Here is a 57,671-nt window from a genome sequence, read left to right as displayed (position 1 = left end):
CCGGAATATGGCCACTGGCGCAAGGCGATGATGGAGGATCTGGCCATCATCACCGGCGGCAAGGTGATCGCGCGCGATCTCGGCGGCCGGCTCGAGGACGTCACTGCCGAGGATCTCGGTACGGCCGACCGGGTGAAGACCAGTTCGTCCTACACCTCGATCATCCGTGGCGGCGGCGACCATGCGGCAATCGCGTCGCGCCGCGCCCAGGTGCAGCGGCAGTATGAAGCCTCGCAGCCCAACATCGATCAGGACAAGCTGCGCGAACGCCTGGCCAAGCTCTCCGGCGGCACCGCGATCCTCTATGCCGGCGGCGTCACGCCGGTCGAGCAGAAGCGGACCATCCAGCTGATCGAGGATTCCTTGAATGCGGTGCGCGCCGCATCCGAAGAGGGTGTGGTCGCCGGTGGCGGCTCGGCACTCGCCCAGATCGCGCCGCTGCTCGACAAGGTGGCGGCTGGCGTCGACGGCGATGTCGCCGAGGGCGTGCGCCTGGTGCGCTCGGTCCTGTCGCGACCGCTGTGGCGCATCGCCGCCAATGCCGGCGCCGATCCCGAAGCGGTGGTGGTCGAGGTCACCCGCATCAACGGCGGCTACGGCTACAACGCCTCGACCGGCGCGTATCAGAACATGTTCGAGGCAGGGATCATCGATCCCGTCCGTGTCACCTACACCGCGCTCGCCAACGCGGCTTCCGTGGCGACGCTGATCCTGACCACCGAAACGCTGATTGGCGATCTCGCCGAGGATGAGGACCCGACAGCCGGACCGGCGCGTGGTGGCGGCTCCGAAAAACTCGGCCGCGCCTGAAGCAATCCAGACATTTTGAAAGGATACAGCCATGAAAGCTGCCAGACTCTACGAATACGATCCGAAGATGAACGTCCAGCTCAGGATCGAGGAGGTCAAGGCGCCGACGATCACTGCTCCCGACGAGGTAATCGTGCGGGTCGGCGCCGCCGGTCTCTGCCGCACCGACCTGCACATCATCGAGGGCGTGTGGAAGCCGACCATGGATCCCGAAGGCACGCTTTTGCCTTACATCATGGGCCACGAGAATGCCGGCTGGGTCGAGGAGGTCGGCAGCGGCGTCAGATCGGTCAAGCGCGGCGACGCGGTGATCTGCCATCCCTTCCGCTCATGCGGCATCTGCCTTAACTGCCGCCATGGCGAGGACATGTATTGCGACAACGGCCAGTTCCCCGGCCTTGGCATGAATGGTGGCTTCGCCGAATATTTCATCACCAGCGAACGCTCGCTGATCAAGCTGAATGCCAACATCACGCCGATCGAGGTGGCACCGCTGGCCGATGCCGGCATCACCGCCTACCGCGCCGCCAAGCGTGCCGCAAAGCTCCTGCGGCCGGGGAGTTACTGCGTGCTGCTCGGCATAGGCGGGCTCGGTCATATCGCGCTGCAATCGTTGCACGCGATTTCAGGCTGCCGCATCATCGCCGTCGATCGCGAGCCGGCGGCGCGGGTGCTGGCCAAGGACCTGGGTGCCGACTTCATCCTTGATGGTGGGCCAAACGTCGTCGAGGAGGTCAGCCAGATCACCGGCGGCGGCGCCCATGTGGTGATCGATTTCGTCGGCGAACTCGGTGTCGAGAACATCTGTTGGAAGATGGTGCGCAAGGGCGGGCAACTGTTCGTCGTCGGCTATGGCGGCAATATCAACGTACCGACCGCGCATCTGGTCATCGAGGAGATCAACATCGGCGGCAGCCTGGTCGGCAATTTCACCGAGCTTGTCGAATTGATGGAGCTCAACGCCGACGGCAAGGTGAAGATGCACTACACCGAATACAACCTCGCCAGCATCAACACCGCGCTCGACGATTTCAAGAACCGCCGGTTCACCGGCCGTGGCGTCATCGTGCCCTGAAAGCCCTTGCACCGCGCGCGGCATGGAACGGGTGTCGCGTGCGGTTCGATCGGGCTGCTTGCCGGACCGGCAAGCCCTCCTTCTTGAGCTCCGTGGCCGATGCCATGGCAATTCCGTGTCGGGACGTCGGCGAAGCGCGATCCCCGCACGAGTTTCCTTGCTTCGTGAAACGGGAGGACAACATGGATCTTGTTACAGGGCTGGCCGTCGTCATCGGCATTATGGGTGGCATAGCGACATGGGCGGCGATCACGATCGGCAATCCTTATCTGCTGATCTGGGCGGTGTTTGTCGGCTGGGGAAGTTTCTATCACTGTGGCGGCAAGGAAGCCGGGTTCAAGAACTCAGCGGTTGCAAACCTGTGGGGCGCGATCTGCGCGGCCGGCGCCTTGATCGCGCTGACGTCCATTGGCGTTACCGCGATCATGGCCGGCATTTGCGTCGGCATTTCAATCATAGTCCTGATCCTCGCCGCCAAGCTGCCATTGCTGAGCGCCATTCCGTCAGCGGTCTATGGCTACGCAACGACCGCAGCACTTTTTCTGCTTGCTGCCGCCGCCTATGGCGAAGGTGCCGGCGGCATCATCAAGGTCGCTGCCGCCGTGGTGATCTCGCTGATCATCGGCAACATCCTCGGCTACGTCTCGGAGAAAGTGACTGGTGCCGTCGTGAAGGCCTGAGCATGTCCGCGACCGCTGCCTGAAGGCAATTTCGGGCGACGAATTTCCCCAACCCCGCGGCGCGAATGCCGCGGGTTTTTTGTTGCGAAGGAGCTGGGCCTGGTTCGCCGAGTCACGCAGACGCGGGAATTCCGCTGAGCGCCAACGGACTTGGCTATTGTCCGTACGAGCCCATTCTTTCACATCCCCAAATACTCCATTTCGGAATTCGTCATTCATTCGCGGGATGGGCAGACATATCCATGCCCAGTGACCAACGGCATTCACTCTCAAATCCATCAGGGATTGATGAGCGCCCGTTCTGGTCTTTCTCGTGAGGCGGCTGCGACCTTCGCTTCGTTTCAACGAAACAAGGTCGCATGACCAACGAAAGGTTTCAAAAATGTCTATGTCAAAATGGGCCGCCACCGCCGCGGCCATTGGCTTTCTCTCGGTTACCACCTCCGCATTTGCCAGCGACGCTGATGTTTATGGTCCCGATATCACTCTGTCGCAGGCCAAGCAGGTTGCCGCCGGCGCTGTCAAGGAATGCGCAGCCAACAAGTGGCTCATGGCCGTCGCCGTCGTCGATACGCACGGCGCCCTGGTCTACTACGAAAAGGCTGATAACACCGAGGTGGCGAGCGCCCAGATCGCCTTGGACAAAGCAACTTCGGCAGCCGTCTACAAGCGTCCGACACGCGACTTCTTCGACGTGACGGCCAAGATGGGTCCATTCATGCTGAACATGGACCACGTCATCGCAGCGCCTGGCGGTATTCCGGTCATGAAGGACGGCAAGATCATCGGTGCGATCTCGGCTAGTGGCGGCACGGGTGCGCAGGACGAGCAGTGCGCCAAGGCCGGCCTTGCCGGCTTTTGATCCTCTTTTTAGCGACGGCTCCGGACGGAGCTGCCGTACTCCAAAGGAATTATTGAAATGATGAATCTCAAATCGCTGGGCAGCCGTCTTGCCGCGGCGGCCGCGCTCTCCGTTGCGCTTGCATTGCCTTCCCTCGCAAACGCCGCCGAGCTTTACAGCGGAAGCAATGCCGATGTTCGCACGGTTCTCTACTACAAGGCGTCGACGGCTGCGCTCTCCCAATTCCTGCCAGCGGGCTGGGAGCTCAGCCCGTTTACAACAGCACCTTCCGCCGGCGCCAACCTCCAGATTGAATTTGTGGACCAGCTTTATGCGGTGGATCCCAAGGGTACCGTCGGGGCTCCGTACCGCTACGTGCTTTTCGGCATCCCTGTTCACAAGACGGGAAGCAGTGAGAACGTGCTGATGTTGTTCGATGGCCTTTCGCGAGGCGGAGCCGGTCCTTACGGCATTGCCGAAACCGCTGCCGACGACGTCAATCGTGGGGTTCATTACAGCTCGAGCCCGACGGCGGTGAGCGAGGCCTGGAACTTCGAAGGTGGCGGTGAGAAGGTTTCACTGAAACGGAATTCGAACGTGGCCCGGTGACCCTGGAGAAGGGCGACAGCCACGTCTACTCGCAACTCAAGCCAGAATTCTCGCGCATCTATCGCTACAATGAGGCTACTGACGTTGTGAAGTCCGGCGACGCAAACCATCTCCGCAGCCTGTCCTTGAAGGCCGAAGGTGGAAAGTTGACCGCGATGTTCGACGGCAGCGAGAGCCTTGTCGCGGTCGTATCGTTGCCTGTCTATTCCCGCGACATCTTTGTTCCGCAGCCCTGAGCACCGCTTTCTTTGAAGGGCGGCGGCCACCCAAAAGGGTGCCGCTGCCCTCCAAGGTTCCAGTGCGCCTGCGACCGTCGCATTTCAGGCACGTGTTGGGGCGGGCCTGTTCTGCTTCATGAACGTGATGAAGGCAGCAAGGGCTGCAGGAAGCTGTCGGCGGCTGGGATAGTACAAGTAGATCCCGGAGATCTGGGAACCCCACCCATCGAGGACAGTCACGACGCGCCCCGAGCGCAGCTCATCCTGCAGAAGAACGGCTGGCACCAAGCCGATTCCGGCGCCTCCGGCAATCGCACTGGCAACCGCACGAAGATCGTTGGCCACAACTTGCGTGCCGGCGACGGGTTCGGCCTTCTCAGCCCCCTTGTGCAGTGTCCAGGGTCGGATTGTGCCGTCCCACGGGGATCGAAGGCGAACACACCAGTGATCCACGAGCGCGCTGGGCTCGCTGGGCTCGCCATGAGCCAGCAGGTAGTCTCTCGTGGCAAAAAGAACTTCGTTGAAGGGATCGGCGATCCGAACGGCGATCATATCCTTCTCGATGCGTTCTCCGACCTGAATGCCCGCGTCGATGCGGTGTTCCACCAGATCAAGGTGAAGATCATCGACGAGGATTTCGAGCTCGATTTCGGGGTGCTTTGTCAGGAAGCGGCCGATAAGAGGGGCTATCAGGACGGTTGTTGCCGTCCGTGAACCTAGAATTCTAAGCCTTCCACCCGTAGCGCTGCGGAACTTGTTCAATCCGTCGAGGACACTGTCCAGTCCGCTCAATATCGGGCCTATGTTGGCAAGAAGCTCTTCGCCCGCCGCGGTCAACGACACGCTGCGGGTGGTTCGTGTGAGCAGTCTCACGCCAAGCTTCTCTTCCAGACCCCTCAGCGTCTGGCTGAAGCTGGGTAGCGACACCCCCAGTGCCGCGGCGGCCCTGGTAAAGTTCAACTGCCGAGCAGCCTCCGCGAAGGCGATGAGCTCCCGCAATTCCGGCTTGTGCATTTGTCCTCCTCGCTGGGGCTGCCCGGTGCAGCGTCGCAGGCCGAGCCTTCTGCCCAGGGCGCTTCGGAATGGCAAGGTTAAGCACGACATTGTTTGGTGGGCCCAAAGGGCCCATTCCGCAATCGATAATTCTAACGGTTCATACGTTCAGCTACCTCCTGTTGCGAGACGAAGGCGCTCGGGCAACTCCAGGTCGGCGCCCAACCGCAACCAAGGAGCTTCCGATGAAGACGAAATTGCTGGTTTCCGCTGCGTTGATCGGTCTGGCACTTAATCTTGCGCCAGCGTTCGCCCAGGAGGGCACGTGGCAGATGGGAATGCCGATGCCAGAGCCTCAGAGCGAGAACTCCAGCGCTGTGGTGGGCAATCAGTGGTTCGTCATTGGCGGCATCGACGTGCCCGAGGTCATGCCCGTTGGCACGGTTGTGATGTATGACGAAAATACCAAGACCTGGTCGAAGAGAGCGGCAATGCCTGAGCCGGCCCATCATACTGCAACTGTGGCTTGCGACGGCAAGGTGTACGTGTTCGGTGGTTTCGTCGGAGAGCCGGGCACCAAGGAATGGCAACCGACCGCTGATGCTTTTGTATACGATCCGAAGACTGACAGCTGGTCCAAGCTTCCACCCATGCCAACTGCCCGCGGAGCGGCTGCGGCTGTGGTGCTCGACGGAAAAATCTACGTCGCCGGCGGGGCGCATGCCCATGAGGATGGCCGCGACATGAAGGAGCCCCTTTGGGCCGACGTTCCCAACATCGTCGGCAGGACTGTCGAGGCCTACGACCCCGCGTCCAACACCTGGACAAGCCGGGCTCCCATGCAGACCGGCCGCAATCACTTTCTCGCCGCTGCCGTCGGTGGGAAGATTTATGCGATCGACGGTCGAATTGGTCTGCCCTTCGTGACCAAGAGCGACGTCACCGATCTGGTCGAGGAATACGATCCCAAATCCGATTCCTGGACCTACAAGGGCCGTTCCCCCACACCGCGGGGCGGGGTCTCGGGCAGTGCCTATGGCGGGAAGATCTATGTGACGGGTGGCGAGTACCAGGACCCGGCGGGCAAGCGCACATTCTGGGCCCTTGAGGCCTACGATCCCGCAACCGACACGTGGCAGACCCTACCGCACATGCAGATTGCCCGCCACGGCTTCGTTGCCGGTTTCATTGGCAGCGAGTTCCATGTCGCCGGTGGCTCCTTCCAGTCCGACGGCATGCCGGGGATCAATGCTCAGATGAACACCCACGAGTTCTACACCGTACCCAAGTAGTTCATTTAATGCCGATGCTGGTCGTGTTCGGGACTGGTTTACGCTTTGGCACCGGCAGGCAGGAGGTCTGACCGTGCACAGCTGTTCGCAAAGGCGGCGCAAAACCTCTGGCGGCATTGCAGATCGCTATGAGGACTAATGCATGTCGCCCAAAAGTGGCCCCGGTTTTGGGAGAACGACATGCATAAAAACAAAGACCTAAAGCGCGTCGTCTGAATCCATTCAGACGCGACGCGCTTTAGAGGAAGCCGCGCCGGATCCCGTATTGGCCGAGCTTGCGATAGAGCGTCGGCCGCGAAATGCCGAGCCTCAGCGCAACCTTGCTGAGATTGCCGCCCTCCGCGACAAGCGCATTCTTGATCGCCTGACGTTCTCCATCCTCGAACGTACATACGGGTGCTTCGAGCATCGTTGCCGGATGGTCGCTGTGCAAGGCGATGGTGTTGCGATCGCCCACACTGATTTCCCCGGGAAGATCCTGGAGTTCGATCGTGCCGCCGCGCGCCAGTATATGCAGGCGCTCGACCAGGTTCTTCAATTCGCGCACATTTCCCGGCCAGCGATAGGCCAGCAGCGCGTCGAGTGCTTCGTTTGAAAACTCCAGCGGGTCATTGCCTGCCAGCTTTGCGATCTGACGATTGAAATGCTCGATCAGCAACAGCACGTCATCGCCGCGCTCGCGCAGGGCCGGGACATGAATCGAGACCGCGCCGATGCGGTAATAGAGATCGCTGCGGAAGCGTCCGGCCGCGACTTCCTGCCTGAGATCGCGATTGGTCGAGGCGACCAGTCGTACGTCCACCGGCCGGCCCCTTGAGTCGCCGATGCGATGGACCACGCGCTCCTCCAGGACACGCAACAGGAAGGGCTGGATTTCAAGCGGCAACTCGCCGATCTCATCAAGGCTGAGCACGCCGCCATTGGCGAGTTCGAAGATGCCCGGCTTGCCGTCACGCGAAGCTCCGGTAAAGGCGCCGGCGACATGGCCGAACAATTCGCTGCCGAACAGCTCCTTGGTGATTGCGCCACAGTTCATGGCGATGAACGGGTCGTTTTCGGTGCGCCGGCTGCCGGCATGGACAAGCCGTGCAAACAGCTCCTTTCCGACGCCGGTTTCGCCTTCTATCAGCAACGAGGTGACACCGTTCGACCCGGCCACCCGGGAGGCGACATCAACGGCGGCCAACAGTTTTTCGCTTTCGCCGACGATCATCGCCGCGGCTGTTCGCAAATGTTTGTCCCCCTCCCGACGTATCACCGTCATGCTGGAGACGGCCGGCACCGAGGGAAACACCAGAGCCGCGCCACGAAGGTCGCCATCGAGCTTCAGCGGCGTGACATGGCAGGATCGCAAATGCGCCGGCAACGCGTTGGCGAGATCGGTCTCCGAGCCGGAGGCTGGCAGGTTCATGAGCCAACGACCGCGCCCCGGCTCCATCGGGCCGTCCATCATCTCCGTCGTGTCGCCGTTGGGCACGTTGTTGCAGAAGATCGCGCGGCCTCGATGATCGACGATCACCAACCCGTCTTTTCGGCGGTAGCTGGGGGCCGAGGAAATGAAGGCTTCGAGCAAGCGCGTGCGCTGCTCCTGCTGCTGCTCGGCGAGCGCCTTTTCGATTTGCCTGGCGGTGGCGGCGACGAGCGCCGTATTGTGCGGCCGGAAGATCGGCGAATAGCCTGACAGGTCGACAACGCCGATGATCTTGCCGTCCAGGGGATCGCGGATCGGCGCACCGGCGCAGGTCCAGGATTTGATGCCGGCGCAGAAATGTTCAGCCGCGTGGACGAAAATCGGTTCGCCGGTCCACAGTGCTGTGCCGATGCCGTTGGTTCCGACGGCGTCCTCGTTCCATTTGCCGCCGATGCCCAGATGAATGTCCATGCCGTCATGCAAGGTCTTCTTGTCGCCGATGGCATCGATCAGCACGCCGTCGCTGTCGGCGAGCACCAGCATCGCTCCCGTCCCTTCCAGCAACTGGCCAAGCGACGCAAACGATCGCCGCGCCGCCGAAAGCAGCTCGGCATTGGCGCGGGTCAGGTATTCGATCTCGTCACGGTCACTATTCAGCGGCGCTTCGATGCCCTGCGCATTGATGCCGCCGGTGGCGCTGCGGTACCAGGAATCGTGGATCAGCGAGCGGACGTGGACCGGATCGCGGGCGCTTGTCGGCTCGTCGGAAAGAAAGCTTTCCCAGGCGCGCATGGTGGCGCGCTCGTCATAGTCGATGTTGTCTAGAACCAGCTGTCCGGTGGCCATCGAGGCACGCGTCGGAAGCGCAGCGCTTTTCATCGGGTTGGGGCCGCTCGCGTGTCTCATTCAGCCATCACAGTACCTTTTGAGGTATGCCATTTCTGTATGCTCTCGCGGATTGGGCGCGCATAGCGACGCCCGAATACCGGTCGTCAGTCGATGCCGAGTTTCGCACCGATGTCGGCGGCAAGCTGTTCTTCGGTATAGGTCGCGGTCAGCCGGGATCCATCCAACTCGACAAGCGCCTCGGCGATGGTTTCGTCGACCGGCGAAAAGAAGCCATTCTGCTTCGTCGCCAGCACGAAAATCTGGTCGCCATTCCGGTTGCGGACATCGCCGATATGATGAAGCTGGCGGCCGGTGTTCTGATCCTTGGAGATCACACGGCCGTTCATGGTGACACGGATGGACGGGCTCGCTTCGGAGGCGGTTGCCGCGCTGCCGCCAACATGGATGATCAGGCCTTCCGCCTTGGGTTGCTGGCGCGGCTGCCTGGAAGCCGAGTAGCCGCCGCCGCTGATCTGGTCGGCGAGGCGAACGATGGTCGAGCGGTTCTGCTCGATCAGTCTTTTGACCTGGACGTCCTCGCGCCGCGGGCCATCCCGCTTGGAGATGATCTCAACCATGAATCCTCCCAGATTCGCTCAGCTTGGCCGATGGTACGGCTCATTTCTTCTTTTGAGGTGAACCCTACACCTCTTCTTTTGAAGTGAACCCTACACCGCCTCGGTGAGGTTCGCCATCCCATCCCATAGCACCAGAGTTCGGGTCGCTGGTAGCAGGTGGCTGCTACACGGGCTCGGATCCTCGGATGCGCGTGAGATGGTGACCGGGCGCTTCCGAAACGGCAGCTGGCCTGGCGTTAAGCTTTTGGTAACCCTCCTAAGTCGAAGACCAAAAAAGACTTTGGCTTCTGGTGCCCTCCATAGATGCTAGGGCTGGCATCGAGCCGAGGAGTAAGACCAATGACCACCGTCCTGAACGCCAAGGGCGTTCCACTCCCCTACAGCGGTTCCTCGGTAAAGTGGTACTCGGCGACGAATTCCGGCCCGGCACTTTATGGCAGCATCTACAATGACTCGCTCTACGGCGACGGCAGCGTCAGCGTCACGATGTATGGCGGCAAGGGCGATGACATTTACTATCTGTATTCCACGAAGAACAAGGCGGTCGAGCTGGCCAACGAGGGTGTCGACACCATCTCGACCTGGATGAGCTACAGGCTGCCGGCGCATTTCGAGAACCTGACGGTCACGGGCGACAAACACTATGCTTTCGGAAACGAGCTAAACAACATCATTACCGGCGGCTCCGGCCAACAGACGCTCGACGGCTTGAAGGGCGACGACGTTCTCAAGGGCGGATCCGGGGCGGACATTTTCGTCGTGGCCCCCGGCAACGGCAGTGACCTGATCCTGGACTTTAGCGTGGACGATACGGTGCGCGTCGGGAGCTACGGCTTCACCTCCTTCGAGCAGGTGCACGCCAATATGGTCCAGTCGGGAGCGAACGTCCGACTTGATCTATCCGGCACCGAGTTTCTCGTCTTCGCCAACAAGACGATCGACCAGTTCACCGCAAGCCAGTTCGACCTGGCCCTGGACAGGTCGCATCTGCAACTCACCTTCTCGGACGAGTTCAACACGCTGAACCTGTGGAATGGCTCGAGCGGTACCTGGGACTCGAACTTTTGGTGGGGAGGCGCGAACGGTAGCACGCTCACGAGCAACGGTGAGCTTCAATGGTATATCGACACCAGCTACGCCCCGACGAGTTCCGTCCACCCGTTCAGCGTCGAGGACGGTGTTCTCACGATTACCGCCGCCCGAGCCCCTGAGGCTATCAAGCCCTACATAAACAACTACCAATACACGTCAGGTTTGCTGACGACCCACGAATCCTTCGCACAGACCTACGGCTATTTCGAAATTCGGGCCGACATGCCCGAAAAACAAGGCGCATGGCCGGCCTTCTGGCTTCTGCCCGAGGACGGCTCCTGGCCACCGGAACTGGACGCTATAGAGATGACCGGTCAGGATCCAAACAAGCTCCTTATGACAAGCCACACGAACGAGACGGGAACGCATACAACAGTGTCCTCGACGCCCTATGTCGCGGATACCGAAGGGTTCCACACATACGGGGTGCTGTGGACGGCAGACGAACTCGTCTGGTATTTCGACAACGTCGAAGTTGCGCATGCCGCAACGCCTACCGACATGCACGAGCCGATGTACATGTTGGTCGATCTCGCGGTTGGTGGCATCGCGGGAGCGCCCGCCGATGGGCTTGCAACGCCGGCGGAAATGCAGATCGACTACATCCACGCCTACTCGTTGCACGATTGGGTTATCTAGGCGCAACACCTGATGGTGGGGTCGGTATGGACACGTCGTGCTGCGGCTGGTGTCGTCAGCCCGGACCTAAAATACACCACCAATGCCTATGCCCGCACCAATGTCCGGTGGCGGGGCTGCGGGGCGTTGCGGGGCGGCCTGTGAGCGTTTCGCAGCCTTGCGGCCGGAGCTGGTTTGCGAGGGGCCGGCTTCCGACGCAACTTTAGCCGGCTTGGCCTTTACGATGACCGGCTGCTTGCAGATTCTGCCGGAGCGCAGAAAGAGATCGCCGAGCAGTCCGACGGTCGGCTCGGTCGTCGATGCGACCTGTTTGGTATTTTTGTAATAGTCGGTGAGGGCGCGGATGGAGCCCGTGCCCCAATCGCCATCAACCTGCATCCGGTAGCAACCCAGGCGACGAAGTTCCGTCTGGATGCTGCGCGCAAGATCGCCCGCCTTGCCCTTTTCCGCTTCGCCCGCCGATGCGCCGACAATGAGGGTTTCGAGGCCGGAGACGACGCTTTGGCGAGCGTCTTCAACGCTTTCAGTTGGAGACAGATTGGCGACCTGGGTGCCAACCGGCGCCGGCAAACCGGCTGACGGTGCCGGAATCTCGACCGACCGCAACGTCTGCCCGACGACAAGCACGGCAGTTTGCAGGTCGTTGGAGGCGAGCTCGACCTGCAATCTCTTCTTTGCGATGGGGTCCGCCAGAATTCGCGAAAGGCTCGCGCTCAACTGTGCTGGATCGAGTGCCTGCTGCTCCGTGAAATAGAACTGCTCGCGCAGGTTCGATTGATCCCACGGCACTTGACGGCCAACCGTCAACGCTTCGGTTTCGTTGCGGACGCGGATCATCATGTCCGAGACGCTGAGCCCGGGGATCTCGAGATTCTTCAGCAACGCAACGGTAAACGGGCTGTTTTCGCCGCCGCCATCGGCCGTGACATTGCCGGGCTGAGTGGCAAAGGCAATGAACGTGTTTTCACCGACGTCAACTTGCGCCAGACCATCGCCGGCGCCGGCGCCGGGACCGAGCGGATTGTTGCGACAGGCGTCCAGGAATATGAATGTCTGGCGGTCCCGGCGCGCGAACCTGGCGATCACATCATTCAGCTTGATGGCGCTGGCCGTCAGTTTTTCCAGGCTTTCGGGATCGGGCGTGTCGACCGGGAGCAGGTAGTTTTCGCCATGCAGCTGCACGCCATGACCGGCATAGAAAATCAAAACTGCACTGGCGGTCGGCAGTTCTGCATCGGCGTCTCGAAGCAGTTTGGCGAAACCCTCGGTCGAAAGATCGGTTCCCGTCAGGACTTCGAAATTCAGCCGCTTCAGACTCTCTGAAAGCCTTGTGGCGTCGTTTGCCGCATTGGGGAGATGCTCGAGCCGGGTGCTTTGATAGTTCGAATTGCCGATGACGATCGCCAGCCGGTTGCGCGGCTGCGGCGACGGGTTCTGCTCGACCGCGGCGAGAGCGCCAACCGAGCCAAGAAGCACGAGAAGCAGAAGCAGCGGGATGCGAAACAGGAGTCTGTGGCAATGGGTCATATCAACATGCCCGTTCCGGTCTGCGTCAATCCTGGTCTTGCAACCTTCGAAGCGCACCACGACGCGACACAATCATGCCCGAGCGTATGGACCCCGTGTCGCTGAAGGCCAGCAAAAATTTATACCAAGAATCATGTCAAAGATAGGGAAAAGGGATTTGTATGCTCAGTCACCGGACTGTGGAGGACACGATGCCGATCAAGATCAACCTTGCGCTGCCGGTTTATGGAGCAGCCTACAAAAGCGCCGAACCTTTTGACGTGAACTCGGGTGAGGTCTTTCCCAGTGGCGATATGGCCTATCGTGCCGCGGCTATGGGCCAGGGCGTCGCGGTCGGAGACCTCTCTGTGCTCCACGAGGAGATCACTAGGGGAGAACTGGTCCAGCCGTTCAAGGATATGCAGATCTCTGACGACAGGGAGGCCTATCATTTGTGTGGCAGAAGAGATTGCTGGACCGACCCTCGTATCGCCGCGTTCCATAAGTGGGTTTTGGACGAGGCCACGTGGTCCTGAAGGCCGCACCGGCCGCTCACATGCAGACACGCTTGGCGCCCACCTTCTTGCCTGCGTTCCATGCCCTGTCGGGACGCGTGAGCAGTGCTGGGGGCAAACCGTGATGGGTGCATTTTTTCGGTCGGTGGCGGCGATGATCGTGGTGTCCGGCGTGACAGGTTGCACCAACATTTCCTACTACGCGCAATCCTTGAAGGGTCATGTGGAGATCATGACGGCGCGCCAGGATGTCGGAGAGCTGATCGAGGATCGTTCGACCCCTGAGGCACTACGCGCTCGAATGGCATCGGCGAGCGCCATACGACAGTTTGCGACAGATGAACTAGCGCTGCCGGACAACAATAGCTACCGCAGCTATGTTGACGTTGGTCGGGACTCGGTGACATGGGCCATCTTCGCCGCGCCAGAATTCTCGCTGACGCCACGAACATGGTGCTTTCCAGTGTTCGGATGCGTTCCCTACCGAGGATACTTCTCCAAAAGGTCTGCGATTGAAACCGCTGTCGAACTTCAAAGACAGGGCCTGGACGTCTATGTGACGGGCATCACTGCATATTCCACGCTTGGCTGGTCAAGTGACCCGCTGCTAAGCACGATGCTCAGCCACGATGAAACGTATCTTGCAGGGCTAGTTTTCCATGAGCTGGCCCACCAGCGCGTCTATGTGAGCGACGATTCCGCATTCAACGAGGCGTTCGCTGTCGCCGTCGAAACAACCGGCGTGAGGAAATGGCTGCGCGCGGCTGGTGATACCGCCGGATTGCGCCGTTACGAAGCCGACCGAAAGCGCAAGACCGAATTTCTTGCGCTGGATTCGCACACCCGGGACGAGCTAACGCATGTCTATAGAGGCTCGGGTACCACCATGGACCAAAAGCGGGCCGCAAAGACAGCCGCGATCGAACGGCTGCGGATGCGCTACCGAGCGATGCGCGACAGGCGCTGGGGTGGATACCGGGGATATGATGTCTGGTTCGATGCTCCGATTAACAACGCGAAACTCGCCGCGACTTCCGTTTACGGTGATCAGGTGGCGACGTTTCTCCGCTTGTTCGACTTGTGTTCGGGCGACTATCCACGGTTCTTCGCGTCGGTTCGACGGATCGGAGCGTTAGACAAGGCTCACCGCGCCGAAGCGCTCAAGGCGGCAGATACATGTGATTGAGCCGGTCAAAGCTGAAGTCCCTTTGCCGCCTGGATGAACAGCGTTCGCACTTCGTGCTGCCGCGTTTCGAGATGCGGCTCCAGGTTCACGTCGCTGCTCGATCACTATTGGCGTTGCCGAACAGCAACAGAGGCCAAGGTTCCTCGCATCATGATCTCTGTAAGTCCATTTAAGGATTGCCTGTGGGTCAAGCTGAGATCATACATTAGCTGGAGACCATACATTCCTAAATTCCTAGTTAGCTGAGATCATACATTCCTAATTAGTTGATTTGTGGAGATCGGCACCATGGCTGCGCGCGGAAGCGGCGAAGCTGCGGGCGAGCCCCTTCCGGAAGAGAGCGAACCGGCCGAGGCCTCGCCCGATCTCACTTATTCGATGTCGGCCGGGCTGGTGACGCGGCTGAAGGCGCTGGACGTTGCGCTCGCGGTTACCTCCTACCAGTCCGGCCTGTTCTATCTCATCGGCCGCAACCCGATGACCGGCGGGCTCAACGTTCACCAGACGCCGATTCTACGGCCGATGGGACTCGCCTACGCCTCCGACGGGACGCTCATGCTTGTGGCGGGCTTCCATCTCGTGCGCTTCGTCAACGCGCTGGAACCACACCAGCGGGCCAATGAGATCTTTGACGCCTGCTATGTACCGCGCACAGTGCACGTTACCGGGGAACTCGACGCGCATGACGTCGGCATCGGCGCGGCCGGCCGGCCCATATTCGTCAACACACGTTTCAACTGCCTCGCCACCGTGTCGGACCGCTACAGCTTCGAGGAAGTGTGGCGGCCGCCCTTCATCTCGGCGCTGGTGGACGAGGACCGCTGCCACCTGAACGGTCTGGCGATGCGCGACGGTGAGGCGGCCTATGCCACGGCTGTCAGCCGCTCCGACACGATCGACGGCTGGCGCGACCGGCGCGCCGACGGCGGCGTTGTGATCGATGTCAGGACCGGCACGGTCGTATGCGAGGGGCTCTCCATGCCGCATTCGCCGCGTCTCCATCGAGGAGCGCTGTGGCTGCTCAACTCCGGCACAGGCGAGCTCGGCTTCGTGGAGTTGCCGAAGGACGGCGGCATGGGTCACTTCGAGCCGGTCGCATTCTGTCCAGGCTTCCTTCGCGGGCTGGCGTTTTGCGGCCGCTACGCTTTCGTCGGTCTTTCCAAGCCGCGCTACAAGCGCTTCGAGGGGCTGGCGCTCGACGCTCGCCTCGCCGCCGCCGATTCCGAGCCGTGGTGCGGCATCCAGGTGATCGATCTTGAGAAGGGTAGCTGCGTCGACTGGTTCCGCATCGACGGCCAGGTAGCCGAGCTCTACGACCTCGCCGTGATCCCCGGCTTTGCCTGCCCCATGGCGGTGAGTCCACGCTCGCCCGAGGCGGCGGGCTTCGTCAGCCATGCGCCCGGCGGCGGGCGGCCACAATTGCCATCGAACGATTCTTTTGCCGAGGCTGTCGTGCCAGCCCCGGCAAGCCAATGACCAAGGCTGCCACGCAGCGGGGGCTATCATGAGGCAGGGGACGAAACTGGGAAATACGGAGGAGTCGGCGCTCGGTCTGCGCAACCGCCTGGTGCTCGGCACCGCGCTCGCGGCGAGTGCCTTCCTCGGCGGCTATCGCGGCTATGTGCGACGTGCCTTTGCGGACTGCAGCGGCGCCGGCGGCATTTACACCTGCAGCAACGTGACGACGATGACGCAGAGGCTGCCTCCGCTCGGGTCGCCTCCCGCTGTGCTCAACGTGACAACGGACAACACCTTCAGTATCAGCACAGCCGCGGGCAACGCCCTTACCCTCACGGGCACTGGCGGACTCACATTTAGCGACTACGCTTCTGGAGACCCCAATTTCTCGACCATCACTGGCTATATTAGTGGCATCGCCGCTCGCAACTACAGTAGCGGTGCACTGTCGATCACCACGACAGGGACCGTCACAGGAAACAACCAATCGAGTCCCGGAGTCGGCGGAATAGGCATCTACGCCCACAACTACGTCGGAACCACCGACCTGACGATCCAGGCGGCGGACGCAAGCGGTGCGGGAAACGGCATCCGCGCCATTAACCAGGGAAGCGGAGCGCTGTCGATTACCGCCAGCGGGACGGTGACGAGTACGAGCACGAACTATTCCAGCATCTCCGCCGCGAACTTTGGCACTGATCTGTCGATCGTGGTGGCGAATGCGACAAATCAGATCAATGCCCATAATTACGGAAGCGGCGAACTGTCGATCGCCGTCACGGGGACGGCGGCTGACTCGACCTTTCCCGCCATTTTCGCTCGCAACCACGCTGGCACAAATCTAACAATTACGGCCGCAGGTACAGTGACTGGAACGTCCGGCATCTACTCCCGCAACGACGGGAGCGGAGCACTATCGATTACCGCTACCGGTGCGGTGACGGGGACGAGTGCCAACGGCATCCACGCCCGCAACTTTAACGGCACCGACCTAACGATCGACGTGGCCGGTGTGAACGGCGCGACATACGGCATCCGCGCCTCAAACTACGGGAGCGGCGCACTGTCGATCACAGCCAGCGGTGCAGTGACGGGGACGACCAATAACGGCATATACGCCCTCAACGAAAGTGGTACCAATCTAACGATCGATGTGGCCGGCGTGAGCGGGGGGACCACCGGCGTCCTTGCCCGCAATTTCGGGAGCGGTGCACTGTCGATCACCGCCACCGGTGCAGTTACGGGGACGAGTGCCAGCGGCATCTACGCCCGCAACTATGGCACCGATCTAACGATCGACGTGGCCGGTGTGAACGGCGCGACATACGGCATCCGCGCCTCAACAGACGGGAGCGGAGCACTGTCGATTACCGCTACCGGTGCGGTGACGGGGACGAGCAGATACGGCATCTATGCCAACAACTCCGGTGGCACTGATCTGACGATTGAAGCGGTAAATGTGTCCGGCGGGACATCCGGCATACACGCAGAACACTACGGCACAGGCGCACTGTCGATCACCGCAACCGGTACAGTAACGGGAACGGCGGGAGACGGGATTTATGCCCGTACTTTGTCCGATGTTATTTCCAGCACCAATCTGACTATTGATGCGGCCACTGTAAGCGGCGGGACCTATGGTATCTCCGCCGAACACCACGGCACCGGCGCCCTCTCCATTACCGCCACCGGTACCGTGACAGGGGGCAACGGCGCATTGACTGGAGGCATCTACGCCCGAAACTATGGCAGCGATCTCACGATCGTCGCGGCGGGCGTGAGCGGCGGTCTGGGCATCGGCGCCGACCAGGAGGGCACTGGCGTGCTTTCGATTACCGCCGCCGGCACGGTGACGGGGACGTATGCGAGTGGCATTTTTGCCTTTACGGGGTTCAACTCCACCGGCCTCACGATCAATGTTGCTGATGTGAGCGGCGTCATCGGCATCGAGGCCGAACACCATGGCACAGGTGCGCTCTCCATCACTACAACAGGCACGGTGACGGGAGCGGTCGATGGTGGGGGGATCTTTGCACTGGCGTATGACAACGCGACCGGCTTGGCCATTCAAGCGGCAGACGTAAGCGGTGGGGCCTACGGCATCTTGGCCATACTCCACGGTAGTGGTGGCGCGCTCTCCATAACCGCCACGGGTGCAGTCACCGGGACAATCGATGGCGGCATCTTCGCCCAGACATTCGACAACGCCACCGGGCTATCAATTGCAGTGGCGGATGTGAGCGGCGGAACCTATGGCATCCGTGCCCTCCACGGAGGCACCGGCGCGCTTTCGATTACCGCCACCGGTACGGTGACAGGCAATGGCGGCGCGGGCATTTACGCACGCAACGACTCCGCCGCCACTGGTTCGGCTACTACGGTTACGGTGCAAGATAGCGCGACGGTAAGCGGCGCCACGGTCGGCGTCGAGCTTGTGTCCGGCACCGGCCGCGCAGCGGGCGTGGATAATGCCGGTTCAATCGCAGGTGCAACGGGTATCCTCGCGAACACGGCGGGCTCGGTCACGATCACGAACGCCGGTTCAATCACCGGCACTGGCGGCACCGCAATCGATCTCACCGGCGCGGGTGCCAGCACAATCAACCAGCAGGGGGGCGTCATTACCGGCAACATCCTGCTTTCGGCCCGCCCGGACGTGGTCAGCGTTGCCGGCGGCACCATCACCGGCAATGTTGTCGGCGGGGCGGGCGACGATAAAGTGACCGTCAGCGGCGGCACCATCACTGGGAACGTAACTGGCGACGACGGTGATGATATCGTAGCCGTCTCCGGCGGCACCATCCGCGGCAGCGTCACCGGCGGCGCCGGCTTCGACCAAGTTTCAGTTTCCGGCGGCACCATCAAGGGCGGCATCGACGCAGATCACGTCGATCTCTCCGGCGGCACGATCGACGGTGACATCACCGGCCTCGGCCCCAATACGCTGATCATCAACGGATCCGGCGCGGTCGATCCGCTCAACCTTGCCGACGGGGTCCTGTTCAGCGGTACGGGCGCCAACGGCACCGTCACTGACACCGACCTCGCGGCCGGCGGCAAGAGCCAGAACTTCACCGGCTTCGACAATTTCTCGGCCGACGCTTCTACGCTCCGCTTCAGCGGCGGCACACAAGGCATCAACCAGCTCAACCTGGGCAACGGCTCGACGCTGTTCATCAACGGCAATGTCACCATGCCGGGTTCGATCATCGCGACGAATTCAACGCTGTTCATCAACGGCAACCTCACCATGTCTGGTTCGATCATCGCGACGAATTCGCTGATCGACATGACGGACGGCGTCGCCAACGACGTGCTGAGGCTCGGCGGCCTCACCCTCAACGGCGCCCGCATCGGCCTCGACATCAACCAGCAGACGGTGCAGTCGGATCAACTCATTGCCAGCGCGTTTTCGGCCACCGGCGCCAACACCATCATCGTCAATCTGCTGGGCACGCCGCAATTCGCCCAGGCGACCGATATCCCGATCATTGTCTCGGCCAGCGGGCCGGTTACCGGGACATTCGATGTCCAAGGCATTCCCGGCACGCCCGGTTCGCTTTTTACCTATCAGCTCGTAACTGGCCCGGGCGGCTTGTTCCTGCGTGCCACGCCGGCCAATTTCGGTATTGCCGCGGCGCCCACCAGCGCCACCAACGCCGGCGCGGTCACTGTGGCAATCGACGCTCTCTACGGCATAAACCGAGATGCGCTCGATTCTGACCTCAACCTGTCGCCCGCAACCGGGGGTGCAATGGTGCCGGTTTCGTCCAGCTTCGGCGTCTTCGCCTCCGGCCAGTTCGCTCATACCGAGCATGACGGCTACGACATCAGCGGCGGTGGTCTGAATGGCCCCGGCCCGAGCTTCGATGCCAATGATTTTTCGGCCGCCATCAGCCTGGATTTCAATGCGGCCAAACACTTCCAGTTCGACAATGAGTATGGCCTGAACATCGGTATTTTCGCCGGCTATGCCTCGACCGATGTCAACCTCGGCGCGTTCCGGGGATTTGATGCCATCGGAGAAGGCACCAACAAGGCTGGCATGTTCGGCGGCTACGCGCTGTTCCGCAAGAACTATGACTACGCGCTGGTCTCCGCCTCCGGCTTCATCGGCGGAAGTGATGTGACGAACGGCGTGCTTGGCACCACCGGCAGCTATGACACCGAGGGCTATGCGGTGACGGCATCGGTCGGCCACATCTTCAAGCTGGGCGAGCGTACCCGTTTCGATCTGCGTGGTGGCCTGCTTGGCGTTTCGTTCCGCGGCGATCCCTACACCGACAGCGGCGGCAACGAGTTCGGCAAGAGCAAGCTTTCTTTTGGCGCGATCAAGTTCGAGCCCGGCATCTATGGCGATTACACGCTAAGCAACGGCATGGTGCTCAGCCCCTATGCGCGATTCGAATTGCAGCAGCGTTTCGGCTACAAGAACACGACCGAAATCGACACCAGGGAGATCGACTTCGACGATGCGGATTTTTCCGCCGCGCTGTCGACCGGCTTCAACCTGAAAATGTCGGAGTTGACCACCGTCAGCGGCGAAGTCCGCGGCAAGGCGTCGTCCGACAGTTCCATCATCGGCGCCAAGCTCGGGGTGAAGATCGCCTTCTAGCTAAAAGCAATTCCAGGGAAAGTGCGAACGGTTTTCCCTCCGGAATTCTTATGGACGTTCGTTCGGTCCTCCGAGAATCGCTAAAGCTTCAGCGACTTCAGCTTCCTCGCTCAGGACCGAATGAACAACCTATTGAAACCTCACATCTAGAGCGGCGGCTTTTCATGTGAATCCATATCCTGCGGCTGTGATGTAGTTTCTGCATTCTCTTGGAGAGAGAAGAGATTGCAGATACCGCCTTTGGCCTGCCGCAGGGCGTCGATGGTTCGGATAGCCTTTGCTCGCAGACGCGCTTTGAGCTTGGAAGATGAGTAACCTTTTCATTGTTACTCTCAGGGGTGACGGTAAATTTTATATTTAGGCCTTATTCGGCGATAAGCCGAATTTGGGTAAAAGCCATGATTTTGCTTGAAATCGGAGATCCAAGTTCTGCCGTCATAGATAGCCATGTGCCCGGCCGGATGTCCATCTATTGGCTGTATAACTACAACGTCGCCAGGCATTGGCATGATTGTATTTGTCTCAACAAATCCGGCGTTTGTTAGATTCCTTCCGTAATCTTTAGCGTAATTAGTTGGGAATAATGTTACTCCACCACTTTCTATTGCCTCTCTTACAGATTTTGCACAGTAGCGAGTGCTAAAGGGCTGAGCATGGCTTTGTGCAAAGGAAATAGCCTTATTTCTATCCCAAGGCATAATAATACTCCCGGGCCTGAACGGTATCAGCTTGCGCAGCAATTTAGCCCAATACCGGCCCTTTGAAAACCGGACACATGCAGGGCGACGTTTCCGCAGTCTTGCGTGTTTTGTATGCGCCAGCCAACAAAACGTCTGTGCGATCCTCTCCAAACCATCATCGGCAACGAATTCGGCAAGAGCCAGCTTTCATTTGGCGCGATAAAGTTCGAGTCGGCATCTATGGCGATTACACGCTAAGCAACGGCATGCTGCTCAACCCCTATGCGCGCGGCGAATTGCAGCAGCGTTTCGGGGGAGATCGCCTTCGACGATGCGGATTTTTACGCCGCGCTGTCGACCGGCTTCAACCTGAAGGTGTCGGAGTTGATCACCGTCAATGGCGAAGTCCGGGGCAAGGCGTCGTCCGACAGTTCCATCATCGGCGCCAAGCTCGGGGTGAAGATCGCCTTCTAGCCAGTGCGGCGAATCCGAAATTCCTGTCACCTTGAGTGGCGCACCGCGCGATCAGCGGAGATGCTCGCCAAGCGAGAGCAAGTGTTCTATGCTCTCGATCGGCACCGCATGGTCGTGATGTCGATACGGAAGTCTGTTGTCATAGGCAGGGGGGTTCCATGTTCGAAGTCGTCGGATTCTGGTGGAAAACACGAAGAAGCTGGCTCGCCATAAAGACGCTTGGCTTGATCGTTGCGCTGTCCGTGTTGCTTTTACCCGGACTGGGAACCGCGAACGCACAGCCGAACTGGACGCTCGATCCGACCGCTTCGGTGCTCACCTATCAGTCGGTCAAGAAGAACACGATCGTCGAGACCAACAAGATCAGGAATATTTCCGGCAGCCTCACTTCGGCGGGTGATGCCAAAGTCACCTTCGACCTCAATTCGGTCGATACGGGGGTCGACCTTCGCAATGTCCGTATGCGGTTCCTCTTCTTCGAGACATTCAAGTTTCCGTCCGCCGAACTGACCGCGAAGGTGGATCCGGCGGCATTTGCCGACCTGGCGACCAAGCGACGCGTGAAGGCGGTTCTTCCATTCCGTCTTAACCTGCATGGGGTCGACAAGGATCTTCAGGCCAACATCGTGGTGACCATGATCAGCGACAACATGGTATCGGTCGCTTCGGAGGCTCCTGTCGCGGTGCACGTGGAAGACTTCGGGCTGCTGCCGAACGTCGACAAACTCCAGCAGGCGGCCAATGTGACCAATATTGTTCCGACGGCTTCGGTGTCGTTCGATTTCGTGTTCACCGCTGACGGCAGCAAGTCGGCTGCTGTCCAAACCGTCGCGGCGAGCGCGACCGATGTCGGACCCGTCGCCACCGATGCGGCGAAGACCAACTTCAGCGACGAGGAGTGCCTCAACCGGTTCGCGGTGCTGTCGCGTACCGGGGCTATCTACTTTCGAACGGCGAGCGCGCGGCTCGATACCCAAAGCCGCCCGCTGCTTGCGGAGGTCGTCGGTGTCGTTGGCAAGTGCCCGGGCCTGAAGGTCGAGGTTTCCGGACACACCGATTCCGATGGGTCGCCTGTCGAGAACAAGCATTTGTCGGAGCGCAGGGCCCAGGCGGTTGCCGACGCCATTGTCGCCGCGGGCATTCCTCGCACGCAGATCACGGCGACCGGCTACGGCGAGGATCGCCCGGTTGCTGCCAACGACACGCCGAAGAACAAGGCGCTCAATCGGCGGATCGAGTTTTCCGCCACCAAGCTCGTCAACTGAGGAAGGATCCGTTGTCCCGGTGAGTTTCGATCTGATTGCCCGTTGCGGTGGCCTTATGCGCGGCATCGGGCTTGTAGCGCTGGCACTGCTTTTGACTTTGTCGGCCGCCAGTGCCGAACGCCGTGTTGCGCTGGTCCTTGGCAACTCCCAGTATCAGCATGCGCCGGCGCTGCCCAATCCGGTGCGCGACGCCCAGGCCATGGCCGAACGCCTGAAGGACCTGGACTTTGAGGTCGTTTCCGGCTTCGATCTGACCAAATTGCAGACCCAGACGACGATTGCACAGTTCGCAAAGCAGGTGCGCGGCGCCGACATCGCCCTTTTCTTCTATGCCGGCCACGGGTTGCAGGTTTCTGGCAGCAACTACCTGCTTCCGGTCGATGCGGCACTTGAGGACGAGACCTCGCTCGACTTCGAGGCGGTGCCTGTGGATTTCGTCCTGCGGCAGATGTCGCGCGAGACCAGCATAAGGCTGATTTTCCTCGATGCCTGTCGTGACAATCCGCTTGCCGAGGTGTTGGCAAGGACCGCCGGCGTCACGGGAGCAAAAAGCGGCCTTGCCGAAATCCCGATCGAGAACGGTGGCGCCGGCACGCTTGTCGCGTTCGCCACCAGTCCTAACCAGGTCGCCTATGACGGATCGGGCGAACATTCGCCGTTCGCTTCGGCGCTGCTCGCGCATATGGGCGAAACAAATGTTTCCATCACCGAAGCGATGAACCGCGTTACCGCCGATGTCTTCAAGGCAACCGCCGGCAAACAGCGCCCCTGGATCAATGTCTCGCTGACCACCGAGGTCGTCCTGCACAAGATCGATCTCAACGCGCCGCTGATCGTCGGCGAGGCGACCGCTCCGCAACCGGAAGGCGGCTCGGACGTGCGCAACGCCACGGCAAATCCGCCGGGCTCCGCTGACGACGCCCAACTGGCACTCAATGTGCTTCGTCAGAAAATCCCAAAGCTTGCCTCGGACGACCCCATCTTTTTCGACCACCCTATCGATTTCGGCGATCCGGAAATCGACGGCAAGAGCATTGCCGAGCTCATCAAGAGCAAGCCGCGTTTCAGTCCGGTGGAGGGACTGGACAAGTCGGTATGGGAAGGCAAGCACTGCGACGGCTGCCATCAATGGAACGAGGCCCGGCTGTGCGAACAGGCGAAAAATTTCGCCGCCAACGATGTCTCCGTCTTGCGCCTGCAGCATCCGCTTGGAACGCGCTTCAAGGTGGCGCTGGCCAAATGGGCTCAAGGTGGCTGCAAGTAAAGCGCATCGCCTGAATCCGATCAAACACGATGCGCTTTAGGCTCTAATATGCATCCGCTGATTGGCGCAGCGCCTCGATCTCGGCCATCTGGATGCCCATTTCGACAAATGCCGAAAGAACGGAAAACCGGTCCGCGAGTGCGACACGTGCCAGTCCGGCCAGAATCCCGGCATTGACTGCATGGGCAGCAGGAAATGGTTGCGAGGCCGATGCCATCGTCGCGGCCGAACCATTGTCACGCCATCCCGCGGCCAGGGCAATCCAGCCGACCGGCGTTGTTGGCGGTGTCGCCGCGGCTGTGCTGACGGCTGCCCGATGGCGGGGACTGTCCGGTTCACCCACCCAGTCGCGGACAAGCGCGAGCAATTCGTGATCGTTCTCATCGAACAGGTCGGTCAGGTGGCTCAGGCATTCATGGGCCCACCAGACCGCGGCCCGCTCGGGAAGCAGGTAGGCACAGAATGTAATCGCTTCCTCGGGAACGCGTCCGGCGAGGAGCTCGCGGCAAAACGCGATCGAGTGCTGTTCGGTTGGAAGGGTTCTCATGTCCCGGGCAATAGCGGGACAAGCCATGAAAAGATCCCGTGCCGTTTTGAATCGGAGCCCATTATTGGCCATGACCGCCACGCTTTCATCGAGGAGCTTTGGCCACTCAAGCCCTAGGCGCGGCGCGGGTCAAGTCTCAACCCGTGGCATGGCAACAACTGTCGGTCGACACTGTCGTGCCCCAGCGTTTGTAGACAGACAATTGCCTGGGAATTTGGTATGATCGCAGCCGCTCGAAATCTGGTGCTCAAACAGGAGGAGCCGCTATGCAGTGGAGCAGTTCAGCCTTTGTGTTGGCGGTCGTGTTTTGCTCGACCCACGCTTTCGCCGACCCCGTTCAGAAATCAGAAGACATTGTGAAGTTTTTTGCCGGTGCGGCCGATCTCGGCAAGTCGCGAGGAATTTGTGTCGGCTCCGAGGAGGAGTGCAAAAGCAAGAGCAAGGCAAGTGACGCGCCAGGAGGAAAAACCGGCCTCGACATGATGATCAATTTCGGCCTGGATTCGGCCGAACTCGACACGACTGCGCGCGCTGAACTCGGCGAGTTCGCCAAGGCCCTGAAGGACAACCGGCTGAGCAAGTTCAACTTCGTCGTGGAAGGCTACACCGACGCCACCGGCACGGTGCACTACAATGAGGGCCTGTCGCAACGACGAGCGCAATCGGTGGCAGCCTTCCTGACGGCTAGCGGCATCGAGACGGCACGCATCAACCCGATCGGCATGGGCGAAAAGAATCCGCGCAGCCCCAACCCGTACGATCCTGTGAACCGCCGCGTGGAAATGCGGATAAAGACGCAATAGCCGCCCAAAACCGCACGGCGGTCTTGGGATGGCGAACGCTAAGACAAAGATTTGGAGCCTGTCCCATCCCGATGGAATTGGGATGGGGGGCACCAGTAATTTAGGAGACTCATGCCGCGCGGGCAGGTTCAAAGCGTGTTCTGAATTGAGCTTATGAGAGCCGTGACGGCCTGCTTGTATTTTTCGAACTCCGGCGATGTCTGGCGGATCTCCGTGGTCGTTGTCAGTGGGCCGGCGTCGGTGGCCACACGGCTCAGCTTTTGGCCCATTTTCCTTTCGGCCCAGTCCACCACATAGCTGGCTGTCTTGCCGGTGAGAAACGGGTTGGCCTGGATGACGGCCGACCCCAGCACGGCGCTCAGTTGCGCCGAACCTGTCGCCGACAGCACCTGATGCGCGCCTTCCATGCCCAGGAAATGACAGAGATACAGCCGGCCGGCCGTGATCTGGTGACCGCGCGCCCGAAGATAGGCCTCGCCTTCGCGCGCCAGATTGCGCACCATCTCACGCGAGATCGTGGCGTCGTAGCGCAGAGCGAGCAGGTCGGCGGTCGACAGCGTGCGCGCAAGTTCCGGACGGTAGGTATTCATCATCCTGATCCAGGTCTTGGTTATGAACTGGCCGGCGCCGGTCGCTGAGGAATTTGGATTCTTGGCGCGAGCGCTGCCACCACTTTCGACATGAACGATACGGTCGGTGAGCGTTTCGACAGCGGAATCGTCCGAAGCGACCGCGGTAACCGTGCCCAGGGGGTCGATGGCCTCGCCATTCTGATAAAGTTCGAAATGCAGGTGAGGCCCGGTCGAGAGGCCGGTGGTGCCGATGTAGCCAATGATGTCGCCGGCTTTCACCTTGGTGCCGACACCGGCCGCGATTGCGAATTTCTGCATATGCGCATAGCGCGTCTCGCGCCCATTTCCGTGCGAGATCTTCACCAGATTGCCATAGCCGCCGCCATCGCCCTGGAAGGTGATCTCGCCATCGAAGGCCGCTACGATCGGCGTGCCGACGGGCGCCGCCCAGTCGACGCCCTTATGGATGCGAACGGTCCCGAGGATTGGATGCTTGCGTGGCCCGAAGGTGGAGGTCATGACCCCGTTGACCGGCGTGACCATGCCGTTGGTGACTGTCAGCGAACGAACCTGATCGTCCCCCGTAACGCACGCAAACTGGCCGTCGCTCTGCTGGAAGACGAAACAGTCGAGGCTTTTTTCGGTGCCCTGGACGCCCACATACAGCACCCGCCCGGCACCCTCGTCCTTGCCGCGCGGCGTCTGCGAATAGATCAGCACAAGACGCTGGTCCTCGCTTGCGAAGGCGTCCAGATCCTGTCCTCTCGAGAGATACATGATCGCTTCGCCGATCACCCCGGTCGGAACACTGTTGCGGGCTGCCGTCGAGTAGATCGCGTCGAGCAGACGGTACTGCCTTTTGTGCGTGCCTTCCGCCTGTGCACCCGAATAGTTGAACAGATCTTCGCGGACCCAGGGATCAACACCCGACACGAACCCGCCGGCGGCGTTGCGCGTCAGCGTCCCGACGAACACGTTCTTGGCATAGATCGAAACCTGCATGAGGGACATCGTGGTCGCCTCGCGCGTTGGCCTGAAACCGCGCATGGCAACGACATAGCCCGGTTCCAGACCGTCCCGGTTGAAAAGCGCCTTCAGGGCCTCGCCTGCCAGCTTGGCATCGTCGGCGGAGAAATGCGCATCGAGCGCAACGCTGTCCAGGCTGCGGTCGTTGAGGATCTTCACGAACGTGTCTTCGGTCGCTTCGAACCGCTGATACTCATTCGTGACGACCGCGACGCTGGTGTTGTTTTCGATCTGGGTCTTCTGGAATGCGGGCAGCGCCGCATCGCCCGCATCGATCGTTTCGCCCCAGCCGGCTTCGGGATCGTCGGCGTCCGCCTTCTGGTCCGAAGCCGCCGCAGGTTCCCCGGCGGCGGGCGATGGCTCAAGATCGTTCTGCAGATCGCCGGATGGTGCGGCAGTGGTCTTTCGTTGCGCCTGGAAGAATGCGAAATCCTCCTGCGTCGAGGGTATCGTCGTCATGAATTTTTCGCTGGCGCTAAGCATGACGTCGGACAGGATTTCGATCTGGGGCGAAACGCCGGCCTGATCGAGTTCCGCCGGGCGCGGCATCACGCGGCCTTTCGTTGCGGCGCCGGCATCGGGCGCAAGCGTGATCCACATCGGGTCCCCGGCCAGGTCGATAATGGCAGGTACATAGACCGACGCATCGGCCGGCACATCGTCCACGCCTTCGACCGCGTGCAACTCCTCGTCTTCGTCGCCGAACGACCAATAGTCCGCGGTGAGGTAGAAACCGGCAGCGATCGAAAACAGGACAATCACTGCGAGACCGGCAAAGAGCCGGCGCCAAAGCGTGCGCCTGCGAAGGGCAGCGCGCGCCTGCTTTTTCTGCCTGAAGCTCGTGTCGATATTGTGCGTCACGGATTGCTTCCGGTCAGGAAGAAGGTCCACCGTACCTGCTCGAGTGTATCGACTTCGAGAAATTGCGCCGCGATGTGGCCGCGCTGCCAGCATTCGTCGATGCCGCGTATCGAGAAACGTCGCCGCTCGATGCACATTTCGGTCGATCCGGTGAGAATCGCATGGCCGAAGACGTCCGTCGCATAGATGTAGATGTAGCGGTTCGTCAGTTCCTCACGGATGACGTTCACGCATTGATTTGCGCCGATGGTCCACCAGCCGTCGGTCTGGTCCGTATTGTCGACCTTCTGGCCAACAGCGAGATTGACGACGTCGAGCGTCTGGTTGCAGACCGTGAATTCGGCGCGCGCTTCGCTGGATGACAGCACGGCCAGCAGTGCGGCGCCCGAAATGACCGCAAGCCTCATGCGGCCAGTCAGGGCAAACAGGGCTCGAACCGGATCACGCTGCTTTATCGGCAGGTCGGCAGACGAGTGGGGCAAACACGAGCGGCGTTCCATCGGGCGCCCATGCTATCCGCCGAGCCGGAAATACTTGGCGGTGGCTGAGAACTGAGATCCGTCGGTCTCGATTTCCTCGAGAATTTTGGGGAGCACCACCGAGGCTGGCGTTGGCGTGGAGAACGCAGCCGCCTGAATATCCTTGGGGCCGGTGATCACCATTATGATCTGCGGCACTGCCTTTCCGGCGGCCTTGTCGGCGGTGCCGAGACCAATCGGGATTCTGAAGGTAGCCGTGTCCGATTTTGCGACGACGCGGTCGTCGAGATTGAACACCATGCCTTTGTGATCGATCAACAGCACGGTGGAAATGAGCCCGCCACGTGTCACCAGCGTGCCGCTGATCGGCGTACCGTTCGGCACCGATGTCCGATCGAGAACAAGTTGCGGCTTGTCGGCCGCAGTCTGCCCCAGAAAGCGCAGAAAGTTGGTGACTTCGCATTGGCTTGGTTCAATGAGGCGGACGCTGATATCCGGCTCGACATGGAATTTTGCCTGGAAATCGCCAAGCATCCGCTCGAATGGCTGAACCTCCGTTCCAAATCCTTCGATCGCGGCGGCCTTGTCGGTTGCCGACGTCATGGTGGCATAGAAGCAGTCGCCGCCGCCGAAGTCGCGAACCCAGGAGATTCGTTGCGCGATGTCGTCGACGACCGGGGGAACCTCCGGTTTGGGCACGTTCAACGTGACCACAGGTTGGTCCGGCTCTTTGGCTGCCGGTGACACAGCCTTTTGGGTCTCTGCGTTCGCGACATCCGTCTGGCTTGCGGTGGGTTTGGGCGCCGGCGCGGTCGCTGGCGGCTGGCTGGTCTGCGGTTCGGGCTTTTGGCTCTCGACAACCTCTGGCTGGGCCGGCGGTGGCGTTGAGACCTTCTCGGCTGCTGGCGGGGCTGGAGCGGTCGTGTCAGGCGGCGGAGCCGGCGTTTGACTGTCGCTGGCCATCTTATCCGGCTGGATTGCCGGCGATGCCTTTTCGGGCGGCGGCTGCGCGTCCGTTGCGGATGGTTTCGGGGGTTCCGCGCTCTGCGAGGGGACTTCGGCGGGCTTGGCCGGCTGCGGCTTTTGAGCCGCCGCGGCATCTTGCTGATTTTCAGCCGGCGGTGCGCTGGCCTCCGGCTGCGCGGGCGGAACTGCCTGCGCGGGCGGAACTGCCTTTGCCGGCTCAGGGGCGTTCGCGGCATTGTCTGCAGGAGCCGGCTTTGAAGGTTCTGGTGCAGGCCTTGATGGCTCTGGCGCGGAAAGCGACGTCTTGCCGGCCGTCGGCATCGCAGGCGTCATGAAGCCGCTCAGATACAGGCCCGCGCCGGAGGCGACAGCCAGCGTCGCCAGGGCAGCGATCGCGATGGTTCGGGTCTTTGTGGATTTTCCAGGCACATCAGCCGTGACCGCGCGTGGAGGATTGGCGAACGCCGGAGGCCGCGGTTCGGACAAATGCGCGGGCCGCACATGCGGGACGAAGGGCTGCCCAGCCGAACCCGCTGCGGTTGCGGCATCGTGCCTCTCGACATTGGATGGCCGGGCCTGGGTCTTGGTATCAGGCACAAGGGTTTGCCCGGCTCGCGGCAAACCCGTCCGATCGCGGGGTGTGATGGACGTCGGTGGCGTTGTCCCTTCGTTGTCGTCACGCGTCATCCTGGCGATTTCCGCCATGCTGACGGGCCGGTCTTGCGGATCCGGTTGCAGCATGGCTTCGACAATGTCACGAAAATCGTCATCGATGTCGGAGAGATCAGGCACGGTCCGGCGCTTTTCTATGACCTCGAACTGCGACCCGCTCATATCGATCGGCTTGCCGCGCAAAGCGGCAACCAGCACCAGCCCCAGGCTGTAGATGTCGGACTGCTCGCTGACGTCGCCGCTGTAGAGCCCAAGCTGTTCGGGGGAAACGTAGTTGTATTTTCCCGCGAACTTTCCGCCGATCAAGGTCTCACCGCCCACGGTCGCCGACCGGGCGATACCGAAATCGATGATCTTTGCGCGGTCGACCCGGCCCCCCGGCAGGATGATGTTGTCCGGGGAGAGGTCGCGATGTATCGCGCCCGCCTGATGCACCGCGCTCAGGCCGGACGCGAGGCGATGGCAGAGCTTGCGCACCTCTTCCGTCGGCATCGCGCCACGTCGCATGATGTCGAACAGCGACTCGCCGTCGACGAATTCCATGGCAAGGTAGGGACGGCCGATCCCGGGATCGATCGTGAAGACGTGATACCGCACGACCGCATCATGCGACAGGCGATTGAGGATCAATGCCTCCTTGCGGAACAGGGACAGGATCGTCTGGTCACGGGCGAACTCGGGCAGGACGATCTTGATCGCGACGTGGTCGCCGGTCTGGATGTTATGACCACGGTAGACCTCCCCCATGCCACCGAATGCGATCCGCTCGTCAAGCTCGTAGATGCCGCTGAGTTGCGTGCCTACGGCGGTGTTGGCCATGCCCCCCGATATTCGCGTCTTGTCGTCGGCGCTCATCGGCCTCAACCCTCCGCTTTGTAGAGATCCGGACGGGGCGATTGCCCATCGCCCCCGTCGCCGATCTTCACAAGCACGATAGTCACATTGTCTGTTCCGCCACGCGCCAGCACCGTTTCCAGCAGGTTTTCGCAGGCCGCCTGGGGTGTTGCGGACACGGTCGCCGCCTCGATCTCGGCGTCGCTGACATGCGCCGTCAGCCCATCGGTGCTCAACACAAAAATGTCCCCCGGCATGATTTCGCCTTGCTGGAAATCGATGACGATCTCGTCGCTGACGCCGACCGCATGCGTGATGACGTTGCGGCGCGGCCAGGTGCGCGCTTCGCTTTCGCTGATCATGCCCCTGTCGACGAGCTCCTGAACTTCGGTGTGGTCCTTCGAGATCTGCGAGATCGAGGCGTTGCGGATCAGATAGACGCGGCTGTCACCCGCCCACAGGCAGGCAAACCGCCCATCCATCGCCAGCAGGGCGGCAACAGTGGAGCCGATGGTTATGCCGCGAGATTCGGATATGCCGCGGATCTCGGCATTGGCCCTGCTCAGCCTGTCCTCGAAGCGCGCCCGAAGATCAGGTGCTGAGCTGGCAATGCCGATCGTTGCCAGGTGATCGACGATACTGGCTGAAGCGACCTCTCCCGCGTCATGTCCACCCATTCCGTCGGCTACCACCCAGAGGCCAGTTTGTGGCTCGACCAGATAGTTGTCTTCATTGAGCTCACGGACACAGCCTTTGTGGCTCACGCCGAAGCTCTCAAAGGGAAGGGCGACATTGTTCAATTTGCCACCAAGCGCTTCTCAAGCGTCCTCTGCGGCGCACTTTCGGGCGCTCGCTCGTGTCACTTTGCCACAGGCTCGAACATTAAAGTATCGAAAACTAAGGTCTGGGCATGTGTGGTCTGCGGATCGGCGCCGTGCCGACTAGATCAACCTCATCTCAAAACGCCTTAGGACAGCTGAACCCGGAAAGCGCGGGGAGGAAGAAGGGGTTGGAGCCGGAGCCTGCCTGGATCGTATAGGTAACGTCGCGTCCGCCGATCACGAAGCGTGCTTGCACGTTGCTGTCGCTGCCGGTGATGGCAGCCTTGTCCAGAAGCCGCTTCAATGCCCACGGCCCTTCGAACTTGATGGCGGATTCGCGGCCTGGCATTTCCGGCGTCAGGCTTAGACTGGCGGACGCGGAAGCCGTACCGCTTGGCCACGTCACCGTGCTTGGCGCGTTGCCCGTCTGGTTGCTCTGGACGATCTGACCGTCGGCATCGAGTATCGCCGTATCGGCATCGCCATGCAGCGAGAATGGTGTGAAGGTGACGCTGACCGAGGGCACCGAACCGCCCGATGGGAAGAAGGCGTTACGGATTTCCGCAGCCAGCTGGAAGTCTTTCAGGGTCGATTTCGACAGGTCGCGTCCAAAGCGCGCATCCTGTTTCCAGCTCCAGTCCTGGCCGGTCATATCGATCAGCGATGCGAGGTTTTGTGCGAAGAACCGGTCCATCAACCCGCCCGGCGCGAAAAGTTTCGCGAAATCCGCCATGGCAACGTCCTCGGTGCCGTCGCCGGCGAAGGGATAACGGCCGTTGATCGCCGCCTCACAGGGGGCCGTGACCGTCTGGTCGAGCATCTGGTTCAAGTTTGCCGCCGAGGTTTCGGCGACGTTGCCTTCAAACTCATCCGCCGTCGCGTTGACCATCCGGCCGAGTTGCTTGGGCAGACGCGAGACATTGGCGCGAAGGGTGGCTATCTGCAGCTGCAGGTTCGTATTGACGCGCTCCGTCTGCGAAGGAACTTCGGCCGCCAGTTGCAGGCTCTGATAGATATCGCTGAAGTTCTGGGTCAGGGCATCGATTGGGCGGTGTCCAGCAGGGCCGTTCACCAGGGCCTGGAATGGTCTGAACTGCGCTTCAATGTTCGCACCTGGATTCAGGTTCTGCATGTCGGCGGGTCTTGTGCCGGCGCGGCTTTGCGATTTGCCGGTGGCGATTTGTATACCAATGCGGGCCAGGCCCCTGCCCAGATCTGCGGCGTTCCGCGGCTGGTTTTGAGCCGTGCCTGCTTCGATCTCGGCGCCAGGACTGTTGCCGTCACCAGGGTCTCGCGTCAGCGCTGTTTCGTTGGCGATCGCCGCAAAGAGCTGGTTTATCGGTGAGGTTGGCGAGGCAGCGGCAGAAAGCGCGATGTAGTGTGGCTTGTCCGTCAGCATCGCTTTGAATTTCAACCGGTCGAGAACGCTGTTCCACGCGGCTGCGAACTCCTTCCCGTAGCGATCGAGAAGTTCGGGACCGAGCTTGAGCAATTGCTGATCGATGGCGCCTTGCTCGCCGCCGCCGCCGAGAACCCATTGCTCGTCGACAAGCATCTGCGCAATGCGCGAAAGTTGTCCGAGATAGAAGGTGTTGAAGCCGGCATAGGTGTAGATACCGGGAACACGAAGGCCTGACAGATCGCTGCCGTCGATGCGCTCGAACAGCAGCTGCGCTTCCGGGCCACCCTTCTGGGACACAGAAAAATCGTCCAGCGCTGCCGCGTATATCGCCGACCTGATCAATGCGGAAGCTCGATCGGCAAGGCTCATACGCCCGAGAGAGCGTTGAGCGGCTTCAACAAGCGGCTGGTTAAGTTCGAAGACGGGATCATAGGCGTCGTCCAATGCGAGCATGGCGCGCAGGTGCTTTTCGAGTTGCTCGCGTCCTTCACGGTTGTTTTCGCCTGGATATCGGTTCTGCTCCCAATCCTGCTTCATCCAGGAAACGATCAACGCGTCATCGACCTTCGGCGCCTTGCCGCCAAGCATCAGATAGATTTTCAACGGTTCGTAGAGCGCGATGGGATCGGCCATCTTGGCCTGGATCGTCCGCTCGGCCTGGATCAGCAGGCGCGATCGGAACATTCGTTCCAGCCCTTGCCGATAAGCCGTTTTGGATGCCGAAAGAAGTCTCTCCCGCTGACTGAGGCCGAACGTCTCGTCGATCGGTGTCGGTAAGTCACCGGTTTCGAACCCGGCCGGCAGATCGCGCAGTTGGTCGAGCGGGCCGATGACGTTTTCAAGGTCGACATCGGTGACCGTCGTGCTTTTGAGCAGCGGGGCCGCCGTTTGGCGATACTGGCCCATGGCCAGACTTGTGGAGGCGATCAGCGACCGGTTGGCCGCGAAGCTCAGGGCGAGCGTACCCAGTACAGCGGCAGCGATCAAAGCTATTGCGCTAAGGCCGCCAAATCTGGCGATCGCCGCATGCCTTGCCGCCGATTTATCGTAAGAAACCCATCCGGATTCGGCAAAAATGACGTCCGTCAGCAGATCGTGCAAAAAGAAGCTTTTGCCGGTTCCGGAGAGGTGAGGGCGGGAATTGCCGCCGAAATTGCGGCCAATCGCGCCCAGCACCTGATCGATCGGCGTCCCCTCTTGCGTGCCTGACGAAAAATACAGTCCACGCAGGCTGACATTCACCTGGCTGCGCCCCGGATCGAACAGGCCGGCGACAAAACTGCCAATTCGACCTCGCAGCGCGCCAAACTGTGCCGGAAAGCCAAAGATGGAGATGCGCGTGACCGGATCGGTTTCTTCCTGCAGGCGGTCGGCCATCTCGTCTGCCAGCCGTTTGGCCAGCGCATCGAATTCGGCAGGGGCCTCGGCGGCCATGTTCCTGTCGCGCTCCGCGGTCTGGAATGTCGCGCCCCACACTTTTCGCCTGCGCGGCTCGTCGAAATCGCCGAAGTAATCCATGAACCCGGAAACAAGATCAGCCTTGGTGAAAAGCAGATACACTGGAAACTGGATTTTCAGCGTCTCGTGGATTTCCCTCAGGCGGCTGCGTATCTCGACGATGTGGGCATCAAGCTGCTGCTCGTCGAAGCTCATCAGATCGGCAAGGCTGATGGCCAGGATAACGCCGTTTATCGGTTGTCTGGTGCGGTACCTTTTGAGCAGCGACAAGAAGGCGAGCCAGCTCTTCTTGTCGCTCTCAGCATTGGAGTCCTGCGTCGTGTAGCGTCCGGCGGTGTCGATCAGCACGGCCTGGTCGGTAAACCACCAGTCGCAGGAGCGTGTTCCGCCAACGCCAGCCACCGGTTGGGCGTCCCCCGAACCGGCAAGCGGAAAACTCAGACCCGAATTGACCAGTGCCGTTGTCTTGCCGGCACCCGGCGGGCCTATGACGACGTACCACGGGATTTCGTAGAGAAAGTTGCGCTTGCCGCTCGACCGTTTGAGCGCCGCCACGGCCTCATTCATGCGGGCTTCGAGCACCCGCGAGTCGTCATCGCGGTCGTCATTGTGTGCAACGACAGTTTCGAGCGCTTTTTGCGCCTTTCTCGCTTGCCAGAAACGCAGCCCGTAGAAAAGCGCCAGCGTCGCCACGATCACACCAATGATAGTCGCGCGCAGCCAGGCAGGTCCCAGCGGGCGGGTATCGGCGAAGCGGATCAAGGGCCCGGCAAACCACACTGCCGCCGCGAAGCCGGCTAGCGCGATCACGCTGAACATCCGCAGCAGCCAACGCGTCATGGGCGCTTCCAACAGGCCGTGCTCACAATGTCTCCTCCCTGGGGATCATCACATCGACACGGCGGTTCTTGGCGCGGCCTTCCGGCGTCGTATTGTCGGCGATCGGTTCGTCCTCGCCCTTGCCATCGACCGTCAGCCGCGAGGGATCGCTGAATTTCGATGCCATCATCGTTTCGACAGCCTTCGCCCGGGCGACGGAAAGGTCGAAGTTGGATTTGAACGGGCTCGACTTTCGCGGTTTCACATTGTCTGTGTGGCCGACGATCCGGATTGGTCCAGGCTCGGGCTCCAGGGCCGCGGCGATGTCCGCGGCAATGGCCTGGAATTCCGGCTTCGCCTCGGCCCTGCCGGACTGGAACAGCAGGAGATTGTTGATTTCCACCACGATGAAGTCGCCCTTCGTGCCGATGGTCAGCCCACCGCCTTCGACTTCCTTGGCCAGTGCCGACCGAATGCGATCGATCTGCGCGGTGGCTGCAGGTGGGGTGACTTTGACCGGCTCGGCCAGCGGCGCCACGCTGGCGCGCTCGATGGCGACCGGTGTCGACGGGTTGAGTGCCAGCAATTCACCGGCGGCGGCGTCGCCTTCATTGGTGATGAAGACCCGCAATGCGAAGAAGGCCGCTGTCAGCAGCGCCGACGCCGCCGCCGCAACCACCCAAAGCGGCAGGCGGGCCGACGGCTGCGCCATCGTCGCCGCCAGGCCCTGCCAGCGCGGCGAGATGTCTTCACCGGCACGCGCCCTGAAGTAGCGAAGCGTCTCGTAGACGTCGCGTCGAACGCGTTCGAGATTGTTGTCTTCGCGCCTCACGCCTCGATACTGGCCCTCGAAGCCCAGCGACAGGCAGGCATGCATCAGTTCGAGCAGATCGTAGTGCGTCTCGGGATTGGCCAGTATCGTGTTCAGGGCTTCGTAGAAGCCTGTGCCGGCTGTCTCGGTGTGAAAGAACTGCAACAGCATGCTGTGTTGCGCCCAGTCGTCACTCTTGGGCCAAGGCAGGTTGCCGATGAGATCGTCGGCGGTTTCGCACAGAGCAAATTTCGCAATCCGCGCATCCTCTTCGGGAACGTCGGATTTCTCCATTGCGCGGTCGAATTTTTCAATCGCGTCGGCGACATGTTGCGCCAGTGGCTCCGCTTGTCTTTCGACGGGCATAAGCCTGAGCTGCCCGAACAGCATCAGCAAGGGTGCTGCCGCGGCGAGAATAGGGTTTGCCGCGGAGTATTTGACTGTGTCCGCGGCGCTGAGCAGGGTCGCCTGCTCTACGACCGGTGGCGGCGCGGCGGCGGAAGGGCCGGCGCCTGCCGCGGCACCCAAAGCCGCACCTTGATAAATCACGGTTCCGGATGCCCAGCCCGGCGGTGTATGCCGCCCGACACCAGGATCGAATACCGTTGAATCCTTGACCGGAGAGGGTTGGCCTCCGTCAGTGGCAGGTAGCTCGGGAACTGGCGGCGATTTTTTCTCGCGCCGTGGACTTGCGCGAATGACGGTCTTGCCCGCCGGGCCGAAGGGGTCGTCCTTCGAGTTCATCGCCGATCGTCCGTGCAGGCGGTGTGCCCGCGATTGGGCGAGATAGGCCGGTTTCTGGTCAGGTAAAGAAAAGGCAGCCGCTGCCTGCCGTGGCAGTCTCCGGAGGAAGATTGGCTAGAAAACGCTATCCCGCCGTAACATGACATTTGCCGCAGACCCCCAGCTCAATGAGTCTTACCCGCTTGGCGAATTGTCGTATGCAATCGTAATCTCAGAAACTGCCGATTGGAACCGGATGCCGGGCGTCGAAGAGACTTTCTTCGCCGATTGGTGTGCGATGCGTTTCCTGGCCATGTGTTTCCTGGCCATGCGTTTGTTGGATCGCCTATTTTTGCTTGTCGGCTTTGGCGTAGGCCTCGCTGAAATAGGCCAGGAATATATCCAGCATGCCGTTTTCGTGTGCTTCCTCCATGGTCCGCCATGTCGCGACATAGGCGTCCCAGGCCTGGCTCTTCTTCGACGTAAACGACGTAGGCGGGAGTTTCCTGCCGATCGCCTCGGGCGACAGGTCGTCAAGCAGCCGGGAGAGCGCCGCTTGCATGGCTGCATAGGTGGCAAATTCGTGCGTCTTGAGATCGCGGAATGCGTCTTCGATACTGCGCCTGGCATCAAGATAGCCGGCCCTGCGACGGGCGAACATGATTTCGAGGATGTCGTCGGTTCCTGGAACGAACTTCAGCGGATTGTTGTCCGCAGCGCTGATCATCGTTCGTTGTGTGCTCTTGGCCAACATTTTCGCGGCCGCGCGTGCTTTCAGCAGCACGGTCAGTTCCTCGACCACCGCCCGCAGGACCGCGCCGATTTCGGCAGCAACCTCATGCGGGTCGCGCAATTGCAGCAATTCCGGCGAAATGCCGGCTCCGATCGCGATCTCCCGCAGCACCTCGTCCTTGGTGGAGGGCAGGGGGGGCGACGAGAATGTCGGCGCTGGAACGCGCTGCCCAGGCCGTTGCTGCGCCGGATCGAAGAAGGGCCCGTCTCCGAATTCCAGCGATCGGCCTGTCGCGTCGATCGATACGACGATGACGTAACGGCCGATCAGCATCCGGTCGCCATGGCCCAGCCGATGCGGGCCGGTCATGCGCTGGCTCGATCCATTGATGAAGGTGCCATTGCGCGAGACATCGCGCAGCCAGAACGCGCCCGCCTCGTAGCGAACCTCGCAGTGCCGGCCGGAGATGAACTTGTCCGGGTCGGGCAAGGTCCAGTCGCAAGCATCGCGTCCGATTTCGAAGCCGCGATCACGGGCTGCATAGCTGGCCGAGATGCCAGCAGGCAAGGAGTCGGCATTGTTGATTTGCAGACTGATGTACATCCAGGGTCGCCGTCGATCGTTGATCGATACGCCACCATTCTAGCAGTTTGCGCGTAAAACAGGACAGCCGCGTTTCGAGCCGATGAACTGGCAGGGTGAGTTCAGTCGCGCCACCCGCCCTCTTTGGTCAGCGGGGCACATGTGTTAGGCTCAACTTGGCCTTGTGCGGCGGGTCGAAAAAGTTCCTGAGATAACTGGAACTTCAATCCACCGCGCTGGCGGCCGCGTCCAGGAGGGGCACGACCCATGCCGAACGAACGTGCCACGGTTGTGCAGACACCGGTTGGCGCCGAGCTGTTGACGTTCACGCATCTTGTCGGGCGCGATGAGATCAGCCGTTGTTTCGCCTATACGGCCGGGTTCGTAAGCACGGACGCCAATATCGATCCGCTGAAGATGCTGGGCGGGCCGGTCTCGATCGAAGGTGAATCCGATCCGAAGCGCTGGTTCAGTGGCATCGTGTCCGAGTTTCGGCTCACCGGCATCGAGGATCGGCTGGCCTACTACGAGGCGGTCATCAGGCCGTGGCTCTGGTTTCTCGGCAACACCACCGATTGCCGTATTTTCCAGAACAAGAGCGTCGTCGACATCGTCAAGGACATCTTCAAGAAATACAGCACGGCGGAATTCGATCTGCGCCTGCAGGGATCCTATCCCCCGCGCGAATACTGCGTGCAGTATGACGAGACCGATCTGGATTTCGTACAGCGGCTGCTCGAGCATGAAGGCATCCTGTATTTCTTCGAGCACGATGACGGCAAGCATACGCTTGTCCTGGCTGACGCGATGAGCAAGCTGAAGCCTGCGCCGGGCTACGAGAAAGTGCTCTATAACTTTGAAGGTCAGGGTTCCCGGCGCGATGTCGAGTACATCACCGAATGGATACCGGGCAGTTCGGTGCGCCCGGGCGCCTACGCCCACACCGATTATGATTTCAAGAAGCCGGGCGCCGACCTGATGGCCAAGTCGGCCCAGCCGTTCAGTCACAAGCTGGCCGCGGGCGAGAACTACCGCCAGCCCGGCGCGCATCTCGAAGTGGGCCGGGGCGACAGCCTGGCCGGGATCCGGCGCGAGGAAATCCAGGCCGTGCACCAGCGCATTGCCGCCGTCGGCACCGTGCGCGGCCTGTATTCGGGCTGCACCTTCAAGCTGGATAGCTTTCCGCGCGAGGACCAGAACCAGGAATATCTGGTGGTGAGCGCCGAATACAGGCTGTTCGACCCGGGCTACAGAGCCCATGCCGACGTCGACAGCGAGAACTTCAAGGTGATCCTCGGCGTGGCGCCGACCGCCTTGCCCTATCGTCCGCCGCGGATCACGCCACGGCCGATCATGCGCGGGCCGCAGACGGCGACGGTGGTTGGTCCATCCGGCGAGGAAATATTCACCGACAAATATGCACGGGTGAAGGTGCAGTTTCATTGGGACCGTCTGGGCAAGAAGGACCAGAACAGCTCCTGTTTCGTGCGGGTCTCGCAGACCTGGGCCGGCAGCGGCTGGGGGTTCATCCAGATACCGCGCATCGGCCAGGAGGTGATCGTCGATTTCATCGAGGGCGATCCGGACCTGCCGATCATCACCGGCAGGGTCTACAACGCCTCCCAGATGCCGCCGTACGGCTTGCCCGGTAGTGCCACGCAATCCGGCTGGAAATCGGACTCCTCCAAAGGCGGCGGCGGCTACAACGAGCTGATGTTCGAGGACAAGGCCGGCTCCGAACTGGTCAATTTCCAGGCGCAGAAGGACCACAACCTTCTGATCAAGCACGACCGCACCAAACTGGTCCAGCACGACCAGTCCGACCGCATAGACCACGATGCCAAGCACTCCGTCGGCCACAACCTCGACGAGGACGTCGGCAACAACAAGACGGTCAAGGTCGGCGTCGACCAGACCACCAACATCGGCTCGAACGACACCGAGACAGTGGGCGCCAACCGTTCGCTCACGGTCATGGCCAACGAGACGATCCATGTCGTGTCGAACTCGACAGAGAACATCGACGCCAATCATTCTCAGACGGTGGGGATCGTCCAGACCATCACAGTGGGCGCAGCACGCATCGATACGGTTGGTGCTGCCGAGACGAGAAGCGTTGGAGCGGTTCAGACGAACACCATCGGCGCGTCGCGGTCGGTTACCGTTGGTATCAGCCAGAGCCATAATATCGGCACCTCGGACAGTTGGAATATCGGGGCGGCGCAGAGCGTCAATGTCGGCGCCGATCAGAGTTTCGCTGTCGGCGGGGCACAGTCGTCCGAGATAGGCAAGGCACGAACAGCCAAAGTCGGCGCTGATGATGCCACCGACGTCGCTGGCGCGCATGCTCTCAAGGTCGGCAAGGCCAGCGGCATCGAGATAGCCGAAGACAGTTCGATCAAGGTGGGCAAGAAGCTGGTGATCGACGCAGGTGACGAAATCACGATCAAGTGCGGCGACGCGGTCATCTCAATGAAGAAGGATGGCACGATTTCCATTAAGGGCAAGGATATCCGCATCCAGGGCAGCGGCGATGTCCAGGTCAAAGCTGACGGCGACGTCAAGATCAAGGGTAGCAATGTCTTCAACAACTGAAATGACCGGACGCGACGAATCGGTTGAAGGTATCGACGGGGTCGTCATCGGGCTGTTGATCGGCTTCGAGGAAGGTGCGCCGCTAGTGGTGTTCGTAGGCAATCCCGGCGACACGGCACTCAGGGCGCGCAGCCTGGCGAGACTCGACTCCTCGGCAGTAGGCGCGGAGGTGGCGCTGCTTTTCGAAGGCGGCGATCCCGGCCGCCCGCTCGTCGTCGGACGCATTGTAGACCCAGCTCACACGCGCGAACAAGTGCAGGTGGTCCGCGACGGCGAAACGGTGACGCTGAACGCCAGGGAACGCATCGAGCTACGTTGCGGCCTAGCCTCCATCATTCTGGAGAAGAACGGCCGCATCTCGATCCGCGGCAGTCAATTGAGCAGCCAGGCAAGCGGCGTCAACCGCGTGCGGGGCGCGGCTGTTCACCTCAACTGAGAAGTCCATGCAGCGGATTGCAACGATCCCGGCGATTATCGAGCAACATGTCGAGGATGCCGCGTTCCTGTGGCACCGTCGTTCGCGGGAGATCGACGGCCCCGTGATGGGCGCCTTCGACATCGGCCGCATCGACCAGCGGCTCGATGCTAATCTCGATGGGCTCTTCGCGGCCGGCCAGGCGGCTTGGGACCTGGCGTCGGCGCGCTTCGCCGACTACCAGGAGCCGCCCGAACTGTTTCTGCTCGGGGCGCTGGCGTTTGAATGGCAATCCACGCCAGAGATCAAGTTTGTGTTGGAGAGCGCGGGCCGGCTCGGGAAGTCCGGGCTGTCGGCGCTGTCTGGCGCGGTTGCGCGCAGTTCGCCGGGCAAGTTGGAGCCATTCGTGGCGCGCTGGCTGGATTCGACAGTCGCAATGGAGCGTGCGTTGGGGGTCGGCGCGCTTCACCACCATGGGGTCAATCCAGGGCCTCGACTCACGGGATTGCTGACCGACCGCGACGCTGAGGTGCGCCGCAGAGCGCTCAAACTCGCAGGAGCGCGGCGGCGCAGGGATGTGATCGCCGAGGTTTGGGTATGCCTGGAGGCACGCAGCGTGGAGGAGCGCCTGGAGGCGGCGGTGGCGGCCTGCCTGCTGGGCGAGGCGCGGCTGGCGCATCCCATGTTCGACAAGATGATGGCCAGCAATCCGGAGCTTGCGGGAGCCGTCATCGAAATCAGGTTGCTCACCACGCCGTCGATTGCGGCGCGGTCGTGGTGGCAGCAATTCGTATCCACCGCCGCAACGCGGGAGGCGGCGGTCGCGGCGAGCGGACTGCTGGGCGACATGGCGATCATGCCCTGGCTGATCGAGAGGATGCAGTCGCCGGAACTTGGCTATGCGGCGGGGCTCGCGCTGCGCGACCTTATCGAGATTGACTTCAATGACACCGACGTGTTCGTCACGGACCCGGCCAAGCTCGGGCCGAAGTTCGAGACTATAGAGGCGACGCCGCTGCCTTGCCCTTCGCGGGCACAGGCCTGGTGGGACAATGGGAGGGGGCCGGCGAGGTTCGGCAAATTCCAGTCGATGCGGCGGCTGAAACTGGACGCTATGAAGGGGGCGCTTGCCAACGCGGAGATCGCGCTGACCAACTGGAGGCGTTCACGCCCAATTCCGGCGTGGATGTGAAGACCCGTCCGCGTACTCAGGACACGCAATCAGGCTCTGACGACCTCGCTCACAAGCGCGGCGGCGCGCATGCCGGCTTCCGATGTGGCTTCGCACATGGCGACACGGCCGGGGGCATAGCCTTTGGTGAAACTGTCGGCGGCAATGAGCAGTGTGAGTGCACCGGCACCGGCGCCGATGTCGCCGATCGTCATCGCGGGATAGGCCATTGGAAGGGTCTCGCGGCGCGTCCGGTAAAAGCGGGAGCGGCCGATCAGCCCCTCCCAGGCACTATAACGCTCGCCATTGTCGTTGCTAATAATGAACTTGATGTCAGACTCAGTCGGGCCTTTGCCCTCAATCGCTGCACGGCAGGCAGCGACCAATGCTCTGCCCTGGCTGTAGTTTTCAGCCAGCACGGAGTTTTCCTCCAACGCAACGCCGACGCCGTGAATAGTGCATTGCGCTTGCACGTCGCGGCTTGGCGCGCGGCGCAGGCAGACGACGACGGCGCCTTCGCCCGGCACAAGGCCTTGCGCGTTATCCTCGGCCTTCAGGCGGTTGGCCGCCCTGAGACGAGCGATGTCCTTGTCGTTCACCAGGCTGTCGACGCCGCCTAGCAGCACTTGTTCGACTCCTGGCGTGGCGAGCAGTTTCGCCGCCCGATCCAGCAGCCCGATGCACGCCGCCGCGCCTCCATCGACAATGCGCGAGGTGGGATGGAAGGTTTCGCCCAGCGTGTCCTGCAGGCCGGTCAGGAACTCCGCAGCCGGGGTCTCCGCGAAGGCGGCGTGCTCGCGAAAAGCCTCCGGCGCTACCAGGAGTAGCGCGCTGGTGCTGGCGGCAACGCCGCCTGCCTCCAGCGCCTCGGCGACCGCTCGCGTGGCCATGCTGGTGAACCAGATATTCTCGGTGTGGCGCAGCGAATAATGCGAGGGGATGCGGGAGACAGTCTGTTCTTCGCCGAGCGGATCGGCGAGGGTACGCTGCTCGAACGCGGAAAGGCTGGCCCGGATTGCCGCCAGAGTCTGGCGTGTATTGAGGCCGGCTGGCGTCACGGCGCCCCCGCCCGTGACATAGATCGGCGCCCTCAGGCCAGCCATGTCGCCCTCTCGACTATCAGTCCGTTGTTGCCGCGCGGGTTCAGATAGACCTTGCGCTTGCGCCGCGCGAGGAGAAAGGCCGGCGTCACATGGCCGAAGATGATCTCCCTGAGCGCGGGCGTGTTGCGCCTGGTGACCATGGACAAGCGCGATTTGAGTGTGACGCGGCGCAAGTCCGGCTCAATGACGACCGTGTCGATGTGGAACGGATGATCCTCCGCGCGGTCATCGTAAAGAAGGCGGATCGGAGCCACGACACGTGGTATGCGGAAGTTCCAGCGGCCATCCGGCGTCATGCCGATGACGCTGACCTCCTCGCCCTCGTTCAACTGCTGCAATTGCTGGTCGGCGGGCGCGCAGAGATTGTGGCGCGGATCGAAATTCCTTGGCGGAAGAGGCCACTGATTGTCGATCCAAGCCTGATCGTAAGTACCTGCAAACTGCAGCCTTGGATGCCAGCCGCGGCCGATCACCCCAAACCCAGCCGGCCTTGACTGATCGGACGGGCTACGGAACGGCTCACTCGCATACGTGACGTTGGGTGCATGCGTCTTCACGGTCTTGTCCGCGGAGCGGGCATGATGGAAGCCGACGCCAAGCGGATTGCGCGGGTCGGTCCTGCCGTTATCATCGGTACCCCCATAAGCGCGCTCGTAGATTATCGGCATCCTGGCGAAGGGATGTGGTTGACTATAGCCGCCCGCATCATAGAGGCGATCGCCAGTCACGTTGAGCACCTTGCGGATATTGGCGAACCTCAACCCGACCTGCATTTCATGCACGCGCCCTTCGCTCGGCGCATGTGCCTGGCCGTTCAAGATCACGTCGACCCCCGGCTTGGTCCACGCAATCTCTCCTTCATAACGGGTTGACGAGCAGGCAGGATCGCCGAACGGCACGTCGCCAAAGCTTACAGGCAATTGCTCCGCGGCCGGCTGAAACTGTGTGGCATCTTCCGACATATCGAAGCTGGCCGAGAAAACCGCCAGGAAAACCTCGTTACCGTCAGCATTTGCCTGGACAAAGGTGCCGGCAACGAACGGCGTACGATTCTCGATCCAGACCGCAAACATCATGGATCAGCACCAATTGCCTTTTTCGTCCTGGCCGATCGGCCAATAGGGCATGCAGGCGACGAGCTTGACCAACTCCTCCTCGCCGGCGTCGATCAGCCATTGCAGCAGGAAGGTCTCGGCCGCGACGCCAGCCTCCTCGCCCGCACTGAAGTTGGCCGTGACACATTTCAGCCAGTGGCGGCGTATCACCCAGACCACATTTGGACTGGCTGCGGCACCTGCTACACGGTCATTGAAGGCTTTCTCGAGGGCTTTCTCGCGGCTGCCCTGGCGCCCTTCTTCGGTGGAAATGATATCTGCCCACCACTCGGTCGCAATGTCATAGGCATCCTTCAGCTCCGCCACATACTCGACGAACAAAGTTCTGTGCATCGGGCTCGCATCGTCGTGCTTACGAGCAACGCGGATATCGGACGGCGGGGCGACATCACGAGGCTGCGCGAGCAGACGCCTGATGCCGAGTTCGGAGCTATAGAGTGTGATCAGCGCCACTATTCGACCTCGCCGGCTTCATCCATGGCCATCGGCACGAAGCACAATCCGTCAACAAGAGGTTGGAGCTCCGGGGCAAAATGCCGAACGTTGATGATGAGTATTTCGACAGGCCACTCGAAACTCTGGCTTTGGCCACTGCTGTCGATACCCCATTTCTCGTCCGGCTCATCGCCTTCGGGCACCTGTTCGTTGTTCCAGGCTACTATCTCGAGATAGTGCTTGCGGAAGATCGCCAACACTCGCGGGTGCCCCGCGATCCCCGTCGGCCAGCGCTTCCAGACAGCCTGCCCCTCGTCTGCGACCATGTCCTCCCACCACTCTTCCAACTCGGGCTGGATGGCGAGCAGTTCGCCGATGTAGCTGTCTCTGATTTCTTCGATACTGCGCATCGCCAGTTACACCGGAACGGCTGTTGGTATGTCGTCCATAAAGTTCTTAGCATATTTTGCGGCAGGAGAGCCTTGCGACGTTGAGCACCTACCGCAATGGGGCATCACCGACGCCGGTGTCGAAAAATGATCCAAAAACTTTTGGGGCGACTCCTTCATGTTACACCCGCCCATCTCCCACGCCACACAGAGCGGCGGTTGATGATCATGGACCATCTCCTGCTTCATCTCGTCCTTGGGAGGAGTTGGGACCAGTTTCGAGTAGCGGCCCCGCCTGGTCTTGCCGCATTGCCAACAGGGCTTGCCGTTCACTTTGGCGGCTTGATCATCGGTGCGTTTTGGGCGGTGTGCGACACGGTCATAAGGGACCTCACACTTCGTGGTCTTTTGGCCTTGGGTCAACGTCGCCAGAAACTTGTTGAACGCGGCCGGGTTGACGCAATTGGGCGGCGGGTCGCTGGCGGTGTTCTGGTCCATCGTATCGCCATGACGGTCGACGCCCTTGCCTTCCGCCTTTACCGTGAACGACCACAGCTTGAAGACGCCCTTCCCCTTGATCTTATGGGTTATGACGCCCGCGCCGAGGCCTTGGGTGGCCGGCTCGTTGCCGGTGCTGGTCGAGATTTCCGACGCATTCTCGATAGCTGTCGGCTCGCCATCGATCTTGACGCTCTTGGTGCCCTTGGTCAGGTCGGATGATGACAGCATATTGACGTAGGGTACCGGAACCGGACCCGCGGGCGGGGATGGCGGCGAGAGACAGACATCGCCGGGCGCAATGCCTTTGCCGTTACTGCCCTTATGGAAAAAGCCCATCTTCTCGGCATAGACGCTGAGGCCCATGGTCAGAACTCCTGCGGCACGGCACGCGCCGCACGCATCGCTGGCAGGGCGTTGTCCGCGAGGTCATGAATGTCAGCAAAGGCGAATTCACGCACCTCCCAGTCATCCGTCCAGAAGACTATTCGCTTCATTGTGGAGAACTCTCTTGGCGGTTCCAGCGCCCGCAGGTGCGCCGCGACATACTGCTGGTCCCAATGTTCCTTCACAGTCAATCTGGCTATGTTCGCCATGCCCTCGAACCAGGGATCCGTTGCCTCTGGCATCGCGCCGACGCCCACAACAGCGAACGGATAGCGGCGGCCGACACGGTCCTGGCTCATGCGCCAGGCGCCGGCGCAGGGTTGTTCGCCAAAAATCGCGTCCTGGACGACGAAGCGCCAGACCCGATCGTCGAGGTCCTCGTGCTCATCCGGTCGCGCGCGCAGTTCCATCGACATCCAGCGGTCCCAGCGGTCGATGAAAGTCCGCGGCAGGTTAGCGGCGACGAAATCTCCGGTCGCCGGGATCTTGCCGAAGAAGCCAGTGCTCATATCTGCGGCGGACATGTGAACTTCTTGAACATTTCCAAATTGTAGGGGTTTTCGACGCTGGCGGCCTTGAGCTCGAAATCGGCATACATGCCTTTCGTCCCCAGGCGCAGGCTGTAGACATCGGTCAGCGAAGTGCCGGCGAAACGGCCGCTGCGCAGCATCCTCAGCCATGCCCAGCTGCCGGTCTCGTTGAGCAGGATTTCCGGCGATCCGTCGATCGGCTGGAAGGCGAGCGAAATGACCCCGGTGCCGTCCTTGCCGGGCCACGTCATTGGTTGCGGCCGCGTCGCGTTGTTGTAGTAGACGAGGCTCTGGCCATCGAGATTGAGCGTGACGCGCGTGACGTTGGGAGACAGGTCCTTCGGTTCGAGCGTGAAGCTCATCACCGGTCCGGTACCGCCGGGAAAGAGATCGTCGCGGATATGCCTGGCCTGCTCGAACGCCGCCAGCGCCGCGGGATCGAGGCCGAAATCGGCGCGCCATTTCCATGGCTGGCTGGTCGTGTCGACATAGTTGATCAGGTGGTCGTTGATGAAACCGTCGATCAGCCCGGCCGGTCCGAACAGGCGGGCGAAATCACGCACATTGACGTCCACCGCGCTCTCGGCGCTGAACGGATAGCGGTCGGTCAGCGCCGCCTGGCAGAAAGGCAGTATGTCGGCCCGCCAGATGGCGTTGAGCTCCGAGGTGACCGCTTTCTGGGTCAGATTGCTGGTGTCGCCGGCAATCCCGCCCAGCCAGGTGTTGATAGGGTCGGGCAGGATCTGTGCCTGCCTGGCGACCGCGCCCGTCAGTTCGGCAAGACCGCCCTGCTTCTTGATGGCATCTTGCGGATTGGGGTTCGCGGTGACCGTCTGCAGCACGTTCGAAAGCGCGGTCAGCGCGACAACCGCGGCATCCAGTGCCGGCGGCTGGCCGTCGACTTCGGCGATGGTGCTCTTGAGCGGTTTGAAATGTTCGGCCACCAGATTGCCGGTCAGGTCTACCTCGCTGGCCGACCCGGCGCGGGGAAGCAGTTTCGCACCGCTTGTCGCCAGCTTGCCGAGCTTGCCAAGCTTGCCGAGCAGTTTCGAAGCGCCCTTGGCTGCCGACTTGTCGTTGGCGGGCGCCTCGTCGGAGCGCGTCAACTCGGTCTCCTGAACGACAGCCGTAAGCAGCCGCTTCAGCGCCGAATCGGCGCTCGATAGGTCTTTCAGATTTTCACTGGCGACATTGAGATCGGTCAGTGGTGCCAGCCTCATGTCTCGCAGGAAGCTGTCCCATTGCGCGATATAATCGTCATAGTAGAGCTTCAGAATATCCTCCGACAGCGCCGAGACCGAGGTTTCGGAGTTTTCCGAGCAGCCGCCGGCGAAAACGGCACGATCGAGTGCTGCCTGGGCGGCGACATCGTCGATGCGGTCGAGAATGACGTCGTGGAAGCCGGAATAGCTGAAGGCTCCGGAAATGCCGACGCGAAGTGTCTTGGCGGATCGCCGCGCAAACACCTTGCCCCCGTTGGGGCCGGCGAAATTGGCCGGGATCCACTCCTTCAGCCCGGCCACTGCCGGATCGGCCAGCAACTGCTTGTAGGCACGCGCCGGCAACGAAATCGTGCACACCGTTTTCAGCGCTTCGGCAACCAGGGCCTGGTCGGGCGCGATATAGCTTTCGTCGACCGTCATCCGGCGGATGGCGGCAAGCTGATGCTCTTCGGCATCGGCGGTCGGAAATGGTGCCGCGGCGGCGAATTCGGGCAGACTGTTGACCCACCAGTTCTGGGCGTAATCGGCATCCATCTGCGACAGACCCGTCATCATGCGATAGGTCTTCAGTGCCCCGAGCATGAAATCCGGATCGCGGATCTGCCGCCACATGGTCGCCTCGAGCAGTGCGACCATGCGTGGCTCGAGGACGTTGCGCAGGGCGTGGTCATAGGTGTCGGTCTGTGCCCGCACCAGTTCCGCCGAGGCCGATGGCCCCAGCAGGTTCTGGGCGGCGCCCGGCGGTGCTGTCCGGGCATTTGCGACTGCGTCCATCGCATCGAGCGCGCCGTCCATGGCAGGCTGCTCCACTGATGCCGGGGTTGCGGCGACAGAGGTCAGCGGCGTTTGCAGCGCTTCGAACTGGCCTGCCTGGGCCGAGATCGCATTGCGGTTGTCGTAGTAGGACCAGGTGAACACCGCACTGGCCAACAAAGCTGCTGCGGCACATGCAGCCGCCGCACCCCGCCAGATCCAGGCGCGGCGGCGTTGCGCCAGCGGGTCGAACGTACCGAGGCCTGCTTCCTTGAAGATGACTTCGGTGAGCAGGTTCTTCAGGAAGAAGCTGCGTTTCTCGACCCTCGGCGCGGGCAGGGTTCGCCGTGGCGGAAGGCCGAAGGAAGAAGACAGCGCCGCGGTCAGCCGGTCGATGGGCGCCCCTTCCTGCGTCGCCGATGTCAGATAGAGCCCGCGCAGCCAGGCGACCTCTTCATACCGGCTTTCGCCGAACATCGCCTCGACCAGCACCTGGATCGGTTCGGACAGGCTTGCGAGTTGGGCGGGAAACCTGAAGATCTCGGCACGGGCGGCGAGTTTGTCCTCATCCTCCAGGCGCGGCACCAGCCGCCGCTCGAGTTCCGTCGCCAGCGTCGAAATTTCCCGTTCGATGGTCTTGGCATCCACACGCGCATCCAGCGCAAAGGTCGTTCCCCAGACCTGCTCGCGCGAGGCGGTGGACAAGCCGCCGAAGAAAGCCTCGAAACCCTTGATCAGATCGGCCTTGGTCAGCATCAGATAGACCGGAAGCCGGATTTCGAGCCGGTCGTTGAGCTCCGCCAGCCGGCGGCGGATCTTGCGGCCGTGCGCCTTGATGGCTTCGTCGCCCTCCGAAAGCACGTCGATCGAAAGCGCGACGATCACGCCGTTGAGCGCGCGGCGGCCCCGGTGCTTCTTCAAAAGGTCGAGGAAGCCCAGCCATTCCGCCGCGTCCGCATCGGGCTGGCTCTCCTGCTGGACATAGCGGCCGGCGGTGTCGATCAGAACCGCGTTTTCGGAAAAGAACCAGTCGCAGTTGCGCGTGCCGCCGACCCCTTGCAGGTCGTCGGTGAGATCGATCGGAAAATTCAGTCCGGACTGCCGCAAGGCGGTGGTCTTGCCGGTGGCCGGCGGCCCGACGATCACATACCATGGCATCTCGCGCAGAAACTTGCGTCCGCCCAGCTTGCGGCGCTTCAGCTCGGCCATCACCTCGGCGAACTTGGCACCCACGGCGGCGACGTTCTCTTCGCCGGGGCTGAGCGGCTTTTCCACCGCGGGCGCGGCAATCTCCGCGACGAACATGCGGTTGGCGCGGATCGCCCGGCGCTGGGCGACGATCAGCCAGATCAGCCAGAAGATGACCAGCAGCGCGATGATGACGATGCGCACATTTTCAGAGGCGAACGGTTCGTAGGGACCGACCCTGACGATCGGACCGAACACCCAGATGACCAGCGAAAGCAGCGTGATGCCGATCAGCGTCCACAGCCAGCGCGATGTCAGAACCGCCCAGAGGAAGCGCAGGATGAACATCTCACAGCCTCTTTTCGACGAGCACCTCGACGCGGCGGTTCAAGGCTCGCCCCTCGCGCGTGCTGTCGCTGGCTACTGGATCGGTGGCTGCGCGGCCTTCGGAACGGACGCGATCCTGCGGCACTCCGTTCTGGACCAGCATGTCGGCAATCGTCTGGGCGCGAGCCTCGGACAGTCGCTGGTTGGTCGACAGCGGATTGGTCTTTTGCAGCGGAACGCTGTCTGTATGACCGATCACCGTGATTTTTCCGATCAGCTCCTGATTGGCAAGGATCACCTTGGCGATCGACCCGATCAGGGGCTCGAAACCTTCGGTCAGTTGTGGCCGTGACGACTGGAACAGTTCGGGGTTGGAGGCCTGGATGATCAGCTTGGCCAGCGAAACGCTCTCGGTGCCGCTGAGAGCAGATTTGAGGTCGGCCGGCACCCCGGCCTGAAATTCCGGCAACAGCGCAAAATCCACTTTCTCCGGTGGCGGGGCATCGACCTTGGGCGAAATACGGCTGATGTCGCCGCGTGCAGGCGGCGGCAACGCGCGAACAAGTGCGGAAAGCTCGACCGCCTGGCTGCTCAGTCCCGTCGAGAGCCCGACATGGATTGCCGTGGCGACAACCGCCGCGCCGAGCGCCATGACCCAGATCGGAACGATGAAGCGCTGCGGCTCGTCGGATGCGATCACGCCCTTCCAGTTTGGCGACAATGGCGCGCCTTCGGCGTCGACATCGCGCAGGAAGCGTGCCGCCGCCACGCGAACGGCATTGATCGAGCGGTCGCCTGACCGGTCAGGCACACGATATTTGCCACGGAAGCCAAGCGCCAGGCAGTGATACTGCAGTTCCAGCAATTCGCGATCCCGGTTCGGATGCCGCTCGAGTTCGTCGAGACGTGTGAAGAACTGCGTGCCGGCATCGACATCGCCGCGCAGCATGACCACGAGCGGCTGCCGCGGCCAGGCGCTGGCCCCGCCCCATGGCGTGTTCAGGGCCAGATCGTCGAGCAGCGCGGCCACGACCCAGGCTGCCTGGTCGGCCCGTTCCATGGACGAACCCGCCGTCATTGCCGTGTCGCGGGCCCGCACCAGTTCTTCGAGCAACCGGGTACGCAATGCTTCCGGATTGTCCGGCGCCAGCGCGCTTTCAAGCTCGGGAGCGAACTCGAGCAAGGGCGCGAATGCGTTGACAAGCGCGTTCGGGTGGGTGCGGGATCGCTTGACCGCCGCGCCTGGCAGGAGTGGCGCCATCGGCCGCGGCATCGGCGCGCCGGTCAATCGAATGCGAGTGCGTTCGCGATCCTCCGACAGTCCGAAAGGATCATCGCGGCTCATGATCTCACCTGTTCACCGAATAGCAGTCCACCTGCGGCTCGCTTGGCAACACGCCCGAAACGCCGATGACGAAGCCGGGAGCATCGAGCAGCGACGCCCAGTACTCGCTTTTCTGGTCCAGCTCGAGGCATAGGCGATCACCATCGTAAGGGATCTCGCGCGGCTGGGAATGAAGCGGTTTCAGCGGAATGCCGGGCAAACGCGATTTCCACAGGCCCTCGAACTGGTCGGCCGACCCGACAGTCGCCTGGTTGACGAATATCTTGCGCAGCGCGTCCTCCGACAGCTCCGAACCGACCCGGATGACGATCCGGCTGGCCACCAGCAGCTTCGGGTTGTCGATGCGGATTTTCCAGACATTGGTCGAATGCCGCATGACGGGCAGCGCACGCGATTTAGGCTCGATGTAACGCAGGCTGAGGATGAGCGAGCGCAGCGCATCCGCCAGCGCCGAATAGGCAGGGCCGGGCGCCATGTGATCGTAAGCGGGCAACTCGCCCAGCCGCCGCGCGCTCGATCCGTAGGTAGCCATCGAACCGGCGAGCCCGGCAAGTTCCAGGTAAAGCTCGGCCGGATGGAAGACGTCCTGCGCCAGCATGTGGGCCAGCCGCGGACGCGCCGCATTTGCGAGATTGAGCATCAGCAAATCTTCGACGCTGCGCCCAGGCCCGCCCATGACCATCTTGCCATGCGCCTCGGCGATCTGGTCGAGGCCCGTGACAACTTCCAGAAGCAATTGCCGATACCAGGCCACCGCGCCGGTAATCAATGTCGGTGGCAGGAAGGTGTCGTCCAAAGAAACGCCGCCATCGGCTCGAACGCCCTTGAGGTCGGCTATCGGCAAGGCTGTGTAACCACCGACCGACTTGCCGGGCGCAAGCAGCAGCGCCTGCGGACGGGCGATTTCGATTTCTTCAGGATCCGAACCGCCCTGGACGGCGTCACGCACCGAAACGATCCGCCCATGATATCGCGCTCCCGAGGCGGCGGCGTGCGCCGGATCGAAGCCGACACCACCGGCAGGCTCCAGCGGCAAGGCGACCAGCACCGGTCCGGCGCTCGTGTCCGGGGTCACCGGCAGAGGTCGCGGCGCGTCCATCATGTCTGGAATGGAAAAAGGTGTCCCGTCCGGGAAGATGCCCCGTGCGGACAGGATCGAGATCTGGCCGGCGTCCAGCAATGCCTGGTCCAGCGTCAGCTGTTGAAAGCCGAACGTATGCAGTTGCCCGGCCTGCAACGCGCCGCGCACCGTCGCCTCGAAGAAGCGATCCTGCTGCTGGAAATGCTGGGTCCGCAGGAAAAGACCTTCGGACCATAGCACCCTGTTTGCATCGCTCATGCCGCTACTCTCTGCATTGAGCTCCCCTTGCCCTGGCCGCTAGGCGGAAATACCGCCGCTGCCAAGCGTGACATTGATCGTGAATTTTGATCCCGGCGACACCGACTTGGTTGTCCGCCAGTTCCTGCCGCCAGGCTCCCGGATCAGTGCAACGAAGCCCAGCGCCGTCGCGTCCGGCTCGACGGTGATGGTTTTGGATGCGGATTTTCCCGGCCCGACAGCGATCTGGTCGGATCCGATAAGATCACCTGCCAGCGCCGTGCCGGCATCCCCCTGCAGCGCAAAGTAGTCGGCGGAATTGAATTTGCCGGTGCTTTTCAGCCGCATCACGAGAACCGTCACCGGGCGGTCGCCGCCACCTGGCCCCGGGTTCATGCCGGTCCCGCCGGTCACGTTGACGGTGATCACCGATGGTTTTGGCGGACCACTCTGGCAAGCCGCAAGCAGCCCCGTCGCGCCCAGGGCAACCACAAATTCACGTCGATCGATCATGTCTCACTCCTCCTCATATGCATCTCGAAAATCAGCGCCGATTTCGCCAAGGAAGCTTTTTTCCGCGCTCTCGGCGATTTCACGATGGCGTTTCTGATAAAGCTCCCACAGCTTGGCGCCGCGCCCGCCCGAAAGCAGGGTGCCGATCGCCGAATTCGACTTCAGCTCTTCCTCGATCGCGGCCGGATCAAAACGGTCGATCATCCGCCGCAAAGCGGCCTGGATGCCGCGCCAGGCGCGCACGTGATGTTGCGCGAGATCGCGAACCGCGTCGGCGATCGCCGCTTCGCCGGCGAGAAATCCGGGGCTGCGCTCGGCGATAAGCGTCACGATGGCATCGTCGACCGTCGGCAGAAACTTGAGCGGATTGACTTCGGAGGCCCCGACCATGGTCTGGGCGACGCGAGCGTTTCCCTTTTCCTCGGCCCGCTTGCGCAGAAGCTGCATCAGGCCTTCCATCATCAGCCGATATTCGCGACCGAACTTCTCCATTTCCGCGATGCTGTCGCGTCCGGGGAAATCGGCTTCCTCGACGCCCATGCCGTGCAGGAATGCGGAGCGAAGCGCCATCTCCCCGGGCTGCGCCGCTGCCGCCGGGCGGGCGGGTTTGGGAGCAGCGCCCGTACGTGGTGGGGGAGGGGTATCCGCCGCTTGCACGGGCAAATCCCAGGGATTGGCGGATTGTGGTCGCTGGGCGATGCGCTCGCGCTGTCCGGTCGAGGCGGCGCCGTTTGCCGAAGCGGGCGCCGCGGCTGGTCCGAAACCAAAATCATCATTGAAATCGGACGGCTTCCCAGCAGCGGGCTCGGCTCCACGACTGGGGGACGGCACCGGGTCGAGGCTGAATGGGTCCGCCCGGTTCGCCGCACTGCCCGGCTCGGGATAAGGAGCGGCATTTTTCGACACAGGCGTTGAAACCGGATCGAGGCTGAACGGGTCATCGAAAGCAGGCGAGCTGCGCTGGCTGGAGGTGGCACGTTCGAACGCGCCCGCAACGGGCTGCTCGAACGGGTTCGGCAGATCGGCCGGACGTGGCCGTCGCGGCTCTTCTTCGACCGTGGCGGAAAAGAAGTCATCGCGGCCGATGCTCACCGGCGCTCGAGATGCCGGCGGCAGGCGTTCCGGAACCGGCTGGCCGGCTGCGGGTGCTTGAGCGGTTGGCGTCAGGTCGACATGGACGGTGTAGTCGCCCAGCCTCAGCCGCATGCCGCTTTGAAGGCGTGTCGACTTGCCGGCACCGAGCGGGCTGTCGGAATCGTTTATGAACAGTCCACTGCTCGACGTGTCGGTGACGAAATATCCATCTCGCCCGCCAGAGATCTTGCAATGAGCGCGCGAAACGAACATGTCGGGATCGTCGATCTGCCAGCCCGCGTCCGCGCTGCGGCCGATCACCAGCTCACCCTCGTCCAGCCGGGTCTGCCGTACCGCCTGGGTGCGTGGCCCTTGCTCCAGCGTCAGCAGCAGACTCATGCCGCGACCCCCGCCATTTCCGGCCGCCATCCGACGATTGTCCGCAGCCGCATGTCGTCAGCATCGCCCCTTTCCGCGGGTCGCGCAAGCCAGGCGGTTCGGCCGAGCTGTACCGCTCCGATACGGGGCGGCGGCACTGCTTCACGCGCAAGCACGATGCGCAGGTCGACGTCGAGCGATTCCCCGACCATGTCGCGAACGGCCTGCTTGAACAGTTTGAGCCGCCGGCCGCCAGGCAGGAACGCCTTGAAGTCCTCATACCCCAGCGGGCCGACACGCAGTTCGATCCTGCTTTGGCGATTGAAAACGCGCGGGCCGATCGTCGCCCCCCGGCCGAGCCCTGCATAGGCCTTTGCAAGGCGGGTCTGGAGGCTGGTTGGCACGGTTATCCAGGCGGCGATGAACTCCTTGATCTGGACCGGCACCTTGAACGCTTCCGCCAGGAACAGCGTCAGCCGTTCCGGACCGTCGACCTGGCTGGCGAGCGAAGCCGCCTGGCGAAGTTTCACCGTATCGAGATCGGTGTTCTGGGTGCCGGGAAGTCCGATCCCGGCCATGGCTTCGAGCATGGCGCGAACGCGCCCACCGACCTCGCGCTCGACCTGTACCGCGGGATGCGCATCCGCCCAGGCCCGGTAGTAGAGGGCGATCATGCGGTGCTGCAGAATGTTGACGAAGTCCACGAATGTCGTGTCGCTGGTCAGCTGTGCATCGGCGCCGGCGAACCAGCGCTGCGACAGGCGGTCGAGCACCCAGCGCGTCAAATGCAGCGGCATAGGCCCCTCGGGTCCCAACAGGCCGAGATTTGCAACCGTGACCCGGGCCGGCGCCTCGTCACTGGCTTCGCGGAATTGAACCAGGTCCCGCGCGCAAAAGGCGAGGCGCACATGCTGGCCGAGCCGTGCCGGCTCACGGTCGGGGCGGCCGGAATGGCCGAACAGACCGCTCCGCTGTTCGAGACGGCGCAGCAGTTCGAAGAAGTCGAACGCCTCGGACAGATCTTCGGCCCGGTTCGGGCTGGGCTTGTCTAGATCAGGTAGCGATTGCCGGGCGTCATCGGCCATGGCACATCCTCCTGCTTCTGCAGCAGCCGCGTGCGGGTTCGCACGAAGCCGTTTATTCCGGCATGACGGGCAAATAGCCGCGCCAGCAAGGCCGAAAGCAGCAAGGCGCTTTGGCCGGCCAGGACCGATTGATCGACGTGCAACGTCACTTCGGTGCCGCGTCCGAAGCACATCGGCCCATCGATCTGCAGCCGTTCGATGACCGGCTGCGAGTCGATACGCACGATCGAATGCACATTGCGGGCAAGGCTCGGATCACCGCGGTCGGCATAGAGGTCGAGCAGCGCATGCAGGGGGTCGACGCCGCGGCCTTCCTTGGCAAGGCTGAGAAAGTTGAGCGCCAGTTGCGCCACCAGCCGCCAGGCGAGATCGTCGGCCCGCGATTCACCGTCTGCCCCAGTCGGCAGTGCCGCGGGGATAGCCGGCTGCGGCGGACGCAGCGCGCCAAGAAGCCTGACAGTTTCGACCGGGTCGCCGGCCTCCAGCGTCAAGGTCGGATTGTCATCGAGGATCGGCAGATCACGATTGGTGCAAAGCGCCATGACGTCGAGACGTTTCAGCGGCCGGTTCGCCGGGCTTGCGAGCGGCCGGGATATGGCCAGGAAAACGTCGTCCCCGGTGTATGACGTGCGGGTCAGGCCGTCGCGCCGCTCCTCCTCCGTCGCTCGGCGTGGGCGCCGCTCGGTTGAATAGACCCAGCCACTGCCGCGATTCTGACCCAGGCTGAAGAGTTCGGGAATTTCGGCGTCGTTGCCTTCGGTGTCGGCGTCCTCGACGCGGATGACCCGATAGATCTCGAAGTCGCGCGCCCGCGTTCGGTCTGCATGCAAAACCTGCCGCGTCTTGCGCGTATCGACCTCGATGACGTTGCACTCACGTTCGAACAGATTGATGATCGGCGTCGCGAAAAGTTCGAAGTCCGCCGGCGTCAGGTCGGCCAGTTCGGCCACCGAGCGTCTGAACAAGAAGATGATCTCGAGCCCGGCCCCGCATCGGCGCACGACGGGCTGCAACCCTGAAACCCGCGCATAGTGGAAGCGCTCGGGCATCATGAAGTATTCGCGCAGCAGGCGGTATCCTTCGAATGTCGGGCGAGTACGCGGCATCAAGGCTTCGTCGTCGCTGATGCCCACCATTTCGGGTGCCGGTAAGGGCGACAGCGGGTTGGCCTTGCCTTCCGGTCGTGCGCCTGCAGCCGAGCAAGCACCGAAAATCGCGTCGAACAGAAGCGGCGCCTTGGTGCGCCCGGCAAAATAGAGGTCGAGCCGGTCGAGCGCTAATTCGTCGAGCTTGCCTTTTCCGGTCCGGGCCAGCGTGATGCGGAGCGCCGCCTCGCCGCCGACGCCGCCGATCGGCCCTATGCCGGCCATCGCCAGCGCACTGCGATCCTGAAAATAGCTGACCGAAGTGATCGCTATCGGCCATAGGGTCATTTCTTGCGCGGTGGAGAAAGTGCAGCGCGTCGACAGGCCGGGCTGCAGGCTGGAAACCAGCCGCGTGTTGCGCTTGACGACGTGGCCGCCGAGCATGGTCTGGACCTGTTGGCCGGGTTTCAGCACCGCCATCGCCGTTGCCGGCGCCGGCGTGACCAGATCGGGATAGAGAACATCGAGCACGCTGCGTGAAAATCG

45 protein-coding genes (2 of these 45 running past the window's edge) are annotated in these 57,671 nt (G+C 61.8%); 19 read left to right on the top strand and 26 right to left on the bottom strand.

Annotated elements, in window-relative coordinates; genetic code table 11:
* The 6 genes from groEL to B5V02_RS41925 all read left to right on the top strand — a co-directional run.
* Positions 1 to 810, top strand: the end of a protein-coding gene (gene groEL / locus B5V02_RS27335) for a molecular chaperone GroEL (protein WP_111547136.1). Its footprint begins 822 nt before the window's first position; only the last 810 of its 1,632 coding nucleotides appear in the window; its start codon lies off the left edge, out of view; the stop codon is at positions 808 to 810.
* A gap of 31 nt (positions 811 to 841) precedes the next feature.
* The gene (locus tag B5V02_RS27330) at positions 842 to 1,885 is read left to right on the top strand and encodes an NAD(P)-dependent alcohol dehydrogenase (RefSeq protein WP_111547135.1); all 1,044 of its coding nucleotides are present in this window, start codon (positions 842 to 844) and stop codon (positions 1,883 to 1,885) included.
* 182 nt (positions 1,886 to 2,067) lie between these two features.
* Positions 2,068 to 2,565 carry a DUF1097 domain-containing protein gene (locus tag B5V02_RS27325; RefSeq protein ID WP_167458681.1) on the top strand — a complete coding sequence of 166 codons (498 nt, stop codon included), beginning with the start codon at positions 2,068 to 2,070 and terminating at the stop codon, positions 2,563 to 2,565.
* A 382-nt stretch (positions 2,566 to 2,947) separates the two neighbouring features.
* A complete protein-coding gene (locus tag B5V02_RS27320) occupies positions 2,948 to 3,427 on the top strand; it encodes a GlcG/HbpS family heme-binding protein (RefSeq protein WP_245446212.1) in 480 nt (159 codons plus the stop codon).
* A gap of 57 nt (positions 3,428 to 3,484) precedes the next feature.
* Positions 3,485 to 4,015 (top strand): hypothetical protein, encoded by a 531-nt coding sequence (locus B5V02_RS27315; protein ID WP_245446210.1) that lies wholly within the window; start codon positions 3,485 to 3,487, stop codon positions 4,013 to 4,015.
* Entirely contained in the window at positions 4,012 to 4,251 is a 240-nt protein-coding gene (locus B5V02_RS41925; protein WP_245446209.1) for a hypothetical protein, read from the top strand. Before B5V02_RS27315 ends, B5V02_RS41925 begins: the two co-directional genes overlap by 4 nt.
* An 84-nt stretch (positions 4,252 to 4,335) precedes the next feature.
* On the opposite strand, the gene B5V02_RS27310 is transcribed toward B5V02_RS41925, so the two are convergent.
* Complete coding sequence (locus B5V02_RS27310) at positions 4,336 to 5,247, bottom strand: LysR substrate-binding domain-containing protein (RefSeq protein WP_111547231.1); 912 nt, start codon at positions 5,245 to 5,247, stop codon at positions 4,336 to 4,338.
* 224 nt (positions 5,248 to 5,471) lie between these two features.
* Here B5V02_RS27310 and B5V02_RS27305 point away from each other — a divergent pair, with 224 nt between their 5' ends.
* Positions 5,472 to 6,518, top strand: coding sequence for a Kelch repeat-containing protein (locus B5V02_RS27305; RefSeq protein WP_167458680.1), 1,047 nt, complete (start codon positions 5,472 to 5,474; stop codon positions 6,516 to 6,518).
* A 238-nt stretch (positions 6,519 to 6,756) separates the two neighbouring features.
* Here B5V02_RS27305 and B5V02_RS27295 read toward each other — a convergent pair whose 3' ends face one another.
* On the bottom strand, positions 6,757 to 8,835 hold the full coding sequence (locus B5V02_RS27295) for a sigma-54-dependent Fis family transcriptional regulator (protein ID WP_111547131.1): 2,079 nt from the start codon (positions 8,833 to 8,835) through the stop codon (positions 6,757 to 6,759).
* 86 nt (positions 8,836 to 8,921) lie between these two features.
* Positions 8,922 to 9,395, bottom strand: coding sequence for a hypothetical protein (locus B5V02_RS27290; RefSeq protein WP_111547130.1), 474 nt, complete (start codon positions 9,393 to 9,395; stop codon positions 8,922 to 8,924).
* A gap of 339 nt (positions 9,396 to 9,734) precedes the next feature.
* On the opposite strand from B5V02_RS27290, the gene eglC reads away from it, so the two are divergent.
* Positions 9,735 to 11,126 (top strand): endo-1,3-1,4-beta-glycanase EglC, encoded by a 1,392-nt coding sequence (eglC, locus tag B5V02_RS27285; protein WP_111547129.1) that lies wholly within the window; start codon positions 9,735 to 9,737, stop codon positions 11,124 to 11,126.
* Positions 11,127 to 11,192: 66 nt separating this feature from the next.
* On the opposite strand, the gene B5V02_RS27280 is transcribed toward eglC, so the two are convergent.
* Positions 11,193 to 12,713 (bottom strand): caspase family protein, encoded by a 1,521-nt coding sequence (locus B5V02_RS27280; RefSeq protein ID WP_245446208.1) that lies wholly within the window; start codon positions 12,711 to 12,713, stop codon positions 11,193 to 11,195.
* A gap of 131 nt (positions 12,714 to 12,844) precedes the next feature.
* Here B5V02_RS27280 and B5V02_RS27275 point away from each other — a divergent pair, with 131 nt between their 5' ends.
* From B5V02_RS27275 to B5V02_RS27260, 4 genes are all read left to right on the top strand, one after another.
* Complete coding sequence (locus tag B5V02_RS27275) at positions 12,845 to 13,168, top strand: LysR substrate-binding domain-containing protein (RefSeq protein ID WP_167458679.1); 324 nt, start codon at positions 12,845 to 12,847, stop codon at positions 13,166 to 13,168.
* A gap of 103 nt (positions 13,169 to 13,271) precedes the next feature.
* On the top strand, positions 13,272 to 14,333 hold the full coding sequence (locus B5V02_RS27270; protein ID WP_111547126.1) for an aminopeptidase: 1,062 nt from the start codon (positions 13,272 to 13,274) through the stop codon (positions 14,331 to 14,333).
* Between the two features lie 288 nt (positions 14,334 to 14,621).
* Entirely contained in the window at positions 14,622 to 15,809 is a 1,188-nt protein-coding gene (locus B5V02_RS27265; protein WP_208647140.1) for a TIGR03032 family protein, read from the top strand.
* 28 nt (positions 15,810 to 15,837) lie between these two features.
* Positions 15,838 to 20,406 carry a hypothetical protein gene (locus B5V02_RS27260; RefSeq protein WP_111547125.1) on the top strand — a complete coding sequence of 1,523 codons (4,569 nt, stop codon included), beginning with the start codon at positions 15,838 to 15,840 and terminating at the stop codon, positions 20,404 to 20,406.
* Between the two features lie 332 nt (positions 20,407 to 20,738).
* On the opposite strand, the gene B5V02_RS27255 is transcribed toward B5V02_RS27260, so the two are convergent.
* On the bottom strand, positions 20,739 to 21,104 hold the full coding sequence (locus B5V02_RS27255; RefSeq protein WP_111547228.1) for a CHAP domain-containing protein: 366 nt from the start codon (positions 21,102 to 21,104) through the stop codon (positions 20,739 to 20,741).
* Positions 21,105 to 21,368: 264 nt separating this feature from the next.
* On the opposite strand from B5V02_RS27255, the gene B5V02_RS27250 reads away from it, so the two are divergent.
* The 3 genes from B5V02_RS27250 (at position 21,369) to B5V02_RS27240 (ending at position 24,089) form a co-directional block, all read left to right on the top strand.
* Positions 21,369 to 21,560: a hypothetical protein gene (locus B5V02_RS27250; RefSeq protein WP_167458678.1), complete on the top strand. Its 192-nt coding sequence runs from the start codon at positions 21,369 to 21,371 to the stop codon at positions 21,558 to 21,560.
* 158 nt (positions 21,561 to 21,718) lie between these two features.
* The gene (locus B5V02_RS27245) at positions 21,719 to 22,825 is read left to right on the top strand and encodes an OmpA family protein (RefSeq protein ID WP_111547124.1); all 1,107 of its coding nucleotides are present in this window, start codon (positions 21,719 to 21,721) and stop codon (positions 22,823 to 22,825) included.
* Positions 22,826 to 22,844: 19 nt separating this feature from the next.
* A complete protein-coding gene (locus B5V02_RS27240) occupies positions 22,845 to 24,089 on the top strand; it encodes a caspase family protein (protein WP_245446207.1) in 1,245 nt (414 codons plus the stop codon).
* A gap of 43 nt (positions 24,090 to 24,132) precedes the next feature.
* Here the strand turns inward: B5V02_RS27240 and B5V02_RS27235 are convergent, their stop codons facing one another.
* Positions 24,133 to 24,708, bottom strand: coding sequence for a DUF6931 family protein (locus tag B5V02_RS27235; RefSeq protein ID WP_208647146.1), 576 nt, complete (start codon positions 24,706 to 24,708; stop codon positions 24,133 to 24,135).
* Between the two features lie 194 nt (positions 24,709 to 24,902).
* Here B5V02_RS27235 and B5V02_RS27230 point away from each other — a divergent pair, with 194 nt between their 5' ends.
* Positions 24,903 to 25,439 (top strand): OmpA family protein, encoded by a 537-nt coding sequence (locus B5V02_RS27230; protein ID WP_111547121.1) that lies wholly within the window; start codon positions 24,903 to 24,905, stop codon positions 25,437 to 25,439.
* Positions 25,440 to 25,567: 128 nt separating this feature from the next.
* On the opposite strand, the gene B5V02_RS27225 is transcribed toward B5V02_RS27230, so the two are convergent.
* The 7 genes from B5V02_RS27225 to tagH (B5V02_RS27195) all read right to left on the bottom strand — a co-directional run bounded on the left by B5V02_RS27225 (position 25,568) and on the right by tagH (B5V02_RS27195) (position 38,219).
* Positions 25,568 to 27,898, bottom strand: a complete 2,331-nt coding sequence (locus tag B5V02_RS27225) for a M23 family metallopeptidase (RefSeq protein ID WP_111547120.1) — start codon at positions 27,896 to 27,898, stop codon at positions 25,568 to 25,570.
* Positions 27,895 to 28,305, bottom strand: coding sequence for a DUF1036 domain-containing protein (locus B5V02_RS27220; RefSeq protein WP_167458677.1), 411 nt, complete (start codon positions 28,303 to 28,305; stop codon positions 27,895 to 27,897). The genes B5V02_RS27225 and B5V02_RS27220 overlap by 4 nt, the downstream gene beginning before the upstream one ends.
* A 105-nt stretch (positions 28,306 to 28,410) precedes the next feature.
* Positions 28,411 to 30,870 (bottom strand): serine/threonine-protein kinase, encoded by a 2,460-nt coding sequence (locus tag B5V02_RS27215; RefSeq protein ID WP_111547119.1) that lies wholly within the window; start codon positions 30,868 to 30,870, stop codon positions 28,411 to 28,413.
* A gap of 5 nt (positions 30,871 to 30,875) precedes the next feature.
* Positions 30,876 to 31,649, bottom strand: a complete 774-nt coding sequence (locus B5V02_RS27210) for a PP2C family protein-serine/threonine phosphatase (RefSeq protein ID WP_111547118.1) — start codon at positions 31,647 to 31,649, stop codon at positions 30,876 to 30,878.
* Between the two features lie 157 nt (positions 31,650 to 31,806).
* Positions 31,807 to 35,370: a type VI secretion system membrane subunit TssM gene (gene tssM, locus B5V02_RS27205; RefSeq protein WP_111547117.1), complete on the bottom strand. Its 3,564-nt coding sequence runs from the start codon at positions 35,368 to 35,370 to the stop codon at positions 31,807 to 31,809.
* A 22-nt stretch (positions 35,371 to 35,392) separates the two neighbouring features.
* Entirely contained in the window at positions 35,393 to 36,904 is a 1,512-nt protein-coding gene (gene tssL / locus B5V02_RS27200; RefSeq protein WP_111547116.1) for a type VI secretion system protein TssL, long form, read from the bottom strand.
* 325 nt (positions 36,905 to 37,229) lie between these two features.
* The gene (gene tagH / locus B5V02_RS27195; protein ID WP_111547115.1) at positions 37,230 to 38,219 is read right to left on the bottom strand and encodes a type VI secretion system-associated FHA domain protein TagH; all 990 of its coding nucleotides are present in this window, start codon (positions 38,217 to 38,219) and stop codon (positions 37,230 to 37,232) included.
* 246 nt (positions 38,220 to 38,465) lie between these two features.
* Here tagH (B5V02_RS27195) and B5V02_RS27190 point away from each other — a divergent pair, with 246 nt between their 5' ends.
* The 3 genes from B5V02_RS27190 to B5V02_RS27180 are packed head-to-tail and all read left to right on the top strand — an operon-like array spanning position 38,466 to position 42,400.
* A complete protein-coding gene (locus B5V02_RS27190) occupies positions 38,466 to 40,793 on the top strand; it encodes a type VI secretion system Vgr family protein (protein ID WP_111547114.1) in 2,328 nt (775 codons plus the stop codon).
* Position 40,794: 1 nt separating this feature from the next.
* Positions 40,795 to 41,229 (top strand): DUF6484 domain-containing protein, encoded by a 435-nt coding sequence (locus tag B5V02_RS27185; protein WP_111547113.1) that lies wholly within the window; start codon positions 40,795 to 40,797, stop codon positions 41,227 to 41,229.
* 7 nt (positions 41,230 to 41,236) lie between these two features.
* The gene (locus tag B5V02_RS27180) at positions 41,237 to 42,400 is read left to right on the top strand and encodes a hypothetical protein (protein ID WP_111547112.1); all 1,164 of its coding nucleotides are present in this window, start codon (positions 41,237 to 41,239) and stop codon (positions 42,398 to 42,400) included.
* 29 nt (positions 42,401 to 42,429) lie between these two features.
* Here B5V02_RS27180 and B5V02_RS27175 read toward each other — a convergent pair whose 3' ends face one another.
* The 13 genes in view from B5V02_RS27175 to tssF are tightly spaced (at most 39 nt apart) and all read right to left on the bottom strand, a layout consistent with a single transcriptional unit that may run on beyond the window.
* Positions 42,430 to 43,482: a hypothetical protein gene (locus B5V02_RS27175; RefSeq protein WP_111547111.1), complete on the bottom strand. Its 1,053-nt coding sequence runs from the start codon at positions 43,480 to 43,482 to the stop codon at positions 42,430 to 42,432.
* Positions 43,470 to 44,558 (bottom strand): DUF2169 family type VI secretion system accessory protein, encoded by a 1,089-nt coding sequence (locus tag B5V02_RS27170; RefSeq protein WP_111547110.1) that lies wholly within the window; start codon positions 44,556 to 44,558, stop codon positions 43,470 to 43,472. Before B5V02_RS27170 ends, B5V02_RS27175 begins: the two co-directional genes overlap by 13 nt.
* Before the next feature lie 3 nt (positions 44,559 to 44,561).
* Positions 44,562 to 45,050 carry a hypothetical protein gene (locus tag B5V02_RS27165; RefSeq protein WP_111547109.1) on the bottom strand — a complete coding sequence of 163 codons (489 nt, stop codon included), beginning with the start codon at positions 45,048 to 45,050 and terminating at the stop codon, positions 44,562 to 44,564.
* Positions 45,050 to 45,442, bottom strand: coding sequence for a hypothetical protein (locus B5V02_RS27160; RefSeq protein ID WP_111547108.1), 393 nt, complete (start codon positions 45,440 to 45,442; stop codon positions 45,050 to 45,052). The genes B5V02_RS27165 and B5V02_RS27160 overlap by 1 nt, the downstream gene beginning before the upstream one ends.
* Before the next feature lie 6 nt (positions 45,443 to 45,448).
* Positions 45,449 to 46,285: a PAAR-like domain-containing protein gene (locus tag B5V02_RS27155; RefSeq protein ID WP_111547107.1), complete on the bottom strand. Its 837-nt coding sequence runs from the start codon at positions 46,283 to 46,285 to the stop codon at positions 45,449 to 45,451.
* A gap of 2 nt (positions 46,286 to 46,287) precedes the next feature.
* Positions 46,288 to 46,830, bottom strand: a complete 543-nt coding sequence (gene tagF / locus B5V02_RS27150; protein WP_111547106.1) for a type VI secretion system-associated protein TagF — start codon at positions 46,828 to 46,830, stop codon at positions 46,288 to 46,290.
* Positions 46,812 to 50,348 carry a type VI secretion system membrane subunit TssM gene (gene tssM / locus B5V02_RS27145; protein ID WP_111547105.1) on the bottom strand — a complete coding sequence of 1,179 codons (3,537 nt, stop codon included), beginning with the start codon at positions 50,346 to 50,348 and terminating at the stop codon, positions 46,812 to 46,814. The genes tagF and tssM (B5V02_RS27145) overlap by 19 nt, the downstream gene beginning before the upstream one ends.
* 1 nt (position 50,349) lies before the next feature.
* Positions 50,350 to 51,672: a type IVB secretion system protein IcmH/DotU gene (gene icmH / locus B5V02_RS27140; RefSeq protein ID WP_111547104.1), complete on the bottom strand. Its 1,323-nt coding sequence runs from the start codon at positions 51,670 to 51,672 to the stop codon at positions 50,350 to 50,352.
* A 4-nt stretch (positions 51,673 to 51,676) separates the two neighbouring features.
* Positions 51,677 to 53,011 carry a type VI secretion system baseplate subunit TssK gene (tssK, locus tag B5V02_RS27135; RefSeq protein ID WP_111547103.1) on the bottom strand — a complete coding sequence of 445 codons (1,335 nt, stop codon included), beginning with the start codon at positions 53,009 to 53,011 and terminating at the stop codon, positions 51,677 to 51,679.
* Between the two features lie 39 nt (positions 53,012 to 53,050).
* Positions 53,051 to 53,503, bottom strand: a complete 453-nt coding sequence (gene tssJ, locus B5V02_RS27130) for a type VI secretion system lipoprotein TssJ (protein ID WP_111547102.1) — start codon at positions 53,501 to 53,503, stop codon at positions 53,051 to 53,053.
* 3 nt (positions 53,504 to 53,506) lie between these two features.
* Complete coding sequence (gene tagH, locus B5V02_RS27125) at positions 53,507 to 54,976, bottom strand: type VI secretion system-associated FHA domain protein TagH (protein ID WP_111547226.1); 1,470 nt, start codon at positions 54,974 to 54,976, stop codon at positions 53,507 to 53,509.
* Entirely contained in the window at positions 54,973 to 56,040 is a 1,068-nt protein-coding gene (tssG, locus tag B5V02_RS27120) for a type VI secretion system baseplate subunit TssG (protein WP_111547101.1), read from the bottom strand. Before tssG ends, tagH (B5V02_RS27125) begins: the two co-directional genes overlap by 4 nt.
* Positions 56,004 to 57,671, bottom strand: the 3' portion of a protein-coding gene (gene tssF, locus B5V02_RS27115; RefSeq protein ID WP_111547100.1) for a type VI secretion system baseplate subunit TssF. 207 nt of this gene lie beyond the right edge of the window; 1,668 of the gene's 1,875 nt are visible here — the last part of the coding sequence; its start codon lies off the right edge, out of view; the stop codon is at positions 56,004 to 56,006. Before tssF ends, tssG begins: the two co-directional genes overlap by 37 nt.

The organism is Mesorhizobium kowhaii (assembly GCF_003253745.1).
Lineage (GTDB): Bacteria > Pseudomonadota > Alphaproteobacteria > Rhizobiales > Rhizobiaceae > Mesorhizobium > Mesorhizobium kowhaii.
This window is presented reverse-complemented; position numbering and strand designations above follow the sequence as displayed.

Coding starts and splice junctions, on each gene's coding strand:
- B5V02_RS27330 (WP_111547135.1), top strand. CDS start 842: ATGAAAGCTGCCAGACTCTACGAATACGATCCGAAGATGAACGTCCAG.
- B5V02_RS27325 (WP_167458681.1), top strand. CDS start 2,068: ATGGATCTTGTTACAGGGCTGGCCGTCGTCATCGGCATTATGGGTGGC.
- B5V02_RS27320 (WP_245446212.1), top strand. CDS start 2,948: ATGTCTATGTCAAAATGGGCCGCCACCGCCGCGGCCATTGGCTTTCTC.
- B5V02_RS27315 (WP_245446210.1), top strand. CDS start 3,485: ATGATGAATCTCAAATCGCTGGGCAGCCGTCTTGCCGCGGCGGCCGCG.
- B5V02_RS27310 (WP_111547231.1), bottom strand. CDS start 5,247: ATGCACAAGCCGGAATTGCGGGAGCTCATCGCCTTCGCGGAGGCTGCT.
- B5V02_RS27305 (WP_167458680.1), top strand. CDS start 5,472: ATGAAGACGAAATTGCTGGTTTCCGCTGCGTTGATCGGTCTGGCACTT.
- B5V02_RS27295 (WP_111547131.1), bottom strand. CDS start 8,835: ATGAGACACGCGAGCGGCCCCAACCCGATGAAAAGCGCTGCGCTTCCG.
- B5V02_RS27290 (WP_111547130.1), bottom strand. CDS start 9,395: ATGGTTGAGATCATCTCCAAGCGGGATGGCCCGCGGCGCGAGGACGTC.
- eglC (WP_111547129.1), top strand. CDS start 9,735: ATGACCACCGTCCTGAACGCCAAGGGCGTTCCACTCCCCTACAGCGGT.
- B5V02_RS27275 (WP_167458679.1), top strand. CDS start 12,845: ATGCCGATCAAGATCAACCTTGCGCTGCCGGTTTATGGAGCAGCCTAC.
- B5V02_RS27270 (WP_111547126.1), top strand. CDS start 13,272: ATGGGTGCATTTTTTCGGTCGGTGGCGGCGATGATCGTGGTGTCCGGC.
- B5V02_RS27265 (WP_208647140.1), top strand. CDS start 14,622: ATGGCTGCGCGCGGAAGCGGCGAAGCTGCGGGCGAGCCCCTTCCGGAA.
- B5V02_RS27260 (WP_111547125.1), top strand. CDS start 15,838: ATGAGGCAGGGGACGAAACTGGGAAATACGGAGGAGTCGGCGCTCGGT.
- B5V02_RS27255 (WP_111547228.1), bottom strand. CDS start 21,104: ATGCCTTGGGATAGAAATAAGGCTATTTCCTTTGCACAAAGCCATGCT.
- B5V02_RS27250 (WP_167458678.1), top strand. CDS start 21,369: ATGCGCGCGGCGAATTGCAGCAGCGTTTCGGGGGAGATCGCCTTCGAC.
- B5V02_RS27245 (WP_111547124.1), top strand. CDS start 21,719: ATGTTCGAAGTCGTCGGATTCTGGTGGAAAACACGAAGAAGCTGGCTC.
- B5V02_RS27235 (WP_208647146.1), bottom strand. CDS start 24,708: ATGGCCAATAATGGGCTCCGATTCAAAACGGCACGGGATCTTTTCATG.
- B5V02_RS27230 (WP_111547121.1), top strand. CDS start 24,903: ATGCAGTGGAGCAGTTCAGCCTTTGTGTTGGCGGTCGTGTTTTGCTCG.
- B5V02_RS27220 (WP_167458677.1), bottom strand. CDS start 28,305: ATGAGGCTTGCGGTCATTTCGGGCGCCGCACTGCTGGCCGTGCTGTCA.
- B5V02_RS27215 (WP_111547119.1), bottom strand. CDS start 30,870: ATGAGCGCCGACGACAAGACGCGAATATCGGGGGGCATGGCCAACACC.
- tssM (WP_111547117.1), bottom strand. CDS start 35,370: ATGACGCGTTGGCTGCTGCGGATGTTCAGCGTGATCGCGCTAGCCGGC.
- tssL (WP_111547116.1), bottom strand. CDS start 36,904: ATGAACTCGAAGGACGACCCCTTCGGCCCGGCGGGCAAGACCGTCATT.
- tagH (WP_111547115.1), bottom strand. CDS start 38,219: ATGTACATCAGTCTGCAAATCAACAATGCCGACTCCTTGCCTGCTGGC.
- B5V02_RS27190 (WP_111547114.1), top strand. CDS start 38,466: ATGCCGAACGAACGTGCCACGGTTGTGCAGACACCGGTTGGCGCCGAG.
- B5V02_RS27185 (WP_111547113.1), top strand. CDS start 40,795: ATGACCGGACGCGACGAATCGGTTGAAGGTATCGACGGGGTCGTCATC.
- B5V02_RS27180 (WP_111547112.1), top strand. CDS start 41,237: ATGCAGCGGATTGCAACGATCCCGGCGATTATCGAGCAACATGTCGAG.
- B5V02_RS27175 (WP_111547111.1), bottom strand. CDS start 43,482: ATGGCTGGCCTGAGGGCGCCGATCTATGTCACGGGCGGGGGCGCCGTG.
- B5V02_RS27170 (WP_111547110.1), bottom strand. CDS start 44,558: ATGATGTTTGCGGTCTGGATCGAGAATCGTACGCCGTTCGTTGCCGGC.
- B5V02_RS27160 (WP_111547108.1), bottom strand. CDS start 45,442: ATGCGCAGTATCGAAGAAATCAGAGACAGCTACATCGGCGAACTGCTC.
- B5V02_RS27155 (WP_111547107.1), bottom strand. CDS start 46,285: ATGGGCCTCAGCGTCTATGCCGAGAAGATGGGCTTTTTCCATAAGGGC.
- tagF (WP_111547106.1), bottom strand. CDS start 46,830: ATGTCCGCCGCAGATATGAGCACTGGCTTCTTCGGCAAGATCCCGGCG.
- tssM (WP_111547105.1), bottom strand. CDS start 50,348: ATGTTCATCCTGCGCTTCCTCTGGGCGGTTCTGACATCGCGCTGGCTG.
- icmH (WP_111547104.1), bottom strand. CDS start 51,672: ATGAGCCGCGATGATCCTTTCGGACTGTCGGAGGATCGCGAACGCACT.
- tssK (WP_111547103.1), bottom strand. CDS start 53,011: ATGAGCGATGCAAACAGGGTGCTATGGTCCGAAGGTCTTTTCCTGCGG.
- tssJ (WP_111547102.1), bottom strand. CDS start 53,503: ATGATCGATCGACGTGAATTTGTGGTTGCCCTGGGCGCGACGGGGCTG.
- tagH (WP_111547226.1), bottom strand. CDS start 54,976: ATGAGTCTGCTGCTGACGCTGGAGCAAGGGCCACGCACCCAGGCGGTA.
- tssG (WP_111547101.1), bottom strand. CDS start 56,040: ATGGCCGATGACGCCCGGCAATCGCTACCTGATCTAGACAAGCCCAGC.